The following is a 57671-nucleotide window of genomic DNA, read 5'->3' as shown; positions in this document are numbered from 1 at the left end:
TTTGTATCCAGACAGCACTGGGTGCCGTCGGCTTGCATTTTGGATTCTATGATGTGATATTCTGGGGTGTTGGTTGCCATGATGCGGCGGTCGCCGGCTCGAAACAATTCTGTTTCTTCCGGCTTCCAGGGCATATCGAAGTCGGTGAGACCGGCGATTTCACTGGGATGATTGAAACCTGCGACTTTGGCAAAGTTTTTGTTGCCTCCCAAGTAAACTAAATCTCGATCTTTCCAGGCGATTAACTGAGGGATGTTATTGATTACCAACCACAGCATTTTTTGCGATGTTTCCAAGGCTTCCGTGCGTTCTAGGACGCGGTTTTCAAGTTCTTGATTGGCTTGTTGCAGGGCGATTTTTGACTCGCTGAGGGCGATTTCTGCTAGCTTGCGATCGCTGATGTCGATTGTCACCCCTTCCCACAGTATATCGCCCCCAGGCTGCGCTTCGGGGCGGGCAATGCCCCGAATCCATTTCACTTTTCCCGATCCGGTTATGATCCGCCCTTCATATATCCAAGGTTTGAGAGTTTCGCCGGAAATTGCGATTGATTCTAACAGATTTTTTTGGTCTTCTGGATGAACCCTTGCCCAAATTAAATCGGAGTTTTGTTGAACTTTTTCTGGTTCTAATTCGTAGAGTTCCCAACAGCCGGAACTCACATAAATGAATTCATTTGAACCGTCGGGATGCAGCAAGTATTGATAAATCATTCCCGGCACATTGGCGGCCATTTTTTGGAATCTGGCTTCGCTTTGGATCAGTGCTGATTCTGCAAGTTTGCGATCGCTAATGTCAATCAACACGCCGTCCCAAATAATGTTATCTTTTTCGCCCTGTTCTGGCCGGGAAGCCCCGCTAACCCACTTAATCCGATCGCCCGGAAAAACAAATCTGCCTTCCCACCGCCAAGGCTCTAAAGTTTTAGCTGAGATAGCAACAGATTCCTGGAAGCTTGGCGCATCGTCTGGATGAATCATTTCGATCGCGGGAATAGCTGAGTTTTGGAGTACAAGAGGTTCTAATTCCCAGAGCTCGCGGCAGCCGGAACTGACGTAGGGGAATGACATAGTGCCGTCTGCTGCTAACTGAAATTGATAAATCATTCCCGGAACGTTGGCAGCTAGTTTTTGAAACCTCGCTTCGCTTTGCCGTAGTGCTGTTTCTGCTTCTACGCGATCGGTAATATCGTAAAATGCCGATAAAATTGCGGCTTCGCCATTAAAATTAATCGCTCGCATCGACATTTTTACCCAAAAAAAACTGCCATTTGCTTTCTTGAGGCAGATTTCTTCGCGGTCGCTAAAGCCATTTTGTTGGACTAATTCTAGCAATTGAATGTGGTCGTTGATATTGGCATAAATTTCAATTTTTTTGCCAAAAATTAGTTCTTCGTTCCTCAAACCTAAAGTTTCACCAAGAGCAGGATTTGCATATAAAATAACGCTGTCTTCTAGGCGCGTAATTAACAGGGGAACGGGAGTTGTACTGGCGATCACGCGCAATCTTTCTTCGCTTTCTTCCCTGGCAGTTTCGGCTGCTACTCTTTTGCTAATATCATTCTGAACTCCGATAAAATGAGTTAATTTTCCCTCATTGTCTAAGATGGGGGAAACCATTAATTCGTTCCAAAAAGGAGTTTTGTCTTTGCGATAATTTTTGAGCACTACCTGAATTTCCGTTCCCGCTTCCAAGCTGCGGCGGAGTTTATTTAATTCGGCATGATCGGTATCGGGGCCCTGCAAAAACCTGCAGTTGCGTCCAATAACTTCTTCGGCACTATAACCGGTCAGTTTCTCAAAAGCAGGATTGCAGTAGATAATAGGTATGTCAGGCTTGCGAGCATCCGCGATGAGGATGCTGTTGCTCGACGCTGCGATCGCCCGATCTAGGAGAGACAGGTTGAAAGAGTCTGTTGTCATCTGTAGCAATATTCACGCTCCTGCGGAGCGGACAGAAGAATAAAAAATTATACACACCTTAAGCTATTCTTATTCTATAATCTTATTTTTAATTTAGCTTTGTGAACAAAGTCAGCCGCCCAAAAAAGTCGGCGATGGAGACGACTAATACCATTTTAGATGTTAGATTTGGGATTGGCAATGACTGATTCCATCATGGTTTGGATGATGGGTCTACAGTTGCCTTCTTTTGGGAAATTAGTATCACCGAAGGCATTAGGCACTTATCCAGAAAACAGAAGGTAAAAATACCGAATGCCCAAAGAAAATAGAAGGTGAAAATACTGAGATTTTTAACTTTTTTTCTTCTCCTCCTTCCATCCGGTTCATCAACCCTTTTAAATTGACAAGCTAATGCAAGAACCCTGAGCAGTTTTGCTTACTTCAATCCTGGCTTGAAAAGCTTCTTTCAGGTGGGGCATATGGGTAACGGTGAGGATGCAGGCGAAGTCGGAGGCGATCGCATTAATTGCAGCAATCAGCCGATCGCACCCTTCAGCATCCTGAGTCCCGAACCCCTCATCAATAATCAACATTTGCAAAGCCGTGCCCGCCCGCTGAGACAGCAGTCTCGCCAGCGCCAGCCGAATCGCAAAATTAATCCGAAAAGCTTCACCGCCAGAGTAAGTTTCATAGGCGCGAGTCCCGCGAGCATCAGCAATTAAAATGTCTAAAGTGTCAATCAACTTAGTTGCTTTTTTAGAAGCAGCAGCCCGCTGAGTAATAAATTGAACGTGCAATTGATTGGCGCTCAATCTGGACAATATCTGATTGGTTTCAGCTTCTAGTTGAGGCAAAACATTTTCAATCATTAAAGCTTGAATACCGTTTTTACCAAAGGCTTGACCCAACTCTTGATAAACTCGCTGCTGGCGTTTTGCAACTTGCATTTGCTCTTTTTGAGCTACTAGCTGAACTTGCAGATTTTCCAGATTTTGCTGCTGCTGCTGGAGGCGTCCAAGACTTCCCAAATGTTGGTCTAGCTGCTGGCGGCGGCGACTGATTTGCTGTTCGATCGCACTTATGCGCGCTGTGGGATCGGGATGTTCTTGCAACTGCTGGTTCATCGCGGAAGTTTGAGCGCTGACAGCTTGCAAATCTCGATCGCGCACAGCGATAGAATTTGCTATTTCATTAACCCGCTGCTGCACTTGCGGGTACTGCACAGTTGCCGATCGCAATTTTTCGGCGCGGGCGATCCAAAACTGCGATCGGCGCATTTCGCTCCGCACGTGTTCGTGCTGTTCCAAATTATAGCCAATTTCCGCAATGTATCTATCTAAAGACAGAATTTGCTGCTGTATTTCCGAGCTATTTTTTTGCTGTTCTAACTGTTGCTGTACGGTGGCTAATTGAGTTTGCAAATCCGGGCGGCGGGCATTAATTTTATTCAGTTTCTGCTGAGCATCTTTGATTTGAGCTTGCTTAATTTCCGCCCACCGCAAGCGCTTTTCATCGCTGCGGGCGAGGGAGTGGCTGCGATCGCTATAATTGAGCTGTTGCAGTTGCTGTTCGATTTGCTGGAGTTCGCGCAAATCATCGGCTGCATACTCGCCGGTGCGTAGCAACCGCTCTATTTCTGCCGCGTCTTGACGCATACTTTGCAGTCGGTTTTCGTCTTGACTCAGGCTATCTAATTGTGCTTGTAAATGGCTGCGGCGTTCCCGCAATTCTTGGTAGGGCGCTAATTCCTCTTCTAGTTCGCGGTATTCATGTCTGAGAACTTGAATTTCGCGCTCGGAGACGGCCAACTGTTCGCGCACAACCCACAGTTGGTTCCAGATTTCCTGCTGTTGGGTGTGGTGTTTTGTGACTACCAAATTCCAGTAGTGTTCGTCTAAAGGTCGATCGCACAAAGGACAATTGCCAAAATTTGTATCTCGCACCATTAAATGCGAATTCGATGGCTCGTTTTCGGCAAAATTCGAGGCTTTACCTTCGCCTGCGGTTTTTTCTCCTTCATGTTTCCGCAGCAGTTGCAGTTTTTGGTCGATCTCGGCGAGTCTGGTTTGATAGTCGCGGCTTTTGGCTTGCAGGTTTCCTAGAAAGTCGTGCCTTTCTTGACCTTTTTCGCGCACTCGCTGCTGATAAACTCGCTTGTTTTCCAACTGCAAAATTTGATTGGCGATGGCCGAGATTTCCTGCTGTAATTGCGGCTGTCGCTGCTGCTGCTGAACTTGCACCTGTCGGTTGATTTCGTCTAAGCGGGCGGTTAAACCGGCGCGGGCGCGATCGAGCTTTTGTTGCTTTTGCTGCTGCTGTTGTAGCAGCGGCGAAACTTGCAGTTGCAGTTGCTCTAGTTCGTTGAGGCGCGATCGAACTGCTTGCAACTGTGCGAGTCCTTTATCAACCTCCGGCTGCTGTTTGAGAATCTCCAGAACATCTTTTTCATCTTGTTCTAAAACCTCTAATTGAGCTTGCAATTGCTGAATTTTGCTTTGCAAAAAGCTCAGTTCTTGCCGTTGCTGTTCTTGCAATTGTTGGCGCTGACTTTGGGCTTGTTGGTTAACCTTGAATTTACCAGCCAGAGTTTCTTCTGTCGCTTGCAAGCTGTGGAAATACGCGATGCCTGCTGTTATTTCATTTTCTTGCGCTAGGAGGGCTTGTAGCTCATTTTGCTGCTGTTTTGCTGCGCTGAGTTCTTGCTGCAAGCGGCGGCATTCTTGAGTGATATTGTAGTGCTGTTGCTGGTGGCCGGCGAGGAGTTTTTGCCAAGTTTGGCGGTTGTGGTGCTGGAGTTGCAGTTGCTGTAACTCGGTTGTGTCGGCTTGCTGCTGCTGCTGAAGCAAATCGGTTGCTTGCTGCAATTGAGTTTGTTCGGCGGCGAGCGTCTCTTTTTGTTGCAGTTGCTCTTGTACGGTTAGCAAACTCTGTTTGAGTACATCGACTTGAGCTTTAAATTGTTTGGACGTATCTTTGGCTTGGTCGGATAAAGTGTCGTAGGAGTCGAGTTTGAGTAGGTTGGCTAAAACTTGCTTGCGTTCGATCGGCTTTTTGAGCATAAATTCATCAGCTCGCCCCTGCCGCAAATATGCCGAATTGATGAAAGTATCGTAGTCTAGTTTGATGTGTTCGAGGATTTTTTGCTGAGTTGTTCTCAGACCTTTGTCTGTGAGCGTGCGAAAATTCACCCCCCCCGACCCCCCCTTACTAAGGGGGGGAGAAGAATTTACTTCTTCGGGTTCCTCTTTACCAAGGGAAGAATTCACTTCTTGTGGCCCCCCCTTACCAAGGGAAGAATTCACTTCTTGTGGCCCCCCCTTACCAAGGGGGGGGAAGGGGGGGTTTGTTGCTACTTGAAATTCCAAACTTCCCGATTGTCCGCGTCGGCGGTTGCGAATCACGCGATAGATTTGGCCGCCGGTGGAGAAAGTGAAATCAACGCGCACATCAATTTCGCCGATATGGATGATATCGTCTTCCGTATCGCTGCGACAACAGCCCCAAAGTGCCCAGGATATGGCTTCTAAGAGGGAGGATTTGCCAGCACCGTTAGGCCCGCAAATGCAAGCGGTGTGCAAGCCGCGAAAGTCTAAAGCAGCATCTCGATAGCTGAGAAAATTTTTGAGTGTAAGTTGTATAGGAATCATTTAGGCCGCCGCGCCGTACAATCTATTTATAAATAACACTATTTGTACGCTGTTGCCTAGTTATTCAATCTAGATCCAGAACAATTGTCAGTGCTTCTGTAATTTCTTCCATAATTGTCTCGGACAGGGTTCCGAGTTGTCGGACAAATCTTTGTTGAGAAACGGAACGGACTTGAAAAGCGTCGGCGGCGGAGAGTTTGGCCAAGCCATTTTCTGATGTCGGTTCGAGCTGCACCATCCAATCAAGCGGGGAAAAAAGATCGTTCCATGCTGTAATTGGAACAATTACTTTGAGGCGCAAATTTCCCACTTCATCATCGCTGACAACCACAACAGGTCTAGTTTTGCCGATTTCATCTCCCACCGTTGGATCTAGTCTGACAAGCCAAATTTCGCCCTTACGCATTAGTTTCTACCCCTGCGCTCAGGTATTCTTCCTCTGAATCGAAATACGGTTCACTGTCGGGCGACCACAAATCGTGCAGCGGCCCTCCTGGTTCATACAAAGGAACTGCTGCTTCTGCTGCGGCTCTGAGTCTCCGCTTTCTATCAGCTTTGCGCTGGGCTTTTTCTTCTATTTCTTCGCGCATCATCCGCGAAGCTGTTTCGATGATTTCTAGGCGTTCTTCTGCTGTCAGATTTTTGAGTGCAGCTAAGATTTCTGTTTTGGTCACGGTTTTTTCGGGTGGTTGGTGAGAAAGTACGATCGATCCGGGAGCATCCCGATACTCGGCTACAAACGAGATTTGTGCTGTTTTTACTGTACGGGTTTGCGACCTTACGGGTAATTGTTGGGATTTTCAACTATCAAACCCTCACTTGTTGCTGCTGCATTCAGCTCCCCGTCAGCAGATACAAAAGTCATCGCAGGCAAACTGTTAGCTATGCAAAGGTTATTTATGCCACAGCCTGTTGCTAGCTGCACAGCATCATAGCCTCGCAATCCGTAGGTTTCAGCTAATGCCATTGCAGAGTTAATAATGCTTTCGGTGAATTCTACAACCTGATACTCAGATTGTAGGTCACTCCTGAACTGATTGCACGCTGCTGTAGCATCTGTCGCATTGATACTTCTGCCGCGCGACCTTCTGGTAATTGCAGCAACAATTTCAACACTTGTAATAGCAGCAATCAATATATCGTTGTTAAGTGCAGGATCGCACAAACTCAAAACCCATGCCGAACCTATTTCATTAATGTAGCGTTTGACCAGCGCACTGCTATCTACAAAATAAATTGTCATCTAGCGGCGTTCCTCAATAATTGTCTCAGAAACAGGCTTGCCCTCTACCTGAATTAGTCGCCGTTCTGTTTGCTGACTCCCAGAAGAATGCTTGATTTTTTTTACTAAACCAGAAGTTAACAGCGCTTGGTGCAATTTTGTCCGTTGAGAAGTTTGTTCTTTCTGGGCCAGATATATCCCTATAGCGCGCTCTAGTTGCTGTAGTTCTAGCAGTTCCAGAGTGTCAAGCTGATTGAGGATTTTGTTGAAGATTCCCTGCGGCATAGGATTCTACTTTTTACGCTTGGCTAGTCTGTCTATTATACAACTATCAGACTTGCACACTGTCACGAATATTCCGGCTTTCTGGACTTAGATTGATGGCTGAAACGACCTATTATCCTTCATCGATCGGGATTGTGCATCCAGGACGAGTAAAGAAACCAGGTTTCTACGAAGATTTCCAACCATACATTACCGGTCTGTGCTTATGGCGCACCATATATCATCGCATAGGCAGATTTTCCATCATCAAAAAAAGGGTTGACTGTATTCCTACAGCCAACCCCGCGCTTATTTATTTGTCGTGCGTTTGCTCAAACAGCAACACTACCGGGCAATATTCGGGAACGTATAGCCGACACCGACTAACAATCCCACTTCAGCTCCGTCAACAAAACCAACATTCAGTCCGGCTGTGGCTGTAAAATTTCTCGACAGCGGCACATCTACACCCCCCGAAAGCAGGAAGCCAAAAGTACCGTCATCGCCGGTAGAAATTAGCACGCCAGCACCTGCATAAGGAGCAGCAGTAATCACAAAATCCTCGCTGACTTCGACGGTCTCTTGAGATACAAAATCGTAGGTAACAGGAACTAGAAAAGCTAAGTTGTCGCGGAACAAAACAGTCGGTCTCACCGAGAAATTGTTCGTCAAACCGATTTTGCTAATAATGGCAAATGAACCGTCGCCTAAAGCTGAATCTCCGCCAAAACCTAGATTGCCGCCAATGCCGATGTAGCTGGGCCCAGAACGGGTAGCTCGGCCTGGTCGGATTTGAGTTCCTTGAGCTACTTTTTCAGTTGGTTCCGAGACAGTTGCCGGTTTTTCAGCAACTTTCGGTTGGTTTGTCAAAGCTGAGGCGGAAGTGCTGACAGGATTGCTCAACAATTCTTGTGCGGTTTTGACTTCTTTTTCTTCTTTGGTTGCAGTCGGTTCAGAATTATTGCTCTCGGCAACAATTGAGGTAGGTCGATCGCTCTTTTTGACAGTCTCGACTGTTGACTGCACTTTCACACCATTATCAGCAATTTTAGCGGTTTCTTCGGACTTTTGGGTCTCAGCAGCAATGGAGGTATTTTGCGCTGTTTCTGTCTCAGCAATTTCAGATGTTGCTGCTTCCGATTTTTCGGGTGCAGCCATAGATACTTGCAAGTTGGCGGCCTGTTCAGAGGCTGCTGGCTCTGCCGCTTCTGTTAGTTCGCTCCAACTGATTGAATCAATTTTTTTATTACTAGCCGTTGTTTCTGCGTCGGGTTTAACTGCTGAAGTTGCCGTCGGCTCAGAAATTTGGTCAATATTTTGAGCTGCGATTGTTGCAGTTGTAGCGACATCGGGCAAGTTGCCAGTTTCAGCTTTCGCTGACATGGCACTGCAACAAACAGCTAAAGCTGCAAGATTTATTAACGCAAAAGTAGACTTGGAAAATAGACTATTCATAGAAACTCCTCAATGAAGGCTGTGTTAAAAGTGTAAGTGTTTGAGGGCGACCGTCGAGAGCTTTGCTAAAAAAAGACACAAATATGAGTTGTGTTGTTCCTAGATTGGCACTCAACCGTTGAAGAGTCAACTCTCAAGCTGATTAGATTTAAGAACTGACGGCCGGTTTAGAGGCTAATTTAAATTTACCGATCGATCGGCAAAAAATCAATCCTAGGGATGATTTCATCCTTAATCCTGTTTAATTGAGGGGTCGGGCGCGCGTCTCGCTTGCATTCTAGAATACTGTACTTGGGGGCGCTGCACTCGCAGCCACGCCGAAAAAATCCTGTTTTTGAGCGCGCACCAGCTCGAAACCAAGAGACAACAAGCTTTCAAAACTGTTTTGGCAGCCCCGCCGTCCACAGCAAGTGCAGTTAATACAACGCGATCGGCTGCTGCACAGTCCCTGACAAGTAATGTAGAATAATACCACCGATCCGAGAAAGATTTGTGGCTCGATCGTGTCAAAATTACTGAATATTATGAAAATTGTGTAAAATTTACTGTTCTATTTGTAAAGTTTAGCCTTCGCTTTCGCTCAGGGTCTGACCATCTCACAACAGCACGCAACTAAACAAGTAAAAAAATACAAATTCTCTCATCTCAACCTGACTTTATGAGCAAAGTTCTAGTCATATTAGGCGAATTGAGCGATCGCGACATCGATTGGATGCTCGCCAACGGCACCCGCACCCAAGTCCTCCCCGGCACAACCCTGATCACCGAAGGTAAGCCCTTAGACGCCCTCTATATAGTTCTGGAGGGAACTTTGAGCGTTGCTGTATCATCTTTAGGCGACAAAGAAATTGGAAAAATTATTTCCGGGGAAGTGTTAGGCGAAATGTCTTTTGTAGACGGGAGGCTTCCTTCTGCTAGCGTCACGGCAATTGAAGAGTGCCTCATCCTGTCAATTCCGAGGCGGCTGTTAACTGAAAAACTCGAGCAAGACGTGCTTTTTTCCCTGCGGTTTTATCGGGCGATTACCAAATTTCTGTCGTCGAGACTGCGGGGTACAGTCAAACGCTTCGGCGATGATAGTGATGGTTTAATATATGAAGATCCCGACGGCGAGGACGGCATCCCGCAAAATGTCGAAAATCCAGATTTGGCGGCATCGAGATTTCAATGGCTGTTGGAGCGTTTGAAGGGGAGTTGAAGGAAGAAGGAAGAAGGAAGAGGGAAGAAGAGAAAAGAACACCTCTTTTCAATTTCCAATTTCCAATTTCCAATTTCCAATTACAATTAGAAAACATATTTTTCAGCGACGCGCCAATAGCGAGAAAAACGTTTCAAATCAATGTAACCATCGTAGCGGACAAAAGGTTCGGGTGGCAAAACTTCTACTGGGTGCGATCGCTTAATTTTCCGGCAAATATCCTGAAAGCGAGGACTGGGACTTTCCGCAGTCACCACTTGATTCGCGCCGGATTCGATCGCAAAAGCGATAACTTCTGCAGCCACATCGCCCCGCCGAATAACTACCGGCAACTCCAGCAAACATTCGTAAATAAACACCATTCGTTTGAGACTCAACTGCCATTCATCAATCAGCGCATCATCCCAAACCCAGATTGCCGGGGCCTCTGGGTGCGCTTGAAAAGCCGGGCCTTCAGGACTCAAGCAGTCGCCGTGCAGCCAAATAATCGGATTGTTCATAAATTAGTAATTGTTGACGGTTGACGGTTGACGGTTGACTGTTGACTGTTGATTGTTGACTGTTGACTGTTAACTTATGACAACTGCCTACTGCCTACTGACAACTGACAACTGACAACTGACAACTGACAACTGACATTTTAATTTCTGCGACCTTTTTTAGGCCGATCCCAACTTTTAGAACCGCCACTACGATCGACCTTTTCTCCATGAGGAAACAACTGCCCTTCCAAATATTCGTAAGTTCCCTCAAAATCGCATTGCCCATACAGAGGACAATCGCGACAATAAACCGCCTTAGTGTAACGCTCCAAATTTTCCCGATTAAAAAAATAAGGTTTGTGACTAAAAGTGCTTGCTACCCACTGCCAAGAAAGATTATTGCTCGCCGGATCTCCATCTAGCAAATGTTGCAAAAACCAGCGAGCTCCGGCTTGCCAGCGCACACGGCGCCAGTGTACCAGATAAGCGGCAGTCCACATCCGCTGGTGATTGTGCAAATAACCAGTTTCTCGCAACTCGCGGCTGAAACTGTCGATGCAAACCAAACCAGTCGTGCCCTCGACGACATCCTGTGGCAGAGTTTCGCTGTAATCTTTAGCAGTGTAACCAGTTTTGTAGGGTTCCCGGTCTTGCCAAATCCCGTTGCCCAATTCGGCGTACAGTCGCTGCCAATAATCCCGCCAACCCAACTCGTTGACGAGTTTTACGGCTTCTTCTGGATGACGCACCTTCTCCAGTACGGCATCCCGGACTTCGGCAAGACTCAAAACCCCGTAGCGCAAATAGGGCGACAAGCGCGTTACCGCACCGTTGAGGAAATTGCGGGTTGAGGCGTACTTGCCGGGGTCAATTTGTTGCAGGGCTTTTTCAGCAGCTTTTCGCCCGCCTAGGATCGGGGGTACGCTGCTGTCCCCGGCGGCTTCGGGGAACTGTTCGCGCACGTAGGCAATTAATTCGTCGCGGCTGGCAAATTCCCGCTTCATGTCCTGACTCATTCTTTTCTCAAGCACCTGCTATTGTTTCTTAATATTAAAGCTATTTGTTCGGGGCCGCGGGGTCGATCGCCCTAAATTGCTTTTCACTCCTGCTAACTCACATCTTGCACCATTGTCAGCAACAGGCTTTTGGGCCTGTTCCACAAAGAGTAGATTTTCTTGTGGAACAGGCCCAAAAGCCTGTTCATAAAAGGCTAATTGAGAATGGTGCAATATCTCAGTGGTAACGTACAGTTTGCCCCAGCAACAATTGATCGTCGGTTCGCAGCCAAAATAAGCATCAAAGTCAGTACACTCAGGGATAGATATCATACCAAAATCTCATGGAAACTTTTCCGGCGCACGCTCAAGCGATCGCCAGCTTAGCTAACGGACAGCAGCAAGGTACAAAACAACTGGAAAACAGCGAAGTTCAAGAGTTCGATCGAGCCATGATGCGCCGCTGCATAGAATTGGCTCGCCGTGCTTTGGGCAAAACCGCACCCAACCCCCTTGTCGGTTCTGTAATTGTCCGAGACGGCAAGATTGTCGGCGAAGGGTTTCATCCCGGTGCCGGTCAACCTCACGCCGAAGTTTTTGCGCTCCGGGAAGCGGGGGAACTTGCCGAAGGAGCGACTGTCTACGTGAACCTGGAACCCTGCAACCACTACGGCCGGACTCCCCCCTGTTCCGAAGCTTTAGTTAAAGCCAAGGTGGCAAAAGTAGTGGCTGGCATGGTCGATCCGAATCCTTTGGTAGCTGGAACTGGGCTAGCCCGGTTGCGAGAGGCTGGCATTGAAGTGGTGGCGGGAGTGGAAGGGGAAGCTTGCCAGAAACTCAACGAGGCTTTTGTGCACCGGATTTTGCACCGCCGGCCTTTTGGAATTTTGAAATATGCAATGACTTTGGACGGTAAAATTGCTACCAGTAGTGGCCACAGCGCTTGGGTGACAGGCGAGGAGGCTCGGAGCGAGGTACACCGGGTGCGCGTCGGCTGCGATGCTGTGATTGTTGGGGGAAATACGGTGCGTCTAGACAATCCCCTACTGACGAGTCACCAGCCTGATAGGAATAATCCCCTGCGGGTGGTGATGAGCCGCACTCTGGATTTGCCGAAGTCGGCTTGGTTGTGGGAAACCTCTGTGGCGGCTACTTTGGTGCTGACTGAGCCTGGGGTTAACCCGGAATTTCAGGAATTTTTGATCGCCAAAGGGGTGGAAGTTGTGGAACTCTCGCCTCTGACACCGACTAATGTTATGGCTTATTTGTACGATCGATCTTTTCTTTCTGTACTCTGGGAGTGCGGTGGCACTTTGGCCGCGAGGGCAATTGCTGAGGGTGCAGTTCAAAAAATTATGGCTTTTATTGCTCCTAAAATTGTCGGTGGCCAAGCAGCTCCAACTCCTGTAGGAGATTTGGGCTTTTCGGCAATGACTGAGGCTTTAACTTTAGAGCGGGTTTCTTGGCGCACAGTGGGTACAGATTGTGTGGTAGAAGGCTATTTAAAAATTAAAGATTGAAAGTTAAAAGCGAGTCTTTTGAGTTTTTGATTTTTAACTTTTAACTCCTTTTATGGCTGAAATTCTGATTTGGAGTTTGATGGTTGGCAGTCTCGGCTTGGAGGCGGCGCTTGTGGGTCTTTTGGTGAGCCACGAGCAATTGGATGCGGGGCAAAAATGCGATGAGGAGGAGGAAGTTTTGACTCGGTACGATTCTCAAGAGGATAATTTTAATACGCCTGAAAATGCGCGATCCAATGGCAATCCCCAATCTGATCCCAATTCTGTTGATTTGACGGTTTGGGAGTACAAGATTGTGCGGGCTAGCAACGATTTGTTCCGCAATCCTGCGATTTTTCACAAGTTGTGCCAGGAAGAGGCGGAGGTTGGCTGGATTTTGCTCGAAAAGCTAGACGACAGGCGGGTGCGGTTCAAACGTCCGATCGCGTTGCGGGACGCGCCGAGGCCTAATTTACCAATGTTTGACCCTTACCGCACTCATTACGGCCCGCTCTCGAATTCGATGACTTGGGCTATGGCGATCGTGTTTCTGAGTGCGATCGTGCTTCCTGCTATTTTGGGCTATGCTTTGGTGTCTACCACTCTAAGCAGAAGTCGCTCTAATTGGCCTTCGGCACCTGTTCAATCTTTGCCTTCTCCCAGCGGGGAAAAAACTAATAAGTGAAACCTGGGAAAATTGTCGATCGCCCTTTTTGCAGCCTGTTTTATAGCAAGTCTAAATCATTTGTGAACCAGATGTTTTTTTACCAACCGCGAAGGCGCAAATACCGCGAAGGAAGAGAGGAAAAGTGATATCGTTTCCGGTTGCATCGGAATGATTTAACCGCAGAGGGCGCAGAGAACGCAGAGGGAGAGAATACAGAGATGAATACAGGACGATGCTACCGGATTTGATATGAGGAGAAGTCTGGGTTGGTTTGACTGATTTAGGCTTGCTATATACGTTATTTTGATTTTAAAATTGGGGCGGTATTACTGAGGGAGCGGCTAGCAATCTCAAGTCATAATTTGTATCGCCTTGAAATTGAGAAACGCGGACAAAATAAGTCCCCGCAGGTAAAGCCCCATTGCTGACAATTGTTTCTGAAGACGTGCCTAAATTGTTAGACGAAGCAATAATATCGTCTAATCCAACTGCGCCGTTGCCGTTGAGATCTTGAATTAATTCTACATCAACATCTGCACTCAAACCGTCAATAGTTACACTGAAAAGGCTGGGAGTATTGAGGATGAAACTGTAAATGTCGGCTGGTTCAGCATCTCCCACAAAATCGCTCGCCGTTTGAATTTCTGTGAGAATGCCCAGGCTTTTTGCTGCGATCAAATTGTCGGCGGGATCGGGGAGAGTGCTTAACAATCCTTCTTGTTGACCGAATTGAATGTAGTGGTCGATCGCACTTTTCACTGCGCCGCTATTGACTGCTGCTGCTACCAGCGGATATTTTTCTAGATAAAAGCTGGGATCGAAGAAAATGCTGGCTTTGCGGTTTTCTAATTGACCGGCTTTGAAGTAGTGTTCAAATGGGGTAAATTGATTGGTTTGAACTGCTGTCTGAACGTCGGGGTTGCTTGTTAGATAAAAATTAACATCGAAGAAAGGGTTGGGGTTGCGTCGTTCAAATTGACCGAATCTAATAAAGTGATCGGCTGCTGAAAAGCCGTTGAGTTTGGCTGATACCGCTACATCTGTATTGGTGTCTAAATAATAGCTGGCGTCGAACAGGGCATTCGGGTCGCGATTTTCAAATTTGCCAATTTTTCGGTAGTGATCGAAGGGACTCGATACCGTGCCTCTGGCAACTGCTACGGCGACATCTGGGTTGTTTTCGAGATAAAATTTGCTGTCGAACAGTGTTCTGAGGGTTAGCATTATTAAAAAAATCTCTCTGGACTTTAGTCTGGAAAGTGCACGATCGAGAATCCAGTTTACATCAAAGTTTTGTTTTGTGAGGATGTCTTAATTATGGCTAAATCTGCACTGATGGCAATGCTGCGCCGCGCTGCAAGCATTGCCCAGAAATCAAGGGAAACGGGCATTCCGGCTGATGAACTGCTGGGGATGCTGACAGATCGCATTCCTAATTCTGCCATATCTCGGCGCCGCTTGCTGCACGGGGGTTTAGCTGCTGCGGGGGCTGTCGCTGCTGCGACTTTTACCAGGGATGGAGGGGGAGCTTTTGCTCAACAGGGCGGACGATCGCCGATTTTGGTTGTGGGTGCGGGAATTGCGGGTTTGACGGCGGCTTATCGCTTGCGCCAAGCGGGTGTGCGCGCCGATATAATCGAGGCAACTAACCGCGTGGGGGGGCGCATACGCACGGTTCCCAAGGTGGCTGGAACGCTAATTCCGGCGGATTTGGGGGGAGAATTTATTGACACCGGTCATACTAATTTAATCTCGCTGGCGACGGAATTGGGTTTGCGGGCGATCGACTTAGCCCAGGTGCAGAGTGGATTGGTGAAGGATACTTTTTTCTTTCAAGGGCGACGATTTCCTCTTGAGCAAATAATCGCGGATTTTGCGCCGCTAGCGAGTAAAATTAATGGAGATTTGGGCGCTATCGGAGATAACATTAGCTATCAAGATTTTACGGAAGCAGCGGAAAGATTGGACAATCTTTCGATCGCTGAATATCTAGACCAAGCTGATACTAGCACGCTACTGCGACAATTGTTGCGGGTTGCTTATACGGTATTCTACGGTCGAGATTCCGAGGAACAGTCGGCGTTAAATCTGCTGTTTTTAATCGGCTCTGAAGCGGGCAGTTTTGAATTGTACGGCAACAGCGATGAGCGCTATCAAATTGACGGCGGCAACAGTCAAATTATCAACAGTTTGGCGGGTCAATTGTCTGGTTCGATCGAGGCGGGGACGGTTTTGGAAGCGATTACTCTTTTGCCGGATGGCCGCTATCGGGTAAATTTGCGATCGGGACTAAGCGCGTTCGATCGCACTTACGAGCGAGTTTTGTTAACTTTGCCGTTTACCACTCTGCGAGACGTTAAAATTAACGTACCTTTGCCCCAACCAAAGCGCAGGGCGATCGAGCAATTGGGTTACGGTACTAATTCTAAGTTAATTACTGGCTACCGCAGCCGAATTTGGCGGGAACTTTATCGCTCGACTGCTTCTGTTTATAGCGATTTAGAATTCCAGAGTACCTGGGAAGCTACGCCTTTCGCCCCTACTCCTAACGGTTTAGTTACTAATTTTACAGGAGGAAAGCAGGGTTTGTCGATCGGTGCCGGAACTCCAGAAGACCAAGCACAAAGATTTTTGAACCAATTTGAAAGAGTTTTTCCCGGAGTGAGAAATTTGCGATCGGGCAAAGCGGTGCGAGCTTATTGGCCGGGAGAACGCTTTTCTAAAGGTTCTTATTCCTGCTATTTAGTCGGACAGTGGACGCAAATGTACGGCGTTGAAGGCGAACGAGTTGGCAATTTATATTTTGCCGGCGAACACACTTCGCTGGAAAATCAAGGTTACATGGAAGGCGCTTGCGAAACGGGACAAAGGGCAGCTGTTGAAATTTTGCAAGACTTGGGTTTGATACCTTCTGCTAATGCTTTGAATACTCGAACTGCGAGCAGTTTGAACAATCGCCGTCCCAGCCGGAAAATTCCCGGAGCGCAGAATCTTAGGAATAGAAAGCCAAGTATTAGATAATCTCGTCAGGTGTACATCTAATTCTTGTTTGCCGTTGCTTCTAGCCCGTGCATCTAATTCTTGTGGGGAGTAGGGGTTGGGCTTCTAGCCCGCCCAAAAATACAATTTAGATGCCCAACAGCTTAAAGCCATTTTACTGATTTTAAATCGGAACTTACCCCCTGCGGGGGTAGTTCTGGGGGCTGTATTTTTTGTCCCGTCTCGGTTTTAGCGACTTGACTGCCGACAAACCGTAGTCATGTATTTAAGATTTTCTCAATATTGAGGGCGAGAGTATTGTTCTATGATGAATTTAAGCAAAAACCCAGCCACATAAGGGTTGTAAGAGATTGTAGTTATGTAAAAGACTTGGAGGCTCCGGGCAAGTCTCACCTCGCAATGGTTTCAGACGGAACTTACCCCGTGTGCGGGGTAAGTTCCGTTTCATCAGTAAAATTACTGATGTTTAAGATGTGTCATCTACCTTAAGATAGAAATCCTGAAGTGATCCGAGCATCATTAGGGAAGTACCACGGGAGCATCACCAATACCAGGTGTCGCTGATGGACAAGAACGATGAGAATTGCCCCATCCGCTACAGGTAGTTTCCACCAAAGCACAATTTTTTTTACCCATAAGAAAAGATGAATCAATTGAAGCAGTCGGTAAAGCAGTTTTGGTCGATCGCCAACCCCTACTTCTTTTCCAGAGAAAAATGGGGAGCTAGGGGGTTGTTCGCCCTCGTAATGTTATTAATGCTAGGTTTCAATGCTGTGGGCATAGTCCAGAGCTATATTATCCGGGACTTGATGAATGCAGTCACGGGAAAGAATGTTTCAGACTTCTATAAGATGTGGCTGATGCTATTGGGTTTGTTTGCCATATTCACACCCATTATGGTTTCCTTCTTCTATTCGCAAAATCTACTGCAACTCTACTGGCGAAAGTGGCTAACGAATCACTTACTGAAGAAATATTTTAGCAATCAAGGTTTCTACAAAATTAAGTTCAATGATAAGGTTGATAATCCCGATCAGCGTTTAGCTGAAGACGTTAATTTGTTTGTTAAGCAAAATATTGATATTTGGGGATTATTATTCAACCAAGTTGTCACAATAATCTCTTTTCTCGGCGTTCTCTTTACAATTGACAAGGCACTGACTTTAGTTGTATTTATACTGGCTGCTTTTAGAACTGTTTTCACTATCTTTATAGGTAAGAGATTAAGTAGATTAAAGTTCAATGAGTTACAACGAGAAGCAAATTTTCGCTATAGTTTGGTTCATCTTCGAGACCATAGTGAATCCATTGCATTTTACCGAGGTGAAGAGCGTGAATTTAGTGCAGTATCACAGCGATTTAATGAAGTTTTGAATAATTTTAATAACCTGATTGTCTTGCAGCGTAACCTTGGTTTCTTTACCCAAGGAACCGGGATGATATTTACAAATTTACCTATAGTTTTTTTAGCTCCTCGATACTTTGCGGGTCAGATAGATTTTGGGCAGGTAACGCAAGCTTCTGGAGCGTTTGTGTCTATTTTAAGTGCCCTGGGCTTTATTGCCGAGAAATTTGATATGCTAACTAACTTTACCACTCAGATTAATCGTTTAGGAACATTTGATCAGGTTCTGTCCGAGCAAATGGCAGCACCTCGAGCCGGCATGGCAACGATTGATGTTGTGGAACAGCACTATCTAGCCCTCCAACGGGTTACCTTAGAGACGCCTAACTATGAGCGAATCTTAGTTAGAGATTTATCTTTCAAGGTGGGGCAGGGTGAAAGCGTCTTGATTGTTGGACCTTCTGGCGCTGGCAAGAGTTCGTTAATGCGAGCGATCGCAGGATTGTGGAATGCGGGTACGGGTTGCATTGTCCGTCCTAAACCGGAGGAAACGCTGTTTTTGCCCCAACGGCCTTATATGCTGCTAGGGGACTTACGCAGCCAATTGCTATATCCCAACACCAGCGCTCAAGTTACTGATGAACAACTGCACGAAGTACTCGAACAAGTCAATCTTTCCCATTTGCCAGAACGGGTAGGTGGATTTGATGTGGAATTGGAATGGGCTGATGTTTTGTCACTAGGAGAACAACAACGGTTAGCATTTGCACGCCTACTGCTGACTAAACCTCGCTACGCTATTTTGGATGAATCAACGAGTGCATTGGATGTGGCTAACGAGAGACGGCTCTATCAGTTGCTCAAAGAAACAGGAACTGCCTTTATCAGTGTCGGTCACCGTCCGACTTTGGTACAGTATCACGAGCAGGTCTTAAGGCTAGTTGGTAATACCAATTGGCATCTGATATCGGCTAAAGATTACAGCCCCGCTCTCGCCGAGTTTGCTTGAAAAATGCAATTGCCGAACTGCAAGTAATGGTCTTTACCGTATCCGCCTCAAAATTCCAGGCGTGCGATCAGGTAGAACAGAGTAACTTTTGACCGTACCCGTCCATCACTTCCCTTTTAGGAGTTTTTCAATAGCGTCGCGTGTTGCCATAGCATTGACATCACTTGAAAGCAGTTGATGAAGACTCCAACGCACAGTATACTGATAAGCTGTGTTGCATCTAGATTGCCTATGGTATTAGAGAGGGAGAGGGTCCGATGGGGATCGGGGGAGAGGATTTGACGATTTTTGATCGGGACTCGAAATATACAATTTAAATGCACAACAGCTTAGCGATCGCCCTGTTTGAAAAGATGTAGTGGAGAAAGCAGTTCTAGTTCTGCGTAATTTTTTTTAGCATCGCCATTGTTATACACTTCTACAGGAAATCCAGCACCGCCTACTGCCCCATCGGGGTATTCCCCATCCTGACAAGTTGCTTTTTCCATCATGGCTAAGCCATCTTTGACAGTTGCTACCGCAACGACGGGGGTATCAGCACCAACCTTATAGATTTTTTTAGCAGAGACACCAACAGAGGGACGTAGCTGTAATAATGTCGGCGTAATTTGCACAATCGGTGACTCATTCTCCGGAGGGACGAGCCAATGATAATTATTCTTATACGTACTCTGGGGATTGAGTGGTAAAAAGATGGCGTCTGGAGCTTCAATTTGAGTAACGTTCCAAATCGATAGGAGCAACGGTTCTCCTTTCACTTTCTCCTTTCCTGCTCAAGAACAACACGATCAGTTCTAACGTTTTTTGTCCTGGGTTATCTTGAGTAACGATTATGACTTTAGTTTACTTTCTAAAGTTTGATGTCTTATCATAGCACAGTCCAGCGTGAGCGCGACGCGCCATACATATAGATATGCTAGCCTAAATTTTAGCTGCATTATATTGTAGAATTTATTTCCTAAATTGCCGAAAAAAGCATGATTTATTTACATTTAACAGTAGCTTTATCGATTTTGCTAATGATCCCGATTTCAGATCGCCCTGTGATTGCATACTCTACAAATACAATTGCCCAAAACTCGGAAATTGACGAGCCGTTTTGCTACATGAAAACCCCCGACGGCAAAACAGTAGACTTGGGCAAATTGTGCGATAAACAGCCAGCATCTGGAACTGCCCAAACTTGCATTCCCGGTTCCAACATTTCTGCAAAAGTGTCAATTGCGGCGGCTAATTATGAAGGCAACTTTTTTAGCGGTCAAGTGCTTAATCGAGGCTGCAAAACAATCAAGAATGTCAAAGTCAATTATGAAGTTTTGGACGAGTCAGGCAATTTAATTGACAACGGATTTATCTTCGCTCAACCAGTTACTCTTGCACCCGGACAGTCAGCCACCTTTCGGGGCGAAGTTGTCGCGGGGGCTCAGGTAGTAGCTACTCATGCAGACGCTCAAGAATGATTGTTGAGATTTGTCCGATCGCTGTTATCATATTCTGGCTCCGATATCTCTATGACTTACGCAATGAGTGACCCAGAGATCCCCCTAAATCCCCCTTAAGAAGGGGGACTTTGAATAATAAATAATCTTGTCCCCCCCTTATTAAGGGGGGTTAGGGGGGATCGAAGTTTGAATATTCTTGCATAGATCCCCAAAAACAGAATTTGCGAGGGCAAAATATCTTGAAAACTAGATCGACATACTGGCAAATCTTACCCTACCTCCGTCCCCAAAAACAAACCATCGGTAAAGCATTAGCTTGTACCGTAGTATTTACCATATTTTGGCCGATTATAGCGTGGCTAGTTGGCGAAACAGCCAAATTTATAGGTAAAGGAGATTTACAAGGCTTCGCTCAAATTGCGGCACTCAGCGCCATTATCTTTCTAATTCGCGGTACAGCCCAGTACGGTCAAGATACACTGATGGCCAAAGCTGCTTTGACTATTGCTTTAGAAATTCGCAAAAAAGTCTACTCCCATCTTCAAACTCTCAATATCGGCTACTTTGAAACCGCCAAAACCGGAGACTTATCCTACCGCCTCACCGAAGATATTGACCGCATTGGCGAAGTAGTAAATAAATTTTTTCATCAGTTTATCCCTTGTGTTTTGCAGCTAATTGCGGTTCTGGGATATATGATTTATCTCAACTGGCAATTAACCTTGGGTGCATTAATTATTGCACCGCTGATGGCTATTTTAATTGGCTGGTTTGGCGAGAGACTGCTAAGTTACTCCCGGCAAAGTCAAAATCGCATCTCTGATTTATCCGCTTTGCTGACTGAAGTATTCAGTGGCATTCGTTTAATCAAAGCATTTGTGGCTGAAGACTACGAAATTGCCCGCTTTGCAGAAGAAGCAGAACAAAACCGCCGCGCTAAGTATTTGTCAGAAAGAGTAAAAGCACTTCAGTTCGTTGTAGTTGGCTTTCTGGAAGCGATGAGCGTGATTTTGCTCTTTTTCCTGGGAGGTTGGCAAATTTCTCAAGGAAATCTCACAGGTATTCAATTTATGAGTTATATCGCAGGGGTGGCACTTTTAATTGACCCCATCGCTATCACAACTGCTAATTACGGGGATTTTAAGCAGGGAGAAGCTTCTAGCGATCGCATTTTTGAACTATTAGCAATTCAACCAACAGTAGTCGAAAAGCTTGGGGCAACTGAACTTCCCCATGTTACAGGCAAAGTCGAATACCGCAACATTAATTTTGCCTATAACTCAGAGACACCCATTCTGCAAAACATGAGTTTGTTGGTGCTTCCCGGAGAAATGATTGCTCTCGTGGGTGCATCCGGTGCCGGTAAAACTACTTTAGTAAATTTGTTACCCAGATTTTACGATCCGCAAGCGGGACAGATTTTAATTGACGGTATTGATATTCAAGATGTCACCTTAAATACTCTGCGGAGGCAAATCGGAATTGTACCCCAAGAAACGATTTTATTTTCCGGTACAATTGCTCAAAATATCGCTTTCGGTCAATCTTATTATGAACTGAAAGATGTGCAAAAAGCTGCGGAGATTGCTAACGCTCATCAATTTATTAGTGAGTTTCCCGACGGTTATCAAACTTGGGTAGGAGAAAGGGGTGTAAATTTATCTGGGGGACAAAAACAAAGAATTGCGATCGCCCGTGCAGTTTTGCTTAATCCGAGAATATTAATTTTGGATGAAGCGACATCGGCGCTGGATTCGGAATCCGAAGCTTTAGTGCAAGAAGCGCTGGAAAGATTGATGCGCGATCGCACTGTGTTTATTATCGCTCACCGCTTGGCTACTGTGCGGAGAGCCGATCGCATTTTAGTTTTGGAAAAAGGCAGAATTGTCGAATCGGGGACGCACGAGGAGTTGCTGGAAAAGGGCGATCGCTATGCTGGCTACTACGCTCAGCAGTTTAGTCAGTAGCCTGCTTTAGAAACCGGGTTTTGGGGTGTTTCTGCGGGCCTCAACGAAGTATTCTGGAAAAAACCCGGTTTCTGACCACCTGTGGGTAAGTGATGTTCAGGATACCTCTAGTAATAATGTCATTCTAAAGCCTCTCTCGTCTCCAAAGGAAGCTGATTCCTAACTAGCATAAAGTCGTCTGAGAACATATTTAAACTATTAAAAAAAGTTGTCCAAGGATTTTCTTTGGAGATCGGGAGCTTTTCTGGTATAATCACAAAAACTTCAATCTCTTCGCCCACAGAACCAGGCGGCACTTGAATTTCAAGTTTATTTCCTGCAAGAACTTTGGTTGTAATCCGTATTGCTGACTGCATAGTTTCTCCTTTGCGATGATTAATTTTCCACAGCACCTAAAGCTTTGAGCGTGGCTTTTTCAACTGCCGTTAAACCCGTAACTCCTGCAATATTCATCTCCTCATAAAGTCTGTCATTTTTCAGTGTTTTGATGCACTCACCAGTCTGGAAATCCCAAAGTTTAATTGTGCCATCCCGACTGCAAGCAGCAAGAATTTTTCCATCTGAATTGGAGGCAACTGAGTTAATTCTACTGGTATGACCTTGCAAAATTTTTAGACATTCACCTGTACGGACATCCCATAATCTTACCGTTCGATCGACACTTCCACTAAAAACTATTTCACTAGAAGAACTAAAGGCAACTGAACGTATCCAATCAGTATGCCCCTGCAAAATTTTTAGACATTCACCTGTACGAATATCCCATAATCTTACTGTTCGATCGATACCTGCACTGGCAAGTATTTCACCGTTCTGGCTAAAGGCGATCGCCCGCGCCCAACCCGTATGCCCCTGCAAGATGTGGAGGCATTCACCAGTATGGATATCCCACAGCCTCACCGTTCCGTCAAAACCTGCACTGGCAAATATCTCGCCCAAAGGACTGAAAGCAGCCGAGTGTACAGAATTGTTATTCCCGTGCAACGTTTTGAGGCATTCGCCAGTACCGATATCCCACAGCTTCACCGTTTGGTCATAACCTGCACTGGCAAGTATTTCACCATTTGGACTGAAGGCTATCGATCGTGTTTCATTGCCAAATTCTGGCAAAGTATGAAGGCATTCACCACTGCGAATATCCCACAGTTTCAGTGTTTGGTCATAACTAGCGCTGGCAAGTATTTGACCCGAAGGATTGAAGGCAACTAAGTTTACCCGATCGAGATGCCCGTGCAAAATTTGGAGGCACTCACCGCTGCTGACATCCCACAGCTTGACTGTTTGTTCGTCATCGGCGCTGGCAAACATTTCACCGTTGGGACTAAAGGCGATCGACCTTACTTGAGTGCTATGCCCTTGCAGCGTATTCAAGCATTCACCGCTGTTGATATCCCACAGCTTCAGCGTTTTATCGTAACTGCCGCTAACAAGTATTTCACCCGCAGGATGGAAGGCGATTGACCCTACTCGATCGTTATGCCCTTGCAAAGTATTCAAGCATTCACCGCTGTTGATATCCCACAGTTTTGCTGTGCGATCGTGACTGCCACTTGCAAGTATTTCGCCATTTGGGCTAAAGGCGATCGACCGTATTTGATCGAAATGTCCCTCCAAAGTTTTGAGACATTCACCGCTGCTGATATTCCACAGATTCACTGTGTTGTCGGCGCTGCCACTAGCAAGTATTTCACCAGCAGAATTGAAAGCAACTGAAAACACGTTTTTAGTATGTCCCTGCAAAATTTGCAGGCGTTCACCAGTGTGAATATTCCACAACCTTACTGTTGTGTCGCCACTTCCACTGGCAAGTATCTCACCAGCAGGATGGAAAGCCAATGAAAACACAACTTTAGTATGACCGTGCAAAATTTTGAGGCATTCATGAGTCTGGATATCCCATAATCTTACCGTGCGATCGAAACTCCCACTAGCAAGTATATTTCCATCAGGATTGAAGGTGACAAACATTACTGATTCTGTATGTCCCTGCAACACTTTTAAACATTCACCACTCTTGACATCCCATAACTTGATTGTTTTGTCATAACTCGCGCTAGCGAGTATCTCGCCGTCAGGACTGAAGGCTACTGACTCTACCACATTGGTATGTCCTTTACAGGTCAATATTTCTCTGCAACTGCTAGCTTCCCACAAGCTAACTACGCCATCACTATCACCTGTAGCTAACAGTTGACCATCAGGACTAAATGTTACTGACCGAACACTGCCGAAGATTTTAGTAAAAGCAGAATTAGCCAAAATTGCTTCAGCAAAATTGACATGGCGCAGCGTCGCATTTGTAAAATCAGCACCTAAAATAACCGCACGAGAAAGATTTTTTCCTTCTAACGCAGTGCGATCGATTTTCACCAACAGCGTTGCCGCATTTCCTCCCACATAATCTACCTCACTTTCTGTTTTTCCCCGCGTTGCTTCGAGAATTTCCAATAATTCCTCCGTAGCTGCCCCTACATCGACGCAGGGCCGGCACGAGGTTACAGCCCCTACCATTGGTAATAACAAATCCATCACTGCTTTTGTCAGAGGCGCGTGTCCGAAACTCTGACGAAGTTGCCCTAAATCTTCAGCAACAAATCCCTTTAAAGGCGCAATAAGCTCACCATTATTTCTCTTCTGGGCTTGCAGCCGACAATAATTTGACCAAGTGTAAGATTGAGGCGCTGCATTAGGATCTAAACAAGACTGTTCAGGCGCAACTAATTCGGTAAAATCTGCGGCCAAAACTCCCAATTCCGCTGCAAATTTATAAGCGACAAAAAACTCTAATAACGAACGGTGCGCCGGAGCATAATCGCCATCAGCATTGCGGATTAGCATCGTTTGACCCATCATGTCGTAGTGCCAGTGGTCTAAGTCTTTTTCCTCTTGCACGAGCGCACCAAACAAGCTGCGGATGCGATCGGGAAAACCGCGATAATTCAGGCTCATTTGGTTGGTAGACAGCATTTCCCAAGACAGTTCGCACAAAAAGTAAAGCTTATCTGCTACAGAAGTAAAAGTACGTTCTGCTTTGATATCTCTCTCTATCTTCCGCCGCACCGCATACAGATATATCCGCGACATATCGACTGGTTTTCCAGCTTCAATATCGGGCAATGCTTCCAAAATTAACTCCGTCATCACCGGGCGACGCGCTAAATCCAATAGTTGCGGGTTTCCCATCACTTTTTCTACTGTCCCCGCTTCTGTTTGAAATGACAGCGCTTGCCTAATTTGCTCGTCGTTAAATTTCTCTAATTCTAAGACTTCAAATTGGGGAGTTTCGCCTGTTAAAATGGTTGTTGATGCTTGCAGTTCTGCATTGAACAATGCCCGTCCTTCCTTGCCTTCAGGAAAGTGTTCGGTACGGCAAGTCAGGATGACTTTTGCGCCGGGAACGACGGCTTTTGCTAGTTCCCAGAAGTTGTTGATGGTTTCTTGCCGATCGCACTTAGCGGCCATTTCATCAAAACCATCGAAAATCAACAGAAACTTGCCCATGCGATTGAGTTGTTCAAAGGCCGAATAACCCGCCAGAGGTATCTCGTGTTTGCGAAAGAAAAACTCGGAAAATAGCGACTCGACACTAACTGCTTTGGCGTAATCTCGCAAAGGAATTACTAACGGCAAACGCGGACGTTCTAAGCCGCGCCTTTGAGCATCTCGGTAGTGTTGCAGCGCCATCCAAGCATAGTGCATCGCAAACCAAGTTTTCCCAGTTCCAAATTCTCCTAAAACTGAAATATGTTCTTTTACTGGGTCATTCAACCACAAATCAATATAACCTTCAATCCACCCATCTCGCTCTCCATAATGACTCACGCCTATCTTGCGGTGAGTATCGGGGTCAATTTCTTCTTTTGTACAAGCTAGCGGCACATATTTGGTATCAATTTTGCGCCTGGTAATTTCAGTTTCCAGCCAGTTGAGATAAGCGGAAAAATCGGCATCTTGGTCGAGCAATTCATCGAAAGTATAGCAAGCTAAATTACTATTTTCGGCTTTTTCTACTTCAATCCGTGCGGCGCTACTGATGCGGCGGGCGGTGACTAACCATCCTTCATCGGTGCGCTGTTTTTCCACGGATTCGCGCAAGGCTGAGATGTCTCTGAGTCCGGCTTCTCCGGCAATTCCGCGCACTAAAATGCGATCGTACCGATTGCGTCTGACAGGAACATTGATAATCCATTCAAAATAGTTATCTTCCGAGATTTGATAGGTTTCAAACTTATAACTTAATGTTTCAAACCACCCGCGAACTTGTTGTGATAAAATAAAAGCTTGAGACTTTTGAATATTAGTTGATGCTGCTGCGGGAAGTGCGGGATAATCTTCAGCTTCCAAGCGCGCAAATTCGGTGCGAATTCCTTCGATAGTGGGGAGGCGTTCGATGCGATCCATTACCATCGATAGGCGTTTTTGCAAAGAGGCGATGGAATTTCCCATCATCACATCTCCCAGCGTCCGCGTCCGCTTTGCGACTTCCATAAACACGGCAGCAAATGCCATAAATTCCCGTCTGGGGTCAATGCCTAAATCTCGAATTTCTTTTCCTAAAGCACTCTCATTCAGATATTCATCGCCTGCTTTAATTAAAATGGCTGGGCTGTCGGACTCGAAGGCTTTGCGAAATGCTGATTCAATCTCTTTTTGGCGAAACAGTTCTAAAATCTGCTTGGGTTTGCCAGCGCCGTATTCTACTAAAGTATAAACATAAACTCCGCTAAAATCTGCGGGCGGAGCATCGGGGTCTAGGTTAAATCTTTTTAAGATTTTGATGACAGTTTCGTTGCGCTGAAACTTGTCTTTGATAGTGCCGAAGGGAATTGTCGTCAGGATACTGATAACTAAGTCGAGACTAATTAGCATGATTTAGGCTTTCCTGTTTTTCCGTGGAAGTAATGCTCAAATCTAGAATCGGTAGGCTGTGTCCCTGAAATGCGCTGCGGGCGATCGCAAACTGCTCTAATTTTATGTTAACCCATCAGCCAACTGTCGCCCACTGACAGTCCGAGATTCGCACAATCCGAGATTGGCCATATTTCGACAGTAATCTAACAGTCCGAGATTTGCCATATTTCGACAGTAATCTAACAGTCCGAGATTTGCCATCTTCCGATAGTAATCTAACAGTCCGAGATTTGCCATCTTCCGATAGTAATCTAGCAGTCCGAGATTTGCCATATTCCGACAGTCCGCCAGGGGTTGAAACCCCTGTCTCATAGCTAAAGTCCTCGCTATGAGGACTATGGAATCATATTTTATTTAGTAATTTGATTTAACCCAGACATTGCATGAGATGCAATAACATTATTTGCGATTTTTTTACCCACAAATAGGATAATTTTCCATAAATTCTTCAGTCCTCTTAAGAGGACTTTCGCTATGAGGCGGGGGTTTCAACCCCTGCCGGACTGTCGGATTATGCGAATATTTTAAACCCTGCCGGACTGTCGGATTATGCGAATATTTTAAACCCTGCCGGACTGTCGGATTATGCGAATATTTCAATCCCTGCCAGACTGTCGGATTGTCGGAATATTTTCACCCCTGCGGCAGCGGGGGAATATCCTAAAAAATCTTACCATTTTTTACTCAAAATGACCACTATAATATCGAGAAAAACCCGATCTATATTGTAGCAATAATAGCTCTAATTTAGTTGTCATCTCACATTTTTAAAAGTTAAAATATAGATAACTAACAAATAAAACTTGCTATCTATGAAAATACAATCTTCTGTCTTAGTCCACCTGGGATTTGGCAAATATGTACGCTCCGATCGAGTAACAGCAGTCATACCAATTGAAGAAGAACGGGGGCCTGGTCGGCGCACTTTCGTGCACGTAGACGGCGAAGCAGACCCGATCGTTGCTTCGCGCGCAGAGGATACAATTGTTCGCGATTTGGTGCAGGAACCGCGCGAAATAACTCAAGCTCGGCAGCAACAAGAAATCCTGCAAGATTTGCTGGCAGATTTGAGCAATGTTAACGTCACCGTGCGCCGCATCAGCCGCGATGAAGGCGGACTCGACCTCGAACGTTTGGAGCGCCGCATTCGCCAAATTTTAGACGCCTAAAAAACAAAGACCGCCCGCGCGGTCTTTCTTATTGTTTGTGTCGCTAAAAATTTTAAGTTAAGGGTTTCAATGTAATTTCGATGTCCGCTAAACCGGTGAGTTTTTCTACCACGGGTTCTTCTTCAATTCGCGGTACAAAAATAGTTAAACCTCCCGGAACGCACTCAATAGAAACCGGAGTCATGCCGATGATTTCGCCGTCTACAACCACTTTTTGAGGCGGATCGGCACTAATTTTTACTTTTTTTGCCCGCAAATAACCGATGTCGTCGCGATCGGTAGGATTGCCGGTCAAAGCTGTTTGCAAGAGGTGATAAGAAGCTGCGATCGCCCCAGCTTTATTCTCAGGCGCCACCAGCGTTATGTCCAGCAAGCCGTCATCAAAAATAATCCCTGCCGGGCCTTGAGCTAAAATGGAAGTAGGCGGCGCTGCATTCGCCACTGTCACCGCCACAGCAGTAAGGCTGATAATTCTATCTTCGGTTTCGATTTCCGCTTCAAATCTTTCTAAATTGTTTAACTGTTTAATTCCTGAAAGAATGTAAGCCAGCATTCCCCAGCGATTCTTCATTTCGCGATCGGCTAGTTCGACAGTTTCCGCCTCAAAACCCACTCCCGCTAACAAAACCATCGGCATTTCACCGTTGCAAACCGCCGCATCCACCACCCGCGTCAACCCTCCAAAAATAGTGGCGCAGGCGGTTTCAATTGTATTCGGAATATCTAAAGCATTAGCAAAAGCATTAGCCGTTCCCCGCGAAATAATTCCTAAAGGAATATTTGTGCCGACAATCGCCCCAGCAACTGCGGATAATGTGCCGTCGCCCCCGCAAGCAATAATTTCCTCAACTCCTCTATCAACTGCTTCGCGGGCGATTTGATCTGCGTCCAATTCGGGGGTTGTCTGCCGAATGTCTAAGTCAATAAAAGGCTCTAAAAGTTCCTGAATTTTAGCTAAGTCTTGGTCGGGGTCGCTGTTACCGGCGACGGGATTGAAAATTAGACAAGCTGAACGTTTCATAGTTGGTAATAGGTAATAGGTAATACGTAACGTTTGTATCGAAGTTTCGATCCCCCTAAATCCCCCTTGATAAGGGGAGTAGGGGTTGACTTTGAGTGTTCTTGTCCCCCCCTTATTAAGGGGGGTTAGGGGGGATCAAGACTCAACTATAACCCTTATTTAGACATGGTTTTAACATTAAGTTAACACAAATGCCATGCCCGCTAAACTTCGACAACAACCCTCACCTATTTTTCAAAGGTTTAGTTAAGACTTCACAAAAGTCCACTCTAAGACTTCGCGGGGAGCTTTGTGCAACGCTTCCTTAATTTCCTCGTTGCTGTCAAACTTGACTTGATTCAAATTGCACGCTTCGACGTTCACAGTAAACTTATCTTCTTCAAAAGGCCAAGGAGTTACAGTAACGAGTTCGTTGCTGTGCTGTACAATATCGTAGCGCTTGCCGTCCGGGCCGACAGCAATTTCTAAAGCTCGTTCTCCGGCGGGTAACTCGCGGCAGCAAAGAATTAATGATAGCCGATCGCACCACTGGAAAAAAGCATAAGCTGCCTTAGCATCTTCCTCGGAAATATTCAACTCTTTTTGCCATTTTTTTTGATTTTCCAGTTGTTCGTCCAAAAACTCGTCGAGTTCCTTCGACTCTCCCCGCTTTCCTTCGTTGAGATAACTCATGTGCATAGAAATCAGCATGGCTACCCACCTACCGCGATATAGGGCATTCTCGGTCATTGCTTTAATTTTAGGCAGAGAAGTTTCCGTCTGCAACGTAAAATCAAAGGGCGCGCCCGCTTCAGTCAAAATATTTTCTTCCCACTCTTTCTCCAAATCATCGTGATGCGAAATCGCTGCTATGGTTTCGTACAAGCGAAGCGGAGATTTCGATCGCTTCCACTGTCCGCCGAGTTGGGCCGCGAGCAAAGCGTGGGCGCGGTGGTAAATAATTTCCCAGCCGGTGGCGGTTAAGTTAGCAATCATTGAATTTTTCTCCTCAATTAAGTTAATACGAGTATTTTGTGTCAGCATTCGGCTCTCGATCGCCTCTAGCTTTACAAAAGGGGGCACCGGAATCGGTCAAAGTCCACCTTTCTAAGGGCGATCGAGACTTGCAGAAAAACGAAAGTTAAATTACAAAAGGTTCGATCGAGATATCCTGCCATTTCCCCTCAAATCGTTCGACAACCATAGGTCGGATGCGGAACTTCGGGGGGCACCCGTCGAGAACATCAATCCGCAAACACGAATAAGGACGGCGTTTGTGGGAACCTTGACCGCTGCGACCGACAAATAGCAAAGATTCCGCTACCCGCCGGCTGGCTGTTTCGGAACCAGACTCACGCGCCAACCGATAAGCTTCAGGACTTAATGCTTCCTCCAACATCGGCCCTTCCGGGCGCTGGCGGCGGAGACTGTGGCCGCTTCCCCCGCAGACAATCCAATTAATCCCAGAGTCGCCGTGTCCAGTATCCCCAGTCCGCAGGTATTCCAAACAGTGAGCGTGGCCAGTCAGCACCAAATCTACTAGCGGACGCCCCCGCGCCACTTCCCCAACTGCATCGGCTACCGAGTCGAGCACCTCGCGCAATCGCAACCGCACCGCCAAAGTTTGAGCTTGATTCCACTTTGTCGCCTCTGTCACGTAGGGGGGATGGTGCAGGTAAATTACCCGCCCCCGCACCTCGGAATCGCGCCAAGAGTCAATCAGCCTTTTTTTCAGCCATTCGAGCTGTTCAACGTCGGTGGCGGCTGTTTTGTGGGACGACAGTTGTTTGTCAATATCCATCAACATTTCGTCAACTTGCTCTAACTTGGCGCCCAAGTCGTCTAGCTGTTCGTCTTCCTCTGGAATTTGGGGGTTGAGCCGATCGCACATTTCGAGCATTGCCAATTTTTCTTGTTCCAACTTCTGGCGATCGAGTTCCAAATCCTGGCGGCGAATGTCGCCCTGTTTGGTTTTCGGGATCGGTAATGGTTCGTTGAAGGTGTTGGAGTCGAGGGCGAAGAAGTCGATGCCGCCGCTACGGAAGGTGTAGTAGCGGTTGGGTAAACGGGTAAAGCGTCCGGGTTGGTAACGGATGCAGCGGCCTGTGCTGGTGCTGGCGGTGTAGTGGGCGTCTAGGTGGCGATCGAGTTCTCCCGGTATTTTGTGAGCTTGCAGGTAGTCGAGAAAGGCTTTGGCGTAGGCATTTCCGCGATCGGAACCGTGCCAGCCGACATCGAGATCCAACTTGGAACCCAACAGCCGGCGCAGCGGGAAAGCTGTGGCCGACAGAAGGCCGTAGACTATCGGCAAGTCGTAATAGTCGTGGTTTCCCGGTACGGGCAAAAACGGAAAATTAAACACCATGCGATCGTAGGCAATGCGAGAGGGATGCTCGCCGCCGACTATAAATTCTCGGTAGGGGCGAATAAAGTTTTGCAAGTAATATTCGCTGGAACCTACGAGATAAACTACATCGCCCGTGTGGAGGACGAAACGGCAAGTTTCGCGCTCCGAAACCATCAGTTCGGCAATCTGCCGCTGGGGATTGTAGCCGCGGTGATTGCCCGTGCCGCTGTCGCCTACGACTAAAAACGAAAACTCTGGAGAGTCGGTAGTTTGAGATTCTAAAACTATCCGAGTTTGGTCGATTTCCCGATCGACGATCGACTGTTCTTGCCACCGCACCCGCTCTTTCATTTTGCGGATTTTGACTGTTATTTGCGGGTCGGAAACGAATTTCAATTCACCTCTTCTCCAAAATTGCTGAGTTCCTAGTTAATCATAGTGTAGCGATCGGGGAAGTTTTTACATCTCTCTAAAAGCTGAAAATCGACGCGCGGGCAGTCAGAAACCGGGTTTTGGACGAGAATACTGCCTTACAACTGATATATTGCCCCTTTCTCCATAAGCCTTTTAAGCGAGAATGGTGCAATATGTGAGACGATCGCACTCTCCGACTCCAAGCGCGATCGATCCCTACACCCTGCCCCAAGTCGGCAACATCAGATAGAATGCAGTAAACAAATATAAAATGGAAGCAATACAACTGTCTTTATTCTCAAATGAGTCAGAACCAATTCCTGCCAAAAAGCAGAAGAAAGCAAAATTAGGGCGTTACGAACGCATCCAACGCGAACTAGAAGCAAATGACTGCGACCCCTACAAGATATTCATTGATATTGAATCTCAGTCACTGCCAAAATCCGACTATACATTTCTCGATCTTTTTTGCGGTGCGGGCGGCATGACCCAAGGTTTATTGCAAGCAGGTTTTCGACCAGTAGCAAGTGTTGAAATTAATCCCATAGCCTCGGCAACTCACACAAAAAACTTTCCCGATTGCCATCACTTGTGCGACGATATAAAAAACTTAAATCCCCAAAAGTTGCTCGCAGAAATTGGTGCGCCAGAAGTTCATGTGGTTGTAGGCGGGCCGCCGTGTCAAGGCTTCTCAGTTGCAGGAAAACGCGACCCCAACGACCCTCGAAATCGCTTATTTAGAGAGTTTGTCCGCGTAGTCTCTGAAATACGTCCTTGGTATGTTGTCATGGAAAACGTACCGGGAATATTGACTATACAAAAAGGAGCTGTTAAGCAAGCGATTTGTGAGGCTTTTCAGGAAATTGGCTATCCCCACGTTTCCGTTGCTGTTCTGGAATCCGCAACCTATGGAGTCCCGCAAATCCGCCCGCGAGCCATTTTTATTGCCAATAGATTCGGGATGCCAAACCCCTATCCGAAGCCGCAATTGTTGCCAGAACAATACAAAGCGATTGAGTCAGCAATTGATGATTTACCAGAGTATACTCCCATACCAGAAATTAACCATGAATGGACTCGTCATTCTGTTCAGTATATGGAAAGACTTGCTAAAGTTCCACCAGGTGGTTCTTTGTATGAAAGCTACGCAGATGCTTTCAAACGACAGTATCCGGGAAAACCGAGTATGACTGTTAAAGAAAATCATGGTGGCACTCATATTCATCCTTATCTTAATCGTGTTATTTCAGCTCGCGAAATGGCTAGATTGCAAAGTTTCCCGGATTCATTTATTTTTGAAGGTTCAATGAAAAAGGCAATGTGGCAAATTGGAAATGCCGTGCCGCCGCGATTAGCAGAGTGTATCGGTTTTGCACTTATTCCATATTTGGCTGATATTGCACTTAACAAGCCTAGCTTAGTTAATAAGTTCCTGTTCCAGAAATCTTAAATTAGTAAAAAACGTAAGCGCATCTCAGCTTGCTATTAATGATTTTGTCTGACTCAGAAGTTCATTAGCCTTCTCTTTCAACTTATCTACCTGTAATTTATCATTACCTACTGAAAATGATTCAAGCGCTTGCTTTAATTCTTTCAGGGTTTCTAAAGGTAAAGCTTGAGCTTTTAGTGATTGCTCCAAATCCTTGCTATAATCACCTAGAATAGAGTCTAGATCATCAAAGTACCTTTTAATTTGTTGCTCCAATGATTGCTCAATCAATCGGTTAGATTGTTCTTGAATTTCTGCGATTTTATTGTCAAAAAATTTAACTATTTCAGCCTTGAAAAGGATTAGGTTAACTCTATATATTTCTTTATATAGAAGTTTGTCTAAGTCCACACGGAACCAAGAAAAAAAGGTGCTAACTCCACCATAAATTGCGCTCAGTATTGGACTGTTAGCTACCATTGCCACTAAACGAGCAGCAAACTGCACCAACAAACCATCAAATGCTCCTTCTAACAATGCTGTGAGTAAATCAGATAATCCATACCCTCTGAATTCAAGATCCGGGGTATTCACTTCTATGTACATATCAACTAGCTTGAGTATATCTGGCTTAAAAATAACATCAAAATCTCTTTTTAACCGATCTTGAGCGCGTTCAATAATAGGCTTAGTTTCATTATCTAGTGACTCGGATAATTTTTTAATCCTGCCTTGAGTCTGTGTATCCGTCTGTTTACAAGCGACATCCAATTGACGTTCAATAATTTGCTTCGCCGAAGCTGCTATTTGCTCAGCGAATAGCTTGGCATCTTGCTTACTATCAAATTCAAATTCATCCTTATCTCTATTAAACCTATTGGATATGTCGTCCCACAAATTGGAAAATACTTTTATAGCAGAATCTAAAACATACTTTTTCAATAGTGTGTCAAGTTCGTTTTTTACGTCTTTTTTGAGGTTTTCTAGGTTGGCGTTTACCGTTTCCTTTATTTGCTTTTTTGTTTGGGCAACCTCTTCATCTAGATTCGGACGGCAAGCAGCTAGACTAGAAAGCTCTTTGTTAAGATCCTTAATTGCTTGCTCGAGCTTTTCAGCATTACTGTTAATGTAAGTCAGGTCATTTTTTGCATTATTACATAAATCATTTAGATGAGTAAGACAACGATTCAATGCAAACTCCATACAGCGGGGGGCAACTTGTAGCAAAATTACATTAATTGCTTCTTCCAGAAAAGATGCAAACTTTGATGCTTCCCAAAGTTTTACCGCTTTCTTTTGTAATTTCTCTACAGTTGCATCCTTCAGTTCATCCTCCCAATCAACAGTCCATACTTCTCTAGCTAATGCTTCGGCAGCTTCAGGATCTTTAATATCTTGACTACTGAGAGATGATTGACGGAGAAAATCTTTAGCGCAGAATGCTTGCCTAGCAGAAACTTCAAATACGCGGTCTGTGTTGGCCAGTTCGAGGTTATTAGCAACAAATTGTTTTACCATTTCGGTATCTATGTCACCTCGACGACGCTCATCGATTTTATTAACTAAAACATATAAATTTTCTTGACTGCTTGTTCTAATAACTTTGTGAACTTCTGCTTTAATCTTTTCGGCTGCTTCAGCCCTCAATTCAGTGAAATTAAGGACAAGTAGCACAAGTTGGCTACGCTTAAGTTGCTTGGAAACTACAATTTCTAATTTTTCGCTGACTCCGGCTTCGCTTGGCCCTGGCGTATCAACGATTACAAGATTACCTAGCTTCTCTAGTTGTTGATTTTGCTGTGTTCTGAAAAAAGGAGTTTCGATAGATGGAATGTCATTGTCATTGAGCAACTGGAGAGGATCTTGATCTTGGGATACTGCCAAAATGTTGCAAAGACGGATAATATGATTCAACTCTGTCAGGATCTTGTTGATATTCTTACTGCCAGAAATTTCTTCGGAAATTCCAAAATCTGTATCACTGTGGATTTCTTGGAGTAAACTTGCTAAATGCGGATATTCACCAGTATGATTAAGAACTTCTTCCATCCCTTTCTGCTCAATTTCCTGCCTGATAGCATCCAATGCTTTCTTAAATGCTGCACAAATTCTAGGACTCAATTTTAGAATCGGCTCTGCTGCATTTTCTTTCAATACAATCTCTGTTGGCAGTGTGGTCATCGCTGTAGCAGAACTTGGCAGGAGTTCTTGACCAATAATGGCATTAATAATTTTGGATTTGCCAGCATTCATCGGTGCGGCAATAGCCATTCTGAGTTTTAGGTGTGTGACTGTACCAATCTCCTTTGCAATTTCCTGTTGATATATCTGGTACTTGTTTTCTGAGCTATCCTCAGACTTAAGTTCTTTGCTAGCGCGACCCATCAGAGTGCTAACTTCTTGTAACAGGGCAATCACCTGTCTTTGCAGGTCTTGGACATTTGGGTTGGAGGCTTGAGAAGTCATAGGGTTTTTAGTTGGTGTTTATGGTGAATGGTAGCAGAGATTGTATAACAACTTTAAGCCATTTGTAGTCGTTTCCCCAACGTGTAAGCTTCTGGTAGATGTTTGCCATCTTCTTGATAAAGTTCAATCAATGTTTCTAACAATTCTTGTCCGTGTTTTGCCGCTTCTTCGTAAGTGTGTCCGTGAGTGCAAGGCTGCATGACATCGGTAAACTCAGGTAAACTGACAACAAAAAGTTGATCTTCTTCTGACCACTGGATAATGATACTGTAATGGCTATTCATTCTTCTATCTCCTTCAGCTTCTGTAAATCAGAAATTACTCTTTTTTCGTGATAATTGGGTGCATCATCACCATCATTACCTGATAGTGTAATTTTTTCAGGTAATAATGGGTGTTCCCATACAGTGTGACTGCCTTTTCCCTGTCTGTAAGTAAAGCCTGCTTTTAGTAATAGGCTTTTCAATTCTCTGATTTTTTTAGGCATGAGTGATGCCAGCTATTGAGGTTTAGGATATTATAGCCGATCGCCCAAACGACAAAAACCGAGTTGATTTAAGAAACCGGGTTTTCACCAAATCTGCGGGCTGAAACAAAGTATTTTCGTAAAAAACCCGGTTTCTGGGCTCCTTGGCTCTTGCATCCCCGCGCAGATGTACAATAAGACGATCGCATTCCCCAACTCCCACCGTGATAGAGCGCTACACTTTGCCCGAAATGGGCAACATCTGGACTGAAACCGCCAAACTCAAAAGCTGGCTGCAAGTAGAAATCGCTGTCTGCGAAGCTCAAGCCGAACTCGGCTACATTCCCGCCGCCGCAGTCGAAGAAATCAAAGCTAAGGCTAATTTTGACCCGAAACGAGTCCTCGAAATTGAAGCCGAAGTCCGCCACGACATGATCGCATTCTTGACAAATGTCAACGAATATGTAGGCGATGCCGGCCGCTACATTCACCTCGGCTTAACCAGTTCCGATGTGCTCGATACCGCTTTGGCGCTGCAATTAGTCGCCAGCGTCAATATCTTGTTAGAACGTGTCGAAGAATTGAGTCAAGCTATTCGCTATCAGGCGCAACAGCATCGCAATACCGTGATGGTCGGCCGATCGCACGGAATTCACGCCGAACCCATCACCTTTGGCTTTAAACTAGCAGGATGGCTGGCAGAAGTCTTTCGCAACCGCGCCCGATTAGTGAATTTGCGATCGTCCATAGCAGTCGGCAAAATCTCCGGCGCAGTCGGAACCTATGCTAATATCGATCCGCGAATAGAAGCGATCGCCTGTCAAAACCTCGGACTCGAACCGGATACCGCATCGACTCAAGTAATTTCGCGCGATCGACACGCCGAATACGTGCAAACCTTAGCACTCTTAGCAGCATCGATCGAGCGTTTTGCAGTAGAAATCCGCAACCTGCAACGCACCGACGTTCTCGAAGTCGAAGAATTCTTTTCCAAAGGGCAAAAAGGCTCATCCGCCATGCCCCACAAACGCAACCCGATTCGATCGGAAAGACTGACAGGAATGGCGAGAATCGTCCGCGCCAACGCCGTCGCAGCCTTAGAAAACGTTGCACTTTGGCACGAACGAGACATCTCTCACAGTTCCGTAGAACGGATGATTTTGCCCGACAGTTCTACAGTAACTCACTTCATGTTAGTAGAAACCACAGACTTAGTAAAACACCTGCTAGTCTATCCCGAAAACATGAAGCAAAACATGAACCTTTACGGCGGAGTCATCTTCAGCCAGCGCGTGATGTTAGCCTTAGTAGAAAAAGGCACCAGTCGCGAAGACGCATACAAAATTGTGCAATCTTGTGCTCACGAAGCTTGGAACAAACCGGGCGGCAATTTCTACAATTTAATAGCTAAGGACGATCGGGTAACAGCTAAGATGACCACCAAAGAAATTGATGATTGTTTCGATCCGCAGTATCAATTGAGGCACTTAGATTTAGTGTATCAGCGCTTGGGAATTTGAGGAAAATTAACAATTAAATCAGATCGATCATTCTCGTGCTTGTCGGATAGTCGGACAGTCCCACAGTCGGACAGTCCGCCGGGGGTTGAAACCCCCGTCTCATAGCGAAAGTCGGTTAAAACCGACTGAAACACTCATAAAATAAAAGTTTTAGAGAAATATTTCAGTCCTCATAGCGAGGACTTTAGCTATGAGACAGGGGTTTCAACCCCTGTCGGTCTGGCGGGCTGGCAGACAAGACGAAAAACCCGAAAATCCCCCAAGATATGAATTGTGAAAACCCATATAAAACCTCAAATTAACAGAGTTATGAAAATTAGTAGATTTACAAGATATCTAATTGTATTCATCCTCGTATTACTATCTACAACCACCCTAAATTATACAAGATCGATTCGCGCCCAGGAGCCGCCACAAGTGCAAATTACCCAACCAGAACCAAACCCAGTAGTACCTGAAAGTATTTTCATGAGTCAACTTCCCAGTTCGGCGCGACTGGTTGACATCCGCAGCGTAAATCCCAACATTCGCCTCGATATCCGATACGCCACTACTAACAATTTCTTGAAACGAAAGCTTTACCCTATATCGAAATGCGCTTTGAGAAGTTCTGTTGCTCAAAAGTTAGCGCTAGTTCAAACAGATTTGGAAAAAATCGGATTGGGTTTGAAAGTTTACGATTGCTACAGGCCTTTCTCTGTGACTAAGCAAATGTGGCAAGCTTGGCCAGATCCGCGCTATGTTGCTAATCCTGCTAGGGGTTCGCGGCACAATCGCGGTGCTGCTATTGATTTGACTTTAGTCGATCGCACCGGCAAAGAATTGGAAATGCCAACACCTTACGATGATTTTACCGAAAAAGCTCACGGAGATTATCAAGGTGGCAGCGCGGAATCTCGGAAAAATCGTCAAGTGCTTAAGGAGGCGATGAAAAAACACGGATTTATCGGTATCACAACTGAATGGTGGCACTTTGATTCGGAAGATTGGCAGAAGTTTGCGATTCTTGATATCTCACTTTCCGAGATTCCTTAATTATACTATTTATTAAAAGTCGCAGATTCGGGTAGGACACGGCACGGCTCATTGGTGACAACTTAAGACTGAAACCCTTGATAAATATCTGTTTTACCTGAGTCTAGATCCCCCTAAATCCCCCTTAAGAAGGCTAGGGGTTGACTTTGAGAAGACTCTTGTCCCCCCCTTCGTAGGGGCGGTGCCCCCGTGCCCGCCCGCTCGCTAGGGGGGATCTGAGCTTAATACTCAAACACCAGTCTGTGATTGGGTTTGACGTTAAGTTGTCACGAATGGGCACTCCCGTGTCCTTACAGATATCAGGAAAATTATCGCAATTTAACCGAAAATTCGTATTCGTATCCCCGAAAATTAGAGTCTAATTGTAATGTGTAATTGCCTGTTACTGGGACTTTTCCAGTCCACTCTGTTTCATTGCCTTGATAAGGATCTCCTGCTAAAAGTTTGCCACGAGGAGTTATAATTTGCGGGAAAACATCTTTCCGACTCCTAACAGTCATTGTTTGACCTTTTCGGGCGCGAATCCGGTAAGAGTGGGTGCCGCCGCCGATAATTCGACCTTTAACAATTGCCTCATCTCCTCCCGGCCGAAAATTAATCTGCTGGGTGACGTTAGAACAACTGCTTTCGGTGCGGTTTTTGGCAATCCAACCGGGCGGATCGGTAATTCGCAGCCAACCGTTTTGTTCTTCGGCGACTGAAACAAAGGTATTATTTTTGAGTTTTCCTACTATGTTGCTGCCCCTTACTTGCGGGATCGATCGCACATTTAGCGGTGGATTCGGATCGCTGACTACAGCTTGGCTGATTTTACAACCCGAATTTGGCGGTGTGACAACGACTGGCTCAACTTTTGATCCAGGGATTCCTGCAACTACCGAGGATTGAAGTGCTGGTGTTTTGGCTGGTTGAGATTGAGATGGGGGAGATTGTGCTGCCTGGGTTTGTGCTTGCAGAGGTTCTGGTTGCGGAGATTCAGGGTTGTTCGTCGGCCCTGCAATCTGGTTTGTGGTGGATGTCGGTGATTCACCGAGGGGAGGATTGGATTGTTTCATCGCACCCGACTGTATAGTGGCAACAGCTACTCCCACCGCTGTTGCCAGTCCTGCTAAGCTTATTGTGATGATTTGACGCTTCGTAAATGACATAAAAAACCCTCTCTGTATCTATACTAATAATTTTTGTTTGGGAGTTGAGGCGATCGCCAGTTAATTTATAGTGGAAATACCTAGTGCGGGCCACAGGGTCATTCGATTTTAGATTTTAGATTTTGGATTTTGGATTGACTTGCGCGAGATAAATTCGGGGGCTGGAGGATTTTAGATTTGAGATTTTGGATTGATTCCACGGATAAATCACGTGGCGGGTACCACCTTTGAAATTCTTGGTCAGGATTTTTAGATAAAATTTCAGATCCATAATTGTCGCAATAATTTGAGTCAATATATACTGGACGCCTATACTGATGGTAATCTTGCTCTGGGTTATTTGCGCGAAAATTTGCGAAGGTAAGCGTTCAGCGCGAGGTACATAAAATGTCAAAATTGATTCCTCTGAGATTACAACCGCCTCGCGATCGATTGTTGGAGGAGGTGAAGCAGGAAGTCCAAGCAGGCCTCGCGCAGTCTTTGCACGCTGCTGTGCTGGCTAACCTCAGTCAAGACTCGTCGCCTGTTGGTGTTAACCGCTGTTGGGATGTGGAAGTGAAAGCGGGGAACCGTCCGAGTTTTCGGCTTCCTCCCAAAGCCAGCATTGCTAAAGTGTTCGATCGCACCGGTGGCAAATTGGTAATTTTGGGAGCGACGGGTGCAGGCAAAACTACGACGCTGCTAGAATTAGCTCGCGTGTTAATTTCCCGCGCCCAAAAAGATGCTAGTTTTCCAGTACCAGTGCTGTTTGAACTCGGATCGTGGAAAGCAGAATCCGGGGCGATCGCCGATTGGTTAATTGCTCAACTTCAGTTCAAATACGGCATCTCTCCTGCTGTCGGCAAAAAATGGCTGACCGAACAACAATTGCTGCCTCTCCTCGACGGCTTGGACGAAGTGGAAACCCACCGCCAAAATATCTGCATTCAAGCAATCAATCAGTTTGTTGAAAGCGAATTTAAGCCAAAACATTTAGTAGCTTGCAGCAGTTTTGAAGCTTACAAAAACTGCGATACTAGATTTCGCCTGCAAGCAGCGGTTTTATTGAAACCTTTAACAGAAACTAAAATTCAAAATTATCTGCTAGAAGCCAGAAGCCGCGAACTTTGGTACAGCATTGAGCATGAGCCGGAGTTGTTGAAATTGGCAAAAGTTCCCTTACTTCTAAGCATGATGGCTCTGGCTTACGACGATATTTTAATTGAAGCTTGGAAGCGCATAACTTCCGCAGAAGAACAGCGCAAATATCTGTTAACTGCCTATATTCGCCACCAAATCACCGGGCAAGTCAAGCAGTATCCCAGAGGTAAGGAACTGCGGCCGGAACAAATTCGCCACTGGCTGGGATGGTTGGCGAGAAGGATGGAACAGCAAGGAATTCAAGAATTTTACCTCGATCGCATACCCTCTAGCTGGCTTCAAACAGAGGAGCAGCGGCGCAAGTATCAGTTTGGAGTTAAGCTGGTTGGCGGGCTGATTTGGGTGATTTTGGGATTAATTGCCAGCCTAGTCTCCGGGTCGATTTGGGGAATAATTGCGGGTGCTGTTGCTGCGGTAATTAGTGCTTTGTTGCCGGGAATTCCGGGGATTGAAAGTTTTATATTGCGCCTGGTGCTGTGGTCGAACGGCTACATTCCTTGGGATTACAAGCGTTTTCTCGATGCTGCCACCGATCGCTTGTTGCTGCAAAAAACTGGCGATCGGCGTTATCGATTTATTCACGATTTACTGCAAAAACATTTTGCTGAAATTAGTCATTAGTAATTAGTTATTCGTTAGTTGTTATGTGGAGTTGCCAAATTAATGAGCTATTAAGTAAGCCTCGCTCAAAAAAACCGAATATCCCGAACCCCTACTTCTAGAGGAAGTCCGGGTTCTAAGAGAAGGTTAGTGGTATTTTTGCCATTTGAAATAGCTGGAGGGCAGTAAATTCTAATCCATCAAAAAGTGGATCTGTTAATAGGGTATCTCCCATATAAGTCTGCGGTGCTGCATCGGGGTAAAAAACTGTAATGCTTCTCGCCTTGCTATCTACTACCCAAACCCGCAAAACCTTAGCATCTAAATAATCTCTCGCTTTAGCAGCTAACTGACCGAAAGTTTGTTCGGGTGAAATAATTTCTATGACTAATTCGGGGGCTACAGGACAAGCTTCATCTTGATTCCAGTCGGGAGATAAGCGTTGGTAAGAAACATATAAAAGATCGGGTACTGGCACCCAGTCTCGCCCAAGTCTGGTTAATCTTACCGCCCATTCTACACCAATTTCTCCCCGTTCCTCACCCCACTGTTCGAGGATTTTTATTAGGCTTCTGGTGAGGCGAGAATGAAATTTTTTAGGTGACATCTTCGGTACTGCTTGCTCGTCAATAAGTTCGTAGGTAATATCGCCTTCTCCTTCGGGAAGAGTGAGAAACTCTTCCAGAGTGAGTTGAGTTTTTGTCTGGAGCATAATATTCCTCTGCTGTGGGCAGGCAAGTTAGTATTATTTTAACTTAAATATTAATTGACATAATACAAATGTTATGATAAAGATTGGCAAAATCTCAGGTTTTAACTGCCGAATTTGCGATCGACTCCTAGATCGACACCCCCAAAAGGTTAATATTCTAGTCTGACCCTCCTGCAATCATTGCTTAACCTCCTATGGCAGAAACCTTACTTTTCAACGCCCTCCGCGAGGCGTTAGACGAAGAAATGGCCCGCGACTCCGCCGTATTCGTACTCGGCGAAGACGTAGGCCAATACGGCGGTTCCTACAAAGTCACCAAAGACCTCTACAACAAATACGGCGAACTTAGAGTGCTCGACACCCCGATCGCCGAAAATAGCTTTACAGGCATGGCAGTAGGCGCAGCAATGACGGGGCTGCGGCCGGTCATCGAAGGCATGAACATGGGCTTTTTGCTGCTGGCCTTCAACCAAATTTCCAACAATGCCGGAATGCTGCGCTACACATCGGGCGGCAACTTCAAAATGCCAATGGTAATTCGTGGGCCCGGCGGTGTGGGCCGGCAACTCGGCGCCGAACACTCCCAGCGCTTAGAAGCATATTTCCAAGCAGTACCGGGTTTGAAAATAGTTGCCTGTTCGACTCCCTACAACGCCAAAGGACTCTTAAAATCAGCCATCCGCGACGATAACCCCGTTCTGTTTTTCGAGCACGTTCTTCTTTACAACCTCAAAGAAAATTTGCCAGAAACAGAATATTTAGTGCCACTGGACAAAGCAGAAATTGTGCGATCGGGCAAAGATGTCACCATCGTGACATATTCGAGGATGCGGCACCACGTCATGCAAGCCGTGCCCGCCCTGGTAAAAGAAGGTTACGATCCAGAAGTAATCGACCTAATTTCTCTCAAACCCCTGGACATGGAGACCATCGGCGCATCCATTCGCAAAACTCACAAAGTAATTATTGTAGAGGAGTGCATGAAAACAGGAGGCATCGGTGCCGAACTAATTGCCTCAATCAGCGATCGATTTTTTGACGAACTCGACGCACCAGTTTTGCGCCTGTCTTCACAAGATATTCCCACACCTTACAACGGCAATTTGGAAAGACTGACAATTGTCCAGCCCAATCAAATTGTCGAAGCAGTCCAAAAAATGGTAGCTTTGCGAGTATAAATAGTGATTAGTCAGTAGTCATTGGTTGACTGTTGACTGTTGACTGTTGACTGATGACTGTTGACTGATGACTGATGAGTGATGACTAAAATCTGCCAACCGCCAACTGCCAACTGCCAACTGCCAACTCACCAATGACTAATAATTAAATATGCAAAAACAACGTTCCCTATTAGCCCTAATTTTTGTTCTAATCATCGCCGCCATTACTGTAATAGTAACAATTCCGACGCGGCTGGGATTAGACTTGCAAGGAGGGTCGCAACTCACAATTCAAGTAAAAACTACCCCCACAATTCCCAAAATTGACCAGGGAATGTTAGAAGCAGTGCGGCGGATTGTCGAAAACCGCGTCAACGGTTTGGGTGTTTCCGAAGCATTAGTCCAAACAGTAGGAGAAGACCAAATTCTCGTGCAGTTGCCAGGAGTAAATGACCCGCAGCAAGCAGAACGAGTTTTGGGCGGCACGGCCAAGCTAGAATTTCTGGAACAACTGCCAGGAACAGAAGCACAATTAGCCATTGAAAGGCAGTTGCAGCAGGAATTGCTCGCCAAACAAGAAGAATTGAAAATTAGCCCGAATGAGGCAGCAATTAAAGAAAATCAGGCTGCTTTGAAAAGAAGCAATGAGGCGATCGCCAAACTCTTCAAAAGCAGCGGCCTCGGCGGCGAAAACCTCAAAGACGCTCAACCTCAACCCTTGGCTTCTGGGAACAACTGGAACGTTGCTCTTGTTTTCGATACCAAAGGAGGCGAACTCTTTGCCCAACTCACTAAAAATTTAGCAGGCACTGGACGCAGTATCGGTATTTTCCTAGACGACAGAATGATCAGTTCTCCAGTCGTCGGCGTTGAATTTGCCCAAACAGGAATTACTGGTGGAAGTGCCGTAATTCAAGGCAACTTTACAACGCAAGAAGCCAACGATTTAGCAGTGCAATTGCGGGGCGGCGCTTTGCCGGTACCGGTCGAAATTGTAGAAAACCGCACCATCGGCGCTAGCTTGGGTAAAGACAGCATTCAAAGCAGTATTAACGCAGGTATCGGCGGCTTAGTTTTAGTCTTGATTTTCATGGTTGCCTACTATCGACTCCCCGGCGTAATTGCCAATATTGCGCTGTTAATTTATGCTCTATTAACTTGGGCAGCTTTCGTGCTTTTGGGAGTGACATTAACGCTGCCGGGAATAGCTGGTTTTGTGCTCAGCATCGGGATGGCTGTGGATGCTAACGTGCTGATTTTTGAGCGCACGCGGGAAGAGTTGCGGGCGGGGAAATCGCTTTATCGATCGGTAGAATCTGGTTTTTACCGCGCTTTTTCCAGCATTTTAGACGGTAACGTCACAACAGTTATTGCTTGTGCTGCTTTGTTCTGGTTGGGCGCGGGTTTAGTTAAAGGGTTTGCTGTAACTCTGGCATTGGGGGTGGGAGTGAGTATGTTTACTGCGCTCACTTGCAGCCGCACTCTGCTGTTCGTAGTATTGAGCTTTCCAGCATTGCGGAAACCTCAGTGGTTCTGTCCCGATTTGTCGAAAACTGCTAATAGTTAACTGTTGACTGTTGACTGTTGACTGTTGACTGTTGACTGTTGACTGTTGACAGTTAACTTCTTCCTTCCTTCTTACATCCGTTACATCCGTTAAGCTGAGGCGCATCTAAATTTGACAATCAAATTCGAGCAAATTCTTGTGGGGTGGGCGTCCCGCCCGCCCAAAAATACAATTTAGATGCGTAACAGCTTACACAATCCGTTGCCGAACTTCCCTCTTCCTTCAAATTATGAAATTCAGTGTAATCAAACAACGATCGCTCTGGTGGAGTATTTCCGCCGCTATAATCCTCGCAGGTATAGTGTCGATGGCGATTTCTTGGACTCGTCCCGACATCCGCGCACCGCTGCGCCCCAGTTTGGACTTTATCGGCGGCACTCGGCTGCAATTTGAACTGGACTGCACGAAACCGGAAAATTGTAAACCCATCGATATTGCTGCTGTCCGTGAAGTCCTGGACACCCAAGGTTTAGGTGGCAGCAGCCTTCAAGTTATCGGCAAAGAACAGCGCGGTTTGTCACTGCGAACAAAAACTTTGGATGTCGAACAGCGGACTAATTTGCAAACAGCTTTGAGCGAAAAGATAGGCGCTTTTTCTCCTCAATCTACTCAAATTGATACGGTTGGGCCTACCCTCGGTAAACAATTATTTACTTCGGGATTGTTGGCTTTATTCCTTTCCTTTGCTGGAATTACGGTTTATCTAACGTTCCGCTTTCAGTTGGATTATGCCTTTTTTGCTTTCGTTGCTCTCTTCCACGACGTGTTGGTTACTCTTGGTGTTTTCTCGTTTTTGGGTTTAGTTCAAGGAGTGGAAGTTGACAGCTTATTTGTTGTCGCTCTCTTGACAATTATCGGTTTTTCTGTTAACGATACAGTGGTAATTTACGATCGCGTGCGCGAAGTAATTAAGCTAAATCCGGGACAGTCGATCGATCAAATTGTCGATGATGCTGTCATGCAGACCCTGGGAAGGTCAATTAACACGACGATGACCACGCTGCTGACATTGTTTTCAATCTTTTTGTTTGGCGGCGAAACCCTCAAATACTTTGCTTTAGCATTGATTGTCGGCTTTATTGCGGGTGCGTATTCGAGTATTTTCATTGCCAGTACGCTGCTAGCTTGGTGGCGCAGTCGCCCGGGCCAGTCTATTCCCGTCCCCGCAGAAGGAATCAACCAGTCAGAGGAAGTTTAATTGACTGTTGACGGTTAACTGGTGACGGTTAACTGTTGACGGTTAACTGTTGACTGACTAATAATAAATCATCAATAACCAATGACAAATGACAAATAACAAATAACAAATGACTACTGACCAAACTTTTGAAATTGAAGTCCAAAGGCTTCACAAACTAACAGTTTACGGCCGCTGGTTAACTGTGATATTGCTGTGGATTAGCATCGGTTCTTTGAGCATTTGGAGTTTGCGCCGCGAAATCGCTTTGTGGTTAGAACACTTCACTTGGGCGGCGGTGCGCTACGGTTTATCTTTTAATCGTTGGCCCACTCTCGGTTTGGGTTTGTGCTTGGGAATGACTTTAGCTGTTCTAACTTGGCAAAGTCGCAATATGGTGCGAGGATTGCCCCTGCGGGAAAAACAGGGTTTGGAACAACAAGTTCGCCGCATTCGCCAACAGGGGCCGAGTCATCCTTTGTGGAAGTGGGTTTGCAAAGGTTCACCGTAGCTGACGGGCTTTATTCTTTAGTCTCAAGCCAGAGGAACGAAAGTTTGACAAGAAGCGGTTTCAACCGCCGATTCCCTAACTTTTATTGCTTCTTCCATCTTCCATCTTCCATCTTCCATCTTCCTTCTTCCTTCTGTTGTATCACGCAAAGCGAGGCAAAATATGTGCTAGGGAAGACTGTTGAAGTGGAATTTCGATCGCAAATTCGGCTCCTTTTCCCGGTTCCGAAAAGCACTTCAATTCCCCGCCGTGTTGGTTGACAACAATTTCATAGCTAATCGACAGTCCCAAACCCGTTCCTTGGCCGACCGGCTTAGTAGTAAAGAAAGGGTCAAACAACCGCTTCCGAACATCTTCTGTCATCCCCGGGCCGTTGTCATAAATTTTAATTATTACCTTTTTTTTATCAATTAACTCCGTGCAAATCCGAATCGTAGGAATCAGGCGGGTAGAGTTAGAAAGTGATGATTGAGTCGTTGTATAAGACTGCTTTTGCTCGCATGATTGCGACTTTTTCTGGCTTTTTTTATCGATATTTTCGTATTTATTAGACTCAACAAGAGCGTAAATTGCATTAAGTAAAATATTCATAAATACCTGATTTAGCTGTCCGGGATAGCACTGCACCAGTGGCAAGTCGCTGTATTCTTTGTGAATTTCGATCGCCTCCTGCCCCGGTTTCCCTTTAAGCTGGCTTTGCAACAGCATAATCGTGTTGTTGATACCGTCGTGAATGTTGACCTGCTTCATTTCAGCTTCGTCTAATCTGCAAAAATTCCGCAGCGACAAAACGATGTCGCGCACTCTTTCTGCACCTTGCTGCATGGAATTTAAGACTCTTGGCAAGTCTTCTAGCAAATAATCGAGTTCGATTTTTTCAGCTTCCGCTGCAATTTCCGGTATGAATTCGGAACACTGCTGCCTGTAGATGTTGAGCATCTGCATTAAAGCTTGCGTGTATTCTTTAGCGTGGTGCAAATTGCTGTAGATAAAGCCGATAGGATTGTTGATTTCGTGAGCTACTCCTGCTACTAACTGCCCCAAAGAAGACATTTTCTCTGTTTGAATTAGTTGAGTTTGAGTGCGCTGAAGTTCCAGCAGTGCAAGTTCGAGCTGTTGGGCTTGATGTCTCAATTGCGCTTGCGACTCGCGCATCGCTACGGTTGATAACTCGTGAATTTGCAACTGAGAAAGCAGCAGTTGGTGTACGTCTAAAAGTTTGTAAGTTTCCGGTTCTACTTGTACTACAATTGGTTCGTGGATTAGTTCGGGCGATCGCTCCAAAGACTGCCGCACTGCTGTCATAATTGAGGTGTCGCGATCGAGAACCAACATATCAGTTTTAGTAAAGCGGTAGAGTATGAACAAAGGCTGTTGAGAAAATAACTCCAAGCTGTAGGGGCGGCTCATGTGTTCAAAATAACGCCGCCGCGAAATCATCCCTATAAACTTTCCTTGCTGAGTGATGATGATGCCGGGAACTAAAGGGTTTGCTTGAAAAATTTTAGCAACTTCGTCCCCCGGACACTCAGATTCTAGGAGAAAGTCGTACAGGGTTAATTCCTGTAGAGTCGATCGCAAACCAAGCGGCGATTTTAGGGGACTCAACCCGTCAGTTTCATACACTGCTCCCTCCTTTGGTAATTGGCAGTTGCGGTTGGCTGCTGGAGTCTTGCCTACTATTTAGAATGCCTTTTCAACTCTTTTTATAGCTTAGTTATCAACTTCCCTCTGCTCCCTCGAATCCAGTTAATTCAGCAGGATTATTTTTTGCCTTAAATCCTGCTGGTGTCCCCCGAAACGATATTGCAGGTTAGATTGATTTAACAGCAGACACCCCTTTGAAACCTGACTATGTATTGAATTTTATATATCCAAGATTTTACTAATCCGAATATAACAGTCATAACTATTTTTAATGTTTGATGACATTAATTTGGTTCAGATGGATAGACATCTGCGACCTGTGCCAGTACATTTGCTATTACCCCTTGCGTAAAATTATATTACAATAAGACAACAATAGCGACAAATCGGCTGCCGATCGCCCGATTGTAAAATTCAGGCAAAACTGGTTTCCGGCAATTGCCCATAAATCTCAATTGTCAGTTTTTTTGCACAAATGCCGATCGCACTCAACCCGAAGATTGTATTGTAGGTAGTCTTCCAGCCAGGGACAGCCGATTGCGAGCAATTTGTCAAGTTCGGCAGCTTATACTTTAGCCACATCGACACTCCAAAGCCTCACCGAGTAAATTTTTCCCGGCAGATGCTAAAGTTGTGCGATCGCAACTAAAACTCATGCTCCACACATCCGCTTGATGTTCCTTAAAAATTTGCAGAAAAGTACCGTCTGGCTGCCAATTTGATATTTAAATTCTCTCGCTGGAAAATCAGAGACGGAGAATCAAGAGGAAGCAGAAGGAAATAATTGTATTTTACCCGACTTTTCTCCAACCTCCACTTCACTTTGAGGAAGTTGGTTTGGTTGCGATAATCTTTCGATCATTATTACTTCTCCTCCCCCTTGATTTTAGGCAATTCTCATTAGAAACTCTAAGATGTTGATTTGAGGAACCTCCGGGGGTGGGGTTTGGTTGGGCGATCGCACTGAGCTAAATTGAAATGACTTTTGAGGAAAGTAAGCGACGGTTTCCATGTGCGGTTTCCCGAACGAGAGGTGGTAACTATATACACGGCGGGGCGATCGTACTTTCAGTACAATGTCAGTATTTCAACCTGTACACCTGTTGAGTCTGAGTCTCTGAGAGTGTGAAAGTCGCTCTCATCCTTTCCTTGTCTGGATTGGAAGTTTTTCAAGGGTTAGGCTGTGCGAGGGTTAGAAGCAGACAGTTAACTAAACGGCACAAGGGAAGTCGGCCGCTAACGCCCACTGAGGAAGGAGTTTAGACTCTCACCGTCAAATCTCAATAGAGAAAAGCACCATAGCACCCCCAGCAATATCACCCAAAAGAATGATTGATAGAAAAAAAGTTGCGTGTTATATTTTAATATAATTCTATACAAAAATACTTTTACCTAAAAGGAGAACAAAAAATGGACACACCTACAGATCGCGAACAAGAACCAGTCGGGACAAGAGAACTAGAATCAATACCTGTATCTGAAAAAGTTTCGTCCCAAAAAGTTACTGAGGTTAATTTTGAAACGACTCCTTTAGAAACCCCTGCTTATACTCAGGAAAAAGTTAGCGTCGAAGAGGTAAAAATTAACGGCGACGATTTGGTTGCTAAAGTTAAAGAATTGATTCACGAAGGAAATATCCGCCGCATCATTATCAAAAATGAAGAGGGACGGATCTTAGTAGAAGTTCCTTTGACAGTGGGAGTAGTCGGTGGAGTCATCGGTGCGGCATTGTTTCCCGTCATTGCAGCAGTGGGAGCGATAGGTGCATTAGTCGCTCACATGACCATCATCATTGAAAGAACAGAATAAAAAAAATTCAGTTGTTAGTAAGGCTCCTGTCCGGTTAATTTCCCGTAATCAAGCTTCTTGGTAGTGAGTACGACTATCCTCTCTTGATAGATGAGAAAAAAGTTGTCTTTATTACTAAAAACTTAATTGTGGTTATCTAACCGGACTTAAACACATTTCAAGCACAAACTGGCTTTATAAATATAGCAATCCTTGCAGGAGTCCTAATTTTTTTTACGACTCCTGCAAGGATTGCTATCTGCTTGCAGAGTAAGCATTATAAATAACTCATTTAGCCGATATTCTTTGTGGAAGTATGGCTAATTCTATGCCTTTGGGGACTTGGGAATCACTCTAAGGGTAGAGCCTGGTTAATACCTTAACAAGTTACATTGGATACAAATGAAGGAAAAACCAAAAGTTCTCTAAACTCCCTAAGCAGAAAGCTGTTAAGCATTTAAACTCATGAGCCAAACACCCAACGCTTACACCTGAATCTTGACAGTAAATCGAAATAAGTGATTTAAATGCTCAACAGCTTAGCTCAAGTTTTCCAACCAGAGCATCTCCTACAGACAAATATTTTTTGAATAGTGGTGGCGAAGATAATTATGAAACCTAACGAAGAAAATAGCTCTAGCCGTGAAATTCATCAAGAAGTTCACACAGATGCAACTAACGGTCACGTCAGTACAACGCGAACCACTACAAGTGTTCCGAGTACAACTGCGAAGGCTTCTAAAGAAGCAGCTCATCACCAAGGTTATGTACAGGGTGAAATGGCCGAAAATCACCGCCAAGTTGGAGTCCAAGAAGTCCGCGATAACGAGAATGCAGGTCGCGGGTTACTGTTAGGAATTCTTCTTACTTCTTTGGTAGGCTTAGTTCTCGGCAGTGTATATTACTTCAATCGGGGTGAGGAGGCTCCTACTCCTACTGCTGCTCCTGTGATTGTTGTACCGAAAGCGAATCAACCTTCAGCAACACCTGCTCCGACTCGGACTATAGAGAGAGAAAAAACGATCATTCAAAAGATTGTTCCCGTTCCGGTTCAAGCATCTCCAGCTCAAAAGGCTACGCCTGCTCCTCAACCAAGTCCAGCTCAACAGGCAACTCCGGCTCCTCAAGCAAATCCGTCTCCCAATATCAATATTACAATTCCAAATTCACAGCAGCAAGATGCACCCGCTCAGCAAGCAGCGCCGTCTCCATCTTCGCCGTCAAATAATACCAATACTACGGTTCCGACTCCGCAGAATGAGCCAGATTCCACTCCACAAACTCTAGCACCTGAGAGTTCAGCTACTCCATCTCCAACTCAAGGTGAGGGCGCTCCGGGAGCAGGTACGAGCGGCGACACTAATACCGAAAGCCGGAGCGAGTCTAATCCTACAGATACGGCTGTACCTGATAGCAACTCCGGCGCAGAGGGTGCGACTGGTTCACCGCAATAGAAGTTTGATGTCGAATTAGTTTGCCAGGGGTTCAAACCCCAGACTCATAGCTAAAGTCCTTTAAAGCTGATATCTGGCATCAGTCTCAAGAACAGGCTTTCCGGCCTGTTCCACAAAGAGTAGATTTTCTTGTGGAACAGGCCGGAAAGCCTGTTCCTAAAAGGCTAATTGAAAATGGTGCAACATATTAGTTAAAGAGGACTTTTTTTTAGGGTTTAAACTGAAATCTTGCACCATTATCAATAAGCCTGCTATAGGCGGGATCTCCTGCCCAAACCCTACTCCCCACCAGAAAACTCATTCTTTGTGAAACAGGCGCGAAAGGCTGTTAAGCGAGAATGGTGCAACATCTCAGACTAACTGGACATTGTGGCTGAACTCAAGAAACCTGGTTTCTGCGATGGAAAACGTTTTAAGATTGTGCCAACCTATCCTAAGAAACTGTTTGGTGAACTAATTTAACTTTCCCTAAAGCCGTCTTCCTGCTGTCAAAGAGTTTCATCACGCCGGAGGTGATGGTCTCGATGACATCGGGAGCGCAGTAAGAGAGAAACTCTTCCGAAGAAGTAGGATCTGCAAAAAACTCTTGAGCTTTCTTCAAAAAGTTTTCTGTTTCAGCAAAGCCGATAGATTTGATAATAAACGTAGAAACCGGGGAGTTTTTAATATCATAGCGCGATTCTTGATTGCGTCCTATTTCTAGCAGGTCTAACACTTCTCTTTGCAACTGACTTTCTAATGGGTAGGCGCTCTGTCTGTTGGGCAAGTAATCCTCCAAAACAGAGGTTTTAAATCCTGGTGTTCGCAATTCTCCCATCATAGTTGAAAGGGGAATATCGCGCCCCAAACGGTAGGAAAGAGCTTCTAAAATGGCGATGGTAATTAGCTTGACACCCAGATAAAGTTTAGCAACTTCGATATTTTTTCGAGTTCTGGCAATCAGGTTAGCGTAGGTTTCATCGTCCGGCTCTTGCATAAACTGCTGGAAAACCAGTTCTGGTTTGAGGAAGTTCAAAAATCCTTCCATTTTTTGCAGAGACCTGCGATATCCGGCAACAGTATAGGAATTAACATTGGTCAATTCGTGGTTGGTTTCTGGCATCAAATTCCAGGTATTGTCTAAGAAATTAGAGGAATTGCGAGAGGCAAAATTCTCGACATCTCTATTTGCTAACCTGACAGCACGCTTGACAAGTTCTACAATTTCTGCAGGGTTCCATCCCAAGTTAAAATCGCGATTTATACTTACCAAACGCTGGTACAAAAGTTCGATCGCGCTCAAACCTGTGGGCGAAACGGGACGAAAAGGGATAGTAGCTTCGATGCAAGCTGTTATCTCAGCGATCGTACTAGCTGGCAAAAAAGGCTCCAAAGATTTGGCAGCAATAACGGCACTCAAAAATTCGTTTTGGCCGCCAAACGGAGAGAGAGTCTTGCCGGGAATAAACCCAAATACTGAGGCCACTAGCTGATACATGGCATCGTCGGGCAGTTCGGTTTCATCTCTAATAACTAACTGCGATCGCACCTCTTTGACAAAAGGACAAAGGGCACTGCTAATATTGAAACTAACGCCCTGATCGACTTGCACGTACACGAGGTCGTGAAACAGTGCAGCCAGCACCTCGATCGGATCGACTGACCCCCCGACCTCAAAAATGTGTTCCGACGTGTGAAAGTAGCGCCAAGGCCCTCTCATCGTTTGAATAATTAGCTCAGCTATCTGCTCCAGCTTTGGAATGTCTACTCGACCTCCCAATTGCTCGATCGAGCTTACCAAGCAATCCAAGCACCGTTTTTGTTCTGCCAAAAGCTCCATTTACACACCTCCAGTGCATTCCCTGATTGTCTTGCGCTTGATTGCATGGTATCAAAACGCGCTGCGATCGTGCCATAATTCGTCACTCAAAAATTTCAAATTTTAGGGTGAAACAGAGAGAGGGGGGGAGGGAAAGAGGAAGAGGGAGGAAGAGCGAGGGAGAGCGAGGGAGAGAGAGCGAGAAATTAAATATTAAAAATTCTGCCGTGGTGGATCTTCGGGCCAATTGGGCGATCGGTATCATAAATTACAGTAAAAATGACAAAAACTGGGTAAAAACTTGCTGAATTTTTGAGGAAATTATGAGGGATTTTTGACAAAAGCTCTGGGTGGGTAGCATTGACACCAGCTTCAAGCTGCGGCGGTATAAATACTGCGTGTCGCCTCACAATAAGAGTCCTAGACGTGCTGATCAACTTCAGTTGATTAGCTTTCGGGCAGTTGGTCTAAAGCTTCCTCGATCGCCACTTTAACTGCTGCCTTGGTTTGCTGTCGCCTCCCCCAATCTAACACAAACAGAACTTACACAACTGTCACCAGTGATCCTGGCACCATGCAGCACAAAATCAGACAATAAACATGGGAACCTCCAGGTGTTTCAGTGGCTCAATTAAATAATTGGACAACATCAATCGAGCTTAAATACCCCTTAATCCCTTAGTCCCCCTCTGCTGGGACTTCGTATGTTTAGAAGCGATTTAAATCGCCGAATCAACTGTTAGATACCCAACTTCTTTAAGAAGTCCGCGATCGGGGTATTGTGTCTTTTGAGCCGTTGCTGACAAGCGAATTTCAAAGGTGGTACCCGCCACGTGATTTATCCGTGGAATCAATCCCAAATCTCAAATCGAAAATCCTCAAGAAAGAGCATTTATCCGTGGGGTCGCCTCTAAAATCTCAAATCTAAAATCTAAAATCGATTGACTTACTGCATCCGATCGATCGTCCGATACTGCACCGCCTCCGCCACATGATTCGTTTTCAAGCTTTCATCCCCCGACAAATCAGCAATAGTTCTAGCCACCTTCAAAATGCGATCGCTAGCCCTCGCCGACAGCCCCAACTTCCGAATCGCCATCTCCAATAAATTCCGAGAAGCCTCATCCAACTGACACCATTGGTTAATGTGACTGCTTTGCATCTGGGCATTACAGCGCAAACTAGATTCCGACTGAAAACGGCGAGTTGCGAGCTCTCGCGCCCGCTGCACCCTCACCCGCACCGGTTCCGACTCCTCGCCCGTCGGCTGTCGCGTAATTTCCTCGGGTTTCAAACGATTAACCGCCACTTGTAAATCAATCCGATCCATCAAAGGCCCCGAAAGTTTTGCCCAATATTGCTCCCTCTTTTGCGGCGAACAAGTACACTGTTGAATCGAATCGCCGTAATAACCACAAGCGCAAGGATTCGTACTTGCAACTAAAGTAAATTGAGCCGGAAACATCACCGATTGTCTAGTTCGAGAAATCGTCACATAACCATCTTCCAGCGGTTGCCGCAAAAACTCCAAAACATCTCTTTTAAACTCAGTTAATTCATCCAAAAAAAGAATGCCGCGGTGTGCTAAAGAAATTTCACCCGGACGCGGAAAACTGCCACCACCTACCAAAGAAGGCCCCGATGCTGAATGGTGAGGACTGCGAAAAGGTCGATCGCCCACCAAGCTGCCCCGATCCTTCAACAACCCAGCCACCGAATGAATTTGAGTTACATCCAAAGCTTCTTCAAAAGTCAGCGGCGGCAAAATACCCGGCAAACGCCTCGCTAACATAGTTTTACCGCTTCCAGGCGGCCCGACAAAAATTAAATTGTGTCCCCCCGCCGCCGCAATTTCCAAAGCCCGCCGCGCGTGAATTTGCCCCTTTACATCCTTTAAATCTAAACCGGGAAACCGCGTTTTTGCTAACTGTTCTAGACCGTTTACTTCTACGGGCGAATACACATTAGGATTGTTTAAAAAATCAGTAACTGCAAAAATATTCTCAAAACCATAGACAGATATTCCGTGTACCAAAGCCGCTTCTTGTGCATTAGCAGCCGGTACAATCAATCCTGAAATACCCATTTTGGCAGCAGCAGCGGCGATCGGCAAAACCCCAGCCACAGCCCGCAAACTCCCATCTAAAGAGAGTTCCCCTAAAAACAAATGATCTCCCAAAAGTTCAGCGCTGACTTGTTCCGATGCTGCTAAAATGCCAATGGCGATCGGCAAATCAAAACTCGGCCCCTCCTTCCGCAAATCCGCCGGAGTCAAATTAATCACAATACTCCGCATCGGAAAACCATATCCAGAATTTTTTAGCGTAGCCTTAACCCTTTCTTTAGCTTCTTGCACCGCAGAATCGGGCAATCCCACAACCACAATTTTCGGTAGCCCCCCTGACACATCAGCCTCAACACCCACCTTTACCGCGTCAATTCCAACGATCGATGCACTCCAAACCCTAGCAAGCATTTTTCTTTATCCTTAATTTGCCTGTCCTTGATTCATCATCTATTATGATTAACAATGACTAATGAATATCGGGAGAGGCAAGAAAAACTTTTCCTTGCCTCTTCTTTTTCTCCTCTTCCCTCTCTCCTGCTGGGTCTTCCCTCTTCCCTCTTCCCCTTCTCCCTTCCCACTTCCCACTTCCCCTTCTCCCTTGCCTCTTCCCACTTCCCACTTGGGCCTTCTTCCTTCTTCCTTCTTCCTTCTTCCTTCTTCCTTCTTCCTTCGTTAACACCCATGACAACTCAAGAAACGCTTTTCAGCAAAATCATCCGCAAAGAGATTCCCGCAGACATCGTTTATGAAGACGACTTGGCCCTCGCGTTCCGAGATATCCATCCGCAAGCACCCGTCCACATCCTCGTCATTCCCAAACAGCCTATTGCCAAATTAGCCGATGCCGAGTCGGGAGATCATGCTCTCATGGGGCACTTGCTGCTGACTGTCAAACGGGTAGCAGAACAACTCGGACTTAGCAACGGCTATCGCGTCGTCATTAATAGCGGCAGCGACGGCGGCCAAACTGTAGACCACATGCACCTTCACATTCTCGGCGGTCGGCAGATGAACTGGCCCCCAGGCTAAATCCTAATTTTTACGCCAAACTTGCGGACTCATCCTCAGAAACCCGGTTGATTTCTATTGCCCAGCGCTTCAGAAACCGGGTTTCTTTTTTCGTCAATAAACCCGGTTGATTGGAGATTATTGAGAATGCAGCCCGCACTAGAAACCCGGTTTTCACTATTCTCCAGATAAAAATTTTCCCTCGCAGAATCCACAGCGTATATGTGAATAAATATTAAAAATTCTCTACCCCAGACGTAATTAAGAGATATTTAAACAGAAAGAGAATCGACCTGAACAAAAATAATTTGCTAAAACTGCTGAACCCATCTACAGCTAATAGATTCAGTTCTTCAGGTCGCTATATTTTACCTGTTATGTGGGTAATATTGCTTTGTAAAAAACTACAAATATTTACCAAAAATCCAGTTTTTGTAAAAGTTTGTAAAATGTTGAAATTGTCAGCAGAAATCCCTTGGCAAACTTTAGGGAATGGTGTTACTAATATAAGCGTGGGGCATCCCCACAACGAACTTTGAAAATTCAATTAAGCCATCATAAACCAAATGACAACAACCGTACAGCGTCGCGAAAGCGGCAACGTTTGGGAACGCTTTTGTGAATGGGTCACAAGCACTGAAAACCGGATTTACATCGGTTGGTTCGGCGTCTTGATGATTCCCACCTTGCTGAGTGCCACCATCTGCTACATCATCGCCTTCATTGCTGCTCCTCCTGTGGACATCGACGGCATCCGCGAACCAGTTGCTGGTTCCTTGATGTACGGCAACAACATCATCACAGGTGCTGTTGTTCCTTCATCGAATGCTATAGGCTTGCACTTCTATCCCATCTGGGAAGCAGCTTCCCTCGATGAATGGTTGTACAACGGCGGCCCCTACCAATTGGTAGTATTTCACTTCCTGATTGGCATTTTCTGCTACATGGGTCGTGAATGGGAACTGTCCTACCGCTTAGGTATGCGTCCTTGGATCTGCGTCGCTTACTCTGCACCAGTTGCAGCAGCCACCGCAGTATTC

Annotated in this window: 49 protein-coding genes and 1 pseudogene (1 of these 50 running past the window's edge); 21 read left to right on the top strand and 29 right to left on the bottom strand. The window is 45.7% G+C overall.

All coding sequences use genetic code 11. From position 1 onward, the window contains the following. The 7 genes from QUB24_RS14500 to QUB24_RS14470 all read right to left on the bottom strand — a co-directional run. Positions 1-1922 carry the 5' portion of a PAS domain S-box protein gene (locus QUB24_RS14500; RefSeq protein WP_333153855.1) on the bottom strand. The gene continues 1387 nt to the left of window position 1, outside the view, so the window shows 1922 of its 3309 coding nt (coding positions 1-1922); the start codon lies at positions 1920-1922; its stop codon lies beyond the left edge, outside the window. 377 nt (positions 1923-2299) lie between these two features. Then, the gene (locus tag QUB24_RS14495; RefSeq protein ID WP_333153854.1) at positions 2300-5551 is read right to left on the bottom strand and encodes an AAA family ATPase; all 3252 of its coding nucleotides are present in this window, start codon (positions 5549-5551) and stop codon (positions 2300-2302) included. Positions 5552-5615: 64 nt separating this feature from the next. Then, entirely contained in the window at positions 5616-5957 is a 342-nt protein-coding gene (locus tag QUB24_RS14490; RefSeq protein WP_333153853.1) for a type II toxin-antitoxin system PemK/MazF family toxin, read from the bottom strand. Then, a complete protein-coding gene (locus tag QUB24_RS14485; protein WP_333153852.1) occupies positions 5950-6225 on the bottom strand; it encodes a hypothetical protein in 276 nt (91 codons plus the stop codon). The genes QUB24_RS14490 and QUB24_RS14485 overlap by 8 nt, the downstream gene beginning before the upstream one ends. 104 nt (positions 6226-6329) lie before the next feature. After that, complete coding sequence (locus QUB24_RS14480) at positions 6330-6794, bottom strand: type II toxin-antitoxin system VapC family toxin (RefSeq protein ID WP_333153851.1); 465 nt, start codon at positions 6792-6794, stop codon at positions 6330-6332. Continuing rightward, positions 6795-7058, bottom strand: coding sequence for a hypothetical protein (locus tag QUB24_RS14475; RefSeq protein WP_333153850.1), 264 nt, complete (start codon positions 7056-7058; stop codon positions 6795-6797). 324 nt (positions 7059-7382) lie between these two features. Beyond that, on the bottom strand, positions 7383-8492 hold the full coding sequence (locus tag QUB24_RS14470) for a hypothetical protein (protein WP_333153849.1): 1110 nt from the start codon (positions 8490-8492) through the stop codon (positions 7383-7385). A gap of 334 nt (positions 8493-8826) precedes the next feature. Between QUB24_RS14470 and QUB24_RS14465 the strand changes: the two genes are divergently transcribed. Together QUB24_RS14465 and QUB24_RS14460 are read left to right on the top strand one after the other, a co-directional pair. Then, on the top strand, positions 8827-8961 hold the full coding sequence (locus QUB24_RS14465; protein WP_333153848.1) for a hypothetical protein: 135 nt from the start codon (positions 8827-8829) through the stop codon (positions 8959-8961). Between the two features lie 189 nt (positions 8962-9150). Further along, the gene (locus tag QUB24_RS14460) at positions 9151-9690 is read left to right on the top strand and encodes a cyclic nucleotide-binding domain-containing protein (RefSeq protein ID WP_333141825.1); all 540 of its coding nucleotides are present in this window, start codon (positions 9151-9153) and stop codon (positions 9688-9690) included. Between the two features lie 86 nt (positions 9691-9776). On the opposite strand, the gene QUB24_RS14455 is transcribed toward QUB24_RS14460, so the two are convergent. From QUB24_RS14455 to QUB24_RS14445, 3 genes are all read right to left on the bottom strand, one after another. Further along, positions 9777-10190: a hypothetical protein gene (locus QUB24_RS14455; RefSeq protein WP_333153847.1), complete on the bottom strand. Its 414-nt coding sequence runs from the start codon at positions 10188-10190 to the stop codon at positions 9777-9779. A 140-nt stretch (positions 10191-10330) separates the two neighbouring features. Beyond that, entirely contained in the window at positions 10331-11188 is an 858-nt protein-coding gene (locus tag QUB24_RS14450; protein WP_333153846.1) for an FAD-binding domain-containing protein, read from the bottom strand. 18 nt (positions 11189-11206) lie between these two features. After that, entirely contained in the window at positions 11207-11500 is a 294-nt protein-coding gene (locus tag QUB24_RS14445; RefSeq protein WP_333153845.1) for a hypothetical protein, read from the bottom strand. An 11-nt stretch (positions 11501-11511) separates the two neighbouring features. On the opposite strand from QUB24_RS14445, the gene ribD reads away from it, so the two are divergent. Both ribD and QUB24_RS14435 read left to right on the top strand, forming a co-directional pair. Then, positions 11512-12687, top strand: coding sequence for a bifunctional diaminohydroxyphosphoribosylaminopyrimidine deaminase/5-amino-6-(5-phosphoribosylamino)uracil reductase RibD (gene ribD / locus QUB24_RS14440; protein ID WP_333153844.1), 1176 nt, complete (start codon positions 11512-11514; stop codon positions 12685-12687). A 52-nt stretch (positions 12688-12739) separates the two neighbouring features. Next, positions 12740-13351 carry a hypothetical protein gene (locus QUB24_RS14435; RefSeq protein WP_333153843.1) on the top strand — a complete coding sequence of 204 codons (612 nt, stop codon included), beginning with the start codon at positions 12740-12742 and terminating at the stop codon, positions 13349-13351. A 291-nt stretch (positions 13352-13642) separates the two neighbouring features. On the opposite strand, the gene QUB24_RS14430 is transcribed toward QUB24_RS14435, so the two are convergent. Further along, on the bottom strand, positions 13643-14557 hold the full coding sequence (locus QUB24_RS14430) for a PPC domain-containing protein (RefSeq protein ID WP_333153842.1): 915 nt from the start codon (positions 14555-14557) through the stop codon (positions 13643-13645). 93 nt (positions 14558-14650) lie between these two features. Between QUB24_RS14430 and QUB24_RS14425 the strand changes: the two genes are divergently transcribed. Both QUB24_RS14425 and QUB24_RS14420 read left to right on the top strand, forming a co-directional pair. After that, a complete protein-coding gene (locus tag QUB24_RS14425) occupies positions 14651-16354 on the top strand; it encodes an NAD(P)/FAD-dependent oxidoreductase (protein WP_333153841.1) in 1704 nt (567 codons plus the stop codon). A gap of 623 nt (positions 16355-16977) precedes the next feature. Continuing rightward, positions 16978-18687 carry an ABC transporter ATP-binding protein/permease gene (locus QUB24_RS14420; RefSeq protein WP_333153840.1) on the top strand — a complete coding sequence of 570 codons (1710 nt, stop codon included), beginning with the start codon at positions 16978-16980 and terminating at the stop codon, positions 18685-18687. A 329-nt stretch (positions 18688-19016) separates the two neighbouring features. Here the strand turns inward: QUB24_RS14420 and QUB24_RS14415 are convergent, their stop codons facing one another. After that, positions 19017-19445, bottom strand: coding sequence for a hypothetical protein (locus QUB24_RS14415; protein ID WP_333153839.1), 429 nt, complete (start codon positions 19443-19445; stop codon positions 19017-19019). A 261-nt stretch (positions 19446-19706) separates the two neighbouring features. On the opposite strand from QUB24_RS14415, the gene QUB24_RS14410 reads away from it, so the two are divergent. Together QUB24_RS14410 and QUB24_RS14405 are read left to right on the top strand one after the other, a co-directional pair. Beyond that, a complete protein-coding gene (locus tag QUB24_RS14410) occupies positions 19707-20147 on the top strand; it encodes an FxLYD domain-containing protein (RefSeq protein ID WP_333153838.1) in 441 nt (146 codons plus the stop codon). A gap of 221 nt (positions 20148-20368) precedes the next feature. Then, positions 20369-22096, top strand: coding sequence for an ABC transporter ATP-binding protein (locus QUB24_RS14405; RefSeq protein WP_333153837.1), 1728 nt, complete (start codon positions 20369-20371; stop codon positions 22094-22096). Between the two features lie 119 nt (positions 22097-22215). On the opposite strand, the gene QUB24_RS14400 is transcribed toward QUB24_RS14405, so the two are convergent. From QUB24_RS14400 to QUB24_RS14390, 3 genes are all read right to left on the bottom strand, one after another. After that, positions 22216-22452, bottom strand: a complete 237-nt coding sequence (locus QUB24_RS14400) for a hypothetical protein (RefSeq protein WP_333153836.1) — start codon at positions 22450-22452, stop codon at positions 22216-22218. Between the two features lie 19 nt (positions 22453-22471). Continuing rightward, the gene (locus QUB24_RS14395; protein WP_333153835.1) at positions 22472-26965 is read right to left on the bottom strand and encodes a WD40 domain-containing protein; all 4494 of its coding nucleotides are present in this window, start codon (positions 26963-26965) and stop codon (positions 22472-22474) included. Positions 26966-27067: 102 nt separating this feature from the next. After that, positions 27068-27319 (bottom strand): hypothetical protein, encoded by a 252-nt coding sequence (locus QUB24_RS14390; RefSeq protein ID WP_333153834.1) that lies wholly within the window; start codon positions 27317-27319, stop codon positions 27068-27070. 500 nt (positions 27320-27819) lie between these two features. On the opposite strand from QUB24_RS14390, the gene QUB24_RS14385 reads away from it, so the two are divergent. Then, on the top strand, positions 27820-28176 hold the full coding sequence (locus tag QUB24_RS14385) for a hypothetical protein (RefSeq protein WP_006631047.1): 357 nt from the start codon (positions 27820-27822) through the stop codon (positions 28174-28176). Between the two features lie 52 nt (positions 28177-28228). Here QUB24_RS14385 and QUB24_RS14380 read toward each other — a convergent pair whose 3' ends face one another. The 3 genes from QUB24_RS14380 to QUB24_RS14370 form a co-directional block, all read right to left on the bottom strand. Next, entirely contained in the window at positions 28229-29197 is a 969-nt protein-coding gene (locus QUB24_RS14380; protein ID WP_333153833.1) for a YegS/Rv2252/BmrU family lipid kinase, read from the bottom strand. A gap of 246 nt (positions 29198-29443) precedes the next feature. Continuing rightward, positions 29444-30172: a DUF3891 family protein gene (locus QUB24_RS14375; RefSeq protein ID WP_333153832.1), complete on the bottom strand. Its 729-nt coding sequence runs from the start codon at positions 30170-30172 to the stop codon at positions 29444-29446. A gap of 145 nt (positions 30173-30317) precedes the next feature. After that, positions 30318-31919: a metallophosphoesterase gene (locus QUB24_RS14370; RefSeq protein ID WP_333153831.1), complete on the bottom strand. Its 1602-nt coding sequence runs from the start codon at positions 31917-31919 to the stop codon at positions 30318-30320. A gap of 289 nt (positions 31920-32208) precedes the next feature. Between QUB24_RS14370 and QUB24_RS14365 the strand changes: the two genes are divergently transcribed. Then, complete coding sequence (locus tag QUB24_RS14365; protein WP_333153830.1) at positions 32209-33387, top strand: DNA cytosine methyltransferase; 1179 nt, start codon at positions 32209-32211, stop codon at positions 33385-33387. A gap of 24 nt (positions 33388-33411) precedes the next feature. Here QUB24_RS14365 and QUB24_RS14360 read toward each other — a convergent pair whose 3' ends face one another. From QUB24_RS14360 to QUB24_RS14350, 3 genes are read right to left on the bottom strand one after another with little or no spacing between them, the layout of a single operon-like run. Further along, positions 33412-35832, bottom strand: coding sequence for a dynamin family protein (locus QUB24_RS14360; protein ID WP_333153829.1), 2421 nt, complete (start codon positions 35830-35832; stop codon positions 33412-33414). A gap of 53 nt (positions 35833-35885) precedes the next feature. Beyond that, positions 35886-36116, bottom strand: a complete 231-nt coding sequence (locus QUB24_RS14355) for a type II toxin-antitoxin system HicB family antitoxin (RefSeq protein WP_333153828.1) — start codon at positions 36114-36116, stop codon at positions 35886-35888. Beyond that, the gene (locus QUB24_RS14350; RefSeq protein ID WP_106148795.1) at positions 36113-36319 is read right to left on the bottom strand and encodes a type II toxin-antitoxin system HicA family toxin; all 207 of its coding nucleotides are present in this window, start codon (positions 36317-36319) and stop codon (positions 36113-36115) included. Before QUB24_RS14350 ends, QUB24_RS14355 begins: the two co-directional genes overlap by 4 nt. 203 nt (positions 36320-36522) lie before the next feature. Between QUB24_RS14350 and purB the strand changes: the two genes are divergently transcribed. Together purB and QUB24_RS14340 are read left to right on the top strand one after the other, a co-directional pair. Then, positions 36523-37818: an adenylosuccinate lyase gene (gene purB, locus QUB24_RS14345; RefSeq protein ID WP_333039418.1), complete on the top strand. Its 1296-nt coding sequence runs from the start codon at positions 36523-36525 to the stop codon at positions 37816-37818. A 309-nt stretch (positions 37819-38127) separates the two neighbouring features. Then, on the top strand, positions 38128-38853 hold the full coding sequence (locus QUB24_RS14340) for a M15 family metallopeptidase (protein ID WP_333153827.1): 726 nt from the start codon (positions 38128-38130) through the stop codon (positions 38851-38853). Between the two features lie 308 nt (positions 38854-39161). Here QUB24_RS14340 and QUB24_RS14335 read toward each other — a convergent pair whose 3' ends face one another. Then, on the bottom strand, positions 39162-40001 hold the full coding sequence (locus QUB24_RS14335) for an SH3 domain-containing protein (protein WP_333153826.1): 840 nt from the start codon (positions 39999-40001) through the stop codon (positions 39162-39164). Between the two features lie 387 nt (positions 40002-40388). Here QUB24_RS14335 and QUB24_RS14330 point away from each other — a divergent pair, with 387 nt between their 5' ends. After that, the gene (locus QUB24_RS14330; protein ID WP_333153825.1) at positions 40389-41762 is read left to right on the top strand and encodes an NACHT domain-containing protein; all 1374 of its coding nucleotides are present in this window, start codon (positions 40389-40391) and stop codon (positions 41760-41762) included. 115 nt (positions 41763-41877) lie between these two features. Here the strand turns inward: QUB24_RS14330 and QUB24_RS14325 are convergent, their stop codons facing one another. Beyond that, positions 41878-42453, bottom strand: a complete 576-nt coding sequence (locus QUB24_RS14325; RefSeq protein ID WP_333153824.1) for a Uma2 family endonuclease — start codon at positions 42451-42453, stop codon at positions 41878-41880. A 194-nt stretch (positions 42454-42647) separates the two neighbouring features. Between QUB24_RS14325 and QUB24_RS14320 the strand changes: the two genes are divergently transcribed. From QUB24_RS14320 to QUB24_RS14305, 4 genes are all read left to right on the top strand, one after another. After that, complete coding sequence (locus tag QUB24_RS14320) at positions 42648-43631, top strand: alpha-ketoacid dehydrogenase subunit beta (protein ID WP_333109434.1); 984 nt, start codon at positions 42648-42650, stop codon at positions 43629-43631. Between the two features lie 151 nt (positions 43632-43782). Continuing rightward, entirely contained in the window at positions 43783-45180 is a 1398-nt protein-coding gene (secD, locus tag QUB24_RS14315; protein WP_333153823.1) for a protein translocase subunit SecD, read from the top strand. Between the two features lie 229 nt (positions 45181-45409). Further along, positions 45410-46378 carry a protein translocase subunit SecF gene (secF, locus tag QUB24_RS14310; RefSeq protein WP_333153822.1) on the top strand — a complete coding sequence of 323 codons (969 nt, stop codon included), beginning with the start codon at positions 45410-45412 and terminating at the stop codon, positions 46376-46378. 109 nt (positions 46379-46487) lie between these two features. Continuing rightward, a complete protein-coding gene (locus QUB24_RS14305; RefSeq protein ID WP_333153821.1) occupies positions 46488-46868 on the top strand; it encodes a hypothetical protein in 381 nt (126 codons plus the stop codon). 141 nt (positions 46869-47009) lie between these two features. Here the strand turns inward: QUB24_RS14305 and QUB24_RS14300 are convergent, their stop codons facing one another. After that, complete coding sequence (locus QUB24_RS14300) at positions 47010-48494, bottom strand: ATP-binding protein (RefSeq protein ID WP_333153820.1); 1485 nt, start codon at positions 48492-48494, stop codon at positions 47010-47012. Positions 48495-49401: 907 nt separating this feature from the next. Beyond that, positions 49402-49527 carry a hypothetical protein gene (locus QUB24_RS14295; RefSeq protein WP_333153819.1) on the bottom strand — a complete coding sequence of 42 codons (126 nt, stop codon included), beginning with the start codon at positions 49525-49527 and terminating at the stop codon, positions 49402-49404. 398 nt (positions 49528-49925) lie between these two features. On the opposite strand from QUB24_RS14295, the gene QUB24_RS14290 reads away from it, so the two are divergent. After that, positions 49926-50324, top strand: coding sequence for a DUF4342 domain-containing protein (locus tag QUB24_RS14290; RefSeq protein WP_333153818.1), 399 nt, complete (start codon positions 49926-49928; stop codon positions 50322-50324). Between the two features lie 590 nt (positions 50325-50914). After that, positions 50915-51757: a hypothetical protein gene (locus QUB24_RS14285; RefSeq protein WP_333153817.1), complete on the top strand. Its 843-nt coding sequence runs from the start codon at positions 50915-50917 to the stop codon at positions 51755-51757. Positions 51758-52190: 433 nt separating this feature from the next. Here the strand turns inward: QUB24_RS14285 and QUB24_RS14280 are convergent, their stop codons facing one another. The 4 genes from QUB24_RS14280 to QUB24_RS14265 form a co-directional block, all read right to left on the bottom strand. Then, the gene (locus tag QUB24_RS14280; protein WP_333153816.1) at positions 52191-53576 is read right to left on the bottom strand and encodes a hypothetical protein; all 1386 of its coding nucleotides are present in this window, start codon (positions 53574-53576) and stop codon (positions 52191-52193) included. 185 nt (positions 53577-53761) lie between these two features. Continuing rightward, complete coding sequence (locus tag QUB24_RS14275) at positions 53762-53965, bottom strand: hypothetical protein (RefSeq protein ID WP_333153815.1); 204 nt, start codon at positions 53963-53965, stop codon at positions 53762-53764. 536 nt (positions 53966-54501) lie between these two features. Further along, positions 54502-56031 carry a YifB family Mg chelatase-like AAA ATPase gene (locus tag QUB24_RS14270; RefSeq protein WP_333153814.1) on the bottom strand — a complete coding sequence of 510 codons (1530 nt, stop codon included), beginning with the start codon at positions 56029-56031 and terminating at the stop codon, positions 54502-54504. A gap of 35 nt (positions 56032-56066) precedes the next feature. Next, positions 56067-56306 carry a hypothetical protein gene (locus tag QUB24_RS14265; protein WP_333153813.1) on the bottom strand — a complete coding sequence of 80 codons (240 nt, stop codon included), beginning with the start codon at positions 56304-56306 and terminating at the stop codon, positions 56067-56069. Between QUB24_RS14265 and QUB24_RS14260 the strand changes: the two genes are divergently transcribed. Together QUB24_RS14260 and QUB24_RS14255 are read left to right on the top strand one after the other, a co-directional pair. Continuing rightward, a complete protein-coding gene (locus QUB24_RS14260; RefSeq protein WP_333153812.1) occupies positions 56305-56652 on the top strand; it encodes a histidine triad nucleotide-binding protein in 348 nt (115 codons plus the stop codon). The two genes, QUB24_RS14265 and QUB24_RS14260, sit on opposite strands and share 2 nt — an antisense overlap. A 545-nt stretch (positions 56653-57197) precedes the next feature. Then, positions 57198-57671: pseudogene (locus QUB24_RS14255) on the top strand (photosystem II q(b) protein); the annotation flags it as partial.

Origin of the sequence: Microcoleus sp. B9-D4 (genome assembly GCF_036705105.1) — a bacterium.
In the GTDB taxonomy this organism is placed as follows: domain Bacteria; phylum Cyanobacteriota; class Cyanobacteriia; order Cyanobacteriales; family Microcoleaceae; genus Microcoleus.
Note: the sequence above shows the minus strand (reverse complement) of the source record. Positions and strands in the feature narration are given on the sequence as shown.

What these genes read in the sequence shown, in the direction of transcription:
- QUB24_RS14470 (WP_333153849.1), bottom strand. Translation starts at nt 8,492, where the DNA reads ATGAATAGTCTATTTTCCAAGTCTACTTTTGCGTTAATAAATCTTGCA.
- QUB24_RS14495 (WP_333153854.1), bottom strand. Translation starts at nt 5,551, where the DNA reads ATGATTCCTATACAACTTACACTCAAAAATTTTCTCAGCTATCGAGAT.
- secD (WP_333153823.1), top strand. Translation starts at nt 43,783, where the DNA reads ATGCAAAAACAACGTTCCCTATTAGCCCTAATTTTTGTTCTAATCATC.
- QUB24_RS14420 (WP_333153840.1), top strand. Translation starts at nt 16,978, where the DNA reads ATGAATCAATTGAAGCAGTCGGTAAAGCAGTTTTGGTCGATCGCCAAC.
- QUB24_RS14330 (WP_333153825.1), top strand. Translation starts at nt 40,389, where the DNA reads ATGTCAAAATTGATTCCTCTGAGATTACAACCGCCTCGCGATCGATTG.
- QUB24_RS14260 (WP_333153812.1), top strand. Translation starts at nt 56,305, where the DNA reads ATGACAACTCAAGAAACGCTTTTCAGCAAAATCATCCGCAAAGAGATT.
- QUB24_RS14445 (WP_333153845.1), bottom strand. Translation starts at nt 11,500, where the DNA reads ATGATATCTATCCCTGAGTGTACTGACTTTGATGCTTATTTTGGCTGC.
- QUB24_RS14395 (WP_333153835.1), bottom strand. Translation starts at nt 26,965, where the DNA reads ATGCTAATTAGTCTCGACTTAGTTATCAGTATCCTGACGACAATTCCC.
- QUB24_RS14475 (WP_333153850.1), bottom strand. Translation starts at nt 7,058, where the DNA reads ATGCCGCAGGGAATCTTCAACAAAATCCTCAATCAGCTTGACACTCTG.
- ribD (WP_333153844.1), top strand. Translation starts at nt 11,512, where the DNA reads ATGGAAACTTTTCCGGCGCACGCTCAAGCGATCGCCAGCTTAGCTAAC.
- QUB24_RS14305 (WP_333153821.1), top strand. Translation starts at nt 46,488, where the DNA reads ATGACTACTGACCAAACTTTTGAAATTGAAGTCCAAAGGCTTCACAAA.
- QUB24_RS14390 (WP_333153834.1), bottom strand. Translation starts at nt 27,319, where the DNA reads ATGAGACAGGGGTTTCAACCCCTGGCGGACTGTCGGAATATGGCAAAT.
- QUB24_RS14280 (WP_333153816.1), bottom strand. Translation starts at nt 53,576, where the DNA reads ATGGAGCTTTTGGCAGAACAAAAACGGTGCTTGGATTGCTTGGTAAGC.
- QUB24_RS14425 (WP_333153841.1), top strand. Translation starts at nt 14,651, where the DNA reads ATGGCTAAATCTGCACTGATGGCAATGCTGCGCCGCGCTGCAAGCATT.
- QUB24_RS14335 (WP_333153826.1), bottom strand. Translation starts at nt 40,001, where the DNA reads ATGTCATTTACGAAGCGTCAAATCATCACAATAAGCTTAGCAGGACTG.
- QUB24_RS14385 (WP_006631047.1), top strand. Translation starts at nt 27,820, where the DNA reads ATGAAAATACAATCTTCTGTCTTAGTCCACCTGGGATTTGGCAAATAT.
- QUB24_RS14480 (WP_333153851.1), bottom strand. Translation starts at nt 6,794, where the DNA reads ATGACAATTTATTTTGTAGATAGCAGTGCGCTGGTCAAACGCTACATT.
- QUB24_RS14375 (WP_333153832.1), bottom strand. Translation starts at nt 30,172, where the DNA reads ATGATTGCTAACTTAACCGCCACCGGCTGGGAAATTATTTACCACCGC.
- QUB24_RS14430 (WP_333153842.1), bottom strand. Translation starts at nt 14,557, where the DNA reads ATGCTAACCCTCAGAACACTGTTCGACAGCAAATTTTATCTCGAAAAC.
- QUB24_RS14460 (WP_333141825.1), top strand. Translation starts at nt 9,151, where the DNA reads ATGAGCAAAGTTCTAGTCATATTAGGCGAATTGAGCGATCGCGACATC.
- QUB24_RS14365 (WP_333153830.1), top strand. Translation starts at nt 32,209, where the DNA reads ATGGAAGCAATACAACTGTCTTTATTCTCAAATGAGTCAGAACCAATT.
- QUB24_RS14325 (WP_333153824.1), bottom strand. Translation starts at nt 42,453, where the DNA reads ATGCTCCAGACAAAAACTCAACTCACTCTGGAAGAGTTTCTCACTCTT.
- QUB24_RS14455 (WP_333153847.1), bottom strand. Translation starts at nt 10,190, where the DNA reads ATGAACAATCCGATTATTTGGCTGCACGGCGACTGCTTGAGTCCTGAA.
- QUB24_RS14265 (WP_333153813.1), bottom strand. Translation starts at nt 56,306, where the DNA reads ATGGGTGTTAACGAAGGAAGAAGGAAGAAGGAAGAAGGAAGAAGGAAG.
- QUB24_RS14360 (WP_333153829.1), bottom strand. Translation starts at nt 35,832, where the DNA reads ATGACTTCTCAAGCCTCCAACCCAAATGTCCAAGACCTGCAAAGACAG.
- QUB24_RS14270 (WP_333153814.1), bottom strand. Translation starts at nt 56,031, where the DNA reads ATGCTTGCTAGGGTTTGGAGTGCATCGATCGTTGGAATTGACGCGGTA.
- QUB24_RS14380 (WP_333153833.1), bottom strand. Translation starts at nt 29,197, where the DNA reads ATGAAACGTTCAGCTTGTCTAATTTTCAATCCCGTCGCCGGTAACAGC.
- QUB24_RS14350 (WP_106148795.1), bottom strand. Translation starts at nt 36,319, where the DNA reads ATGCCTAAAAAAATCAGAGAATTGAAAAGCCTATTACTAAAAGCAGGC.
- QUB24_RS14410 (WP_333153838.1), top strand. Translation starts at nt 19,707, where the DNA reads ATGATCCCGATTTCAGATCGCCCTGTGATTGCATACTCTACAAATACA.
- secF (WP_333153822.1), top strand. Translation starts at nt 45,410, where the DNA reads ATGAAATTCAGTGTAATCAAACAACGATCGCTCTGGTGGAGTATTTCC.
- QUB24_RS14290 (WP_333153818.1), top strand. Translation starts at nt 49,926, where the DNA reads ATGGACACACCTACAGATCGCGAACAAGAACCAGTCGGGACAAGAGAA.
- QUB24_RS14450 (WP_333153846.1), bottom strand. Translation starts at nt 11,188, where the DNA reads ATGAGTCAGGACATGAAGCGGGAATTTGCCAGCCGCGACGAATTAATT.
- QUB24_RS14400 (WP_333153836.1), bottom strand. Translation starts at nt 22,452, where the DNA reads ATGCAGTCAGCAATACGGATTACAACCAAAGTTCTTGCAGGAAATAAA.
- QUB24_RS14490 (WP_333153853.1), bottom strand. Translation starts at nt 5,957, where the DNA reads ATGCGTAAGGGCGAAATTTGGCTTGTCAGACTAGATCCAACGGTGGGA.
- QUB24_RS14355 (WP_333153828.1), bottom strand. Translation starts at nt 36,116, where the DNA reads ATGAATAGCCATTACAGTATCATTATCCAGTGGTCAGAAGAAGATCAA.
- QUB24_RS14285 (WP_333153817.1), top strand. Translation starts at nt 50,915, where the DNA reads ATGAAACCTAACGAAGAAAATAGCTCTAGCCGTGAAATTCATCAAGAA.
- QUB24_RS14435 (WP_333153843.1), top strand. Translation starts at nt 12,740, where the DNA reads ATGGCTGAAATTCTGATTTGGAGTTTGATGGTTGGCAGTCTCGGCTTG.
- QUB24_RS14295 (WP_333153819.1), bottom strand. Translation starts at nt 49,527, where the DNA reads ATGGAAACCGTCGCTTACTTTCCTCAAAAGTCATTTCAATTTAGCTCA.
- QUB24_RS14320 (WP_333109434.1), top strand. Translation starts at nt 42,648, where the DNA reads ATGGCAGAAACCTTACTTTTCAACGCCCTCCGCGAGGCGTTAGACGAA.
- QUB24_RS14340 (WP_333153827.1), top strand. Translation starts at nt 38,128, where the DNA reads ATGAAAATTAGTAGATTTACAAGATATCTAATTGTATTCATCCTCGTA.